At 71.0% G+C, this 42,646-nt stretch carries 39 protein-coding genes (1 of these 39 cut by a window edge); 22 read left to right on the top strand and 17 right to left on the bottom strand.

The window, feature by feature from the left end:
• Both ACRWK7_RS11095 and ACRWK7_RS11090 read right to left on the bottom strand, forming a co-directional pair.
• A partial coding sequence (locus ACRWK7_RS11095; protein ID WP_431856269.1) for an ABC transporter permease subunit occupies window positions 1-547 on the bottom strand: 547 nt, incomplete at its 3' end.
• 371 nt (window positions 548-918) lie between these two features.
• On the bottom strand, window positions 919-1,728 hold the full coding sequence (locus ACRWK7_RS11090) for a hypothetical protein (protein WP_431856268.1): 810 nt from the start codon (window positions 1,726-1,728) through the stop codon (window positions 919-921).
• A gap of 122 nt (window positions 1,729-1,850) precedes the next feature.
• Between ACRWK7_RS11090 and ACRWK7_RS11085 the strand changes: the two genes are divergently transcribed.
• Window positions 1,851-2,801: an ROK family protein gene (locus ACRWK7_RS11085; protein WP_431856267.1), complete on the top strand. Its 951-nt coding sequence runs from the start codon at window positions 1,851-1,853 to the stop codon at window positions 2,799-2,801.
• Here the strand turns inward: ACRWK7_RS11085 and ACRWK7_RS11080 are convergent.
• The 7 genes from ACRWK7_RS11080 to ACRWK7_RS11050 form a co-directional block, all read right to left on the bottom strand.
• Window positions 2,776-3,099: a hypothetical protein gene (locus tag ACRWK7_RS11080; protein WP_431856266.1), complete on the bottom strand. Its 324-nt coding sequence runs from the start codon at window positions 3,097-3,099 to the stop codon at window positions 2,776-2,778. The two genes, ACRWK7_RS11085 and ACRWK7_RS11080, sit on opposite strands and share 26 nt — an antisense overlap.
• Before the next feature lie 125 nt (window positions 3,100-3,224).
• The gene (locus ACRWK7_RS11075) at window positions 3,225-3,959 is read right to left on the bottom strand and encodes a phosphatase PAP2 family protein (protein ID WP_431856265.1); all 735 of its coding nucleotides are present in this window, start codon (window positions 3,957-3,959) and stop codon (window positions 3,225-3,227) included.
• Between the two features lie 13 nt (window positions 3,960-3,972).
• Window positions 3,973-5,658, bottom strand: coding sequence for an ArnT family glycosyltransferase (locus ACRWK7_RS11070; protein ID WP_431856264.1), 1,686 nt, complete (start codon window positions 5,656-5,658; stop codon window positions 3,973-3,975).
• Window positions 5,655-5,966 carry a lipid-A-disaccharide synthase N-terminal domain-containing protein gene (locus ACRWK7_RS11065; RefSeq protein ID WP_431856263.1) on the bottom strand — a complete coding sequence of 104 codons (312 nt, stop codon included), beginning with the start codon at window positions 5,964-5,966 and terminating at the stop codon, window positions 5,655-5,657. Before ACRWK7_RS11065 ends, ACRWK7_RS11070 begins: the two co-directional genes overlap by 4 nt.
• Complete coding sequence (locus ACRWK7_RS11060; RefSeq protein WP_431856262.1) at window positions 5,963-6,721, bottom strand: glycosyltransferase family 2 protein; 759 nt, start codon at window positions 6,719-6,721, stop codon at window positions 5,963-5,965. Before ACRWK7_RS11060 ends, ACRWK7_RS11065 begins: the two co-directional genes overlap by 4 nt.
• 93 nt (window positions 6,722-6,814) lie before the next feature.
• Complete coding sequence (locus tag ACRWK7_RS11055) at window positions 6,815-8,467, bottom strand: acyl-CoA synthetase (protein WP_431856261.1); 1,653 nt, start codon at window positions 8,465-8,467, stop codon at window positions 6,815-6,817.
• A gap of 230 nt (window positions 8,468-8,697) precedes the next feature.
• Window positions 8,698-9,666, bottom strand: coding sequence for a lytic transglycosylase domain-containing protein (locus ACRWK7_RS11050; protein ID WP_431856260.1), 969 nt, complete (start codon window positions 9,664-9,666; stop codon window positions 8,698-8,700).
• Window positions 9,667-10,058: 392 nt separating this feature from the next.
• Between ACRWK7_RS11050 and ACRWK7_RS11045 the strand changes: the two genes are divergently transcribed.
• The 3 genes from ACRWK7_RS11045 to ACRWK7_RS11035 are packed head-to-tail and all read left to right on the top strand — an operon-like array spanning window position 10,059 to window position 12,281.
• Window positions 10,059-10,670 (top strand): hypothetical protein, encoded by a 612-nt coding sequence (locus ACRWK7_RS11045; RefSeq protein WP_431856259.1) that lies wholly within the window; start codon window positions 10,059-10,061, stop codon window positions 10,668-10,670.
• A complete protein-coding gene (locus ACRWK7_RS11040) occupies window positions 10,661-11,752 on the top strand; it encodes an NnrS family protein (protein WP_431856258.1) in 1,092 nt (363 codons plus the stop codon). Before ACRWK7_RS11045 ends, ACRWK7_RS11040 begins: the two co-directional genes overlap by 10 nt.
• A 25-nt stretch (window positions 11,753-11,777) precedes the next feature.
• Complete coding sequence (locus ACRWK7_RS11035) at window positions 11,778-12,281, top strand: hemerythrin domain-containing protein (RefSeq protein WP_431856257.1); 504 nt, start codon at window positions 11,778-11,780, stop codon at window positions 12,279-12,281.
• Here ACRWK7_RS11035 and ACRWK7_RS11030 read toward each other — a convergent pair.
• Window positions 12,266-12,853: a TetR/AcrR family transcriptional regulator gene (locus ACRWK7_RS11030; protein WP_431856256.1), complete on the bottom strand. Its 588-nt coding sequence runs from the start codon at window positions 12,851-12,853 to the stop codon at window positions 12,266-12,268. The two genes, ACRWK7_RS11035 and ACRWK7_RS11030, sit on opposite strands and share 16 nt — an antisense overlap.
• A gap of 109 nt (window positions 12,854-12,962) precedes the next feature.
• Here ACRWK7_RS11030 and ACRWK7_RS11025 point away from each other — a divergent pair, with 109 nt between their 5' ends.
• From ACRWK7_RS11025 to ACRWK7_RS11010, 4 genes are all read left to right on the top strand, one after another.
• The gene (locus tag ACRWK7_RS11025; protein ID WP_431856255.1) at window positions 12,963-13,448 is read left to right on the top strand and encodes a MaoC family dehydratase; all 486 of its coding nucleotides are present in this window, start codon (window positions 12,963-12,965) and stop codon (window positions 13,446-13,448) included.
• A gap of 317 nt (window positions 13,449-13,765) precedes the next feature.
• A complete protein-coding gene (locus ACRWK7_RS11020) occupies window positions 13,766-14,143 on the top strand; it encodes a response regulator transcription factor (RefSeq protein WP_431856254.1) in 378 nt (125 codons plus the stop codon).
• A 16-nt stretch (window positions 14,144-14,159) separates the two neighbouring features.
• The gene (locus ACRWK7_RS11015) at window positions 14,160-14,783 is read left to right on the top strand and encodes a chemotaxis protein CheC (protein WP_431856253.1); all 624 of its coding nucleotides are present in this window, start codon (window positions 14,160-14,162) and stop codon (window positions 14,781-14,783) included.
• A gap of 10 nt (window positions 14,784-14,793) precedes the next feature.
• Window positions 14,794-16,686 carry a PAS domain-containing hybrid sensor histidine kinase/response regulator gene (locus ACRWK7_RS11010; protein ID WP_431856252.1) on the top strand — a complete coding sequence of 631 codons (1,893 nt, stop codon included), beginning with the start codon at window positions 14,794-14,796 and terminating at the stop codon, window positions 16,684-16,686.
• Window positions 16,687-17,011: 325 nt separating this feature from the next.
• Here the strand turns inward: ACRWK7_RS11010 and ACRWK7_RS11005 are convergent, their stop codons facing one another.
• The 5 genes from ACRWK7_RS11005 to ACRWK7_RS10985 form a co-directional block, all read right to left on the bottom strand.
• On the bottom strand, window positions 17,012-17,839 hold the full coding sequence (locus tag ACRWK7_RS11005; protein WP_431856251.1) for a 3-keto-5-aminohexanoate cleavage protein: 828 nt from the start codon (window positions 17,837-17,839) through the stop codon (window positions 17,012-17,014).
• Window positions 17,839-20,967: an efflux RND transporter permease subunit gene (locus tag ACRWK7_RS11000; protein WP_431856274.1), complete on the bottom strand. Its 3,129-nt coding sequence runs from the start codon at window positions 20,965-20,967 to the stop codon at window positions 17,839-17,841. The genes ACRWK7_RS11005 and ACRWK7_RS11000 overlap by 1 nt, the downstream gene beginning before the upstream one ends.
• Window positions 20,967-22,148, bottom strand: coding sequence for an efflux RND transporter periplasmic adaptor subunit (locus ACRWK7_RS10995; RefSeq protein WP_431856250.1), 1,182 nt, complete (start codon window positions 22,146-22,148; stop codon window positions 20,967-20,969). The genes ACRWK7_RS11000 and ACRWK7_RS10995 overlap by 1 nt, the downstream gene beginning before the upstream one ends.
• 11 nt (window positions 22,149-22,159) lie before the next feature.
• Entirely contained in the window at window positions 22,160-22,780 is a 621-nt protein-coding gene (locus ACRWK7_RS10990) for a TetR/AcrR family transcriptional regulator (protein WP_431856249.1), read from the bottom strand.
• Window positions 22,781-22,864: 84 nt separating this feature from the next.
• Window positions 22,865-23,686, bottom strand: coding sequence for a hypothetical protein (locus ACRWK7_RS10985; RefSeq protein WP_431856248.1), 822 nt, complete (start codon window positions 23,684-23,686; stop codon window positions 22,865-22,867).
• A gap of 136 nt (window positions 23,687-23,822) precedes the next feature.
• On the opposite strand from ACRWK7_RS10985, the gene ACRWK7_RS10980 reads away from it, so the two are divergent.
• From ACRWK7_RS10980 to ACRWK7_RS10970, 3 genes are all read left to right on the top strand, one after another.
• Window positions 23,823-24,482 carry a TetR family transcriptional regulator gene (locus ACRWK7_RS10980; RefSeq protein WP_431856247.1) on the top strand — a complete coding sequence of 220 codons (660 nt, stop codon included), beginning with the start codon at window positions 23,823-23,825 and terminating at the stop codon, window positions 24,480-24,482.
• Window positions 24,475-25,620 carry an efflux RND transporter periplasmic adaptor subunit gene (locus ACRWK7_RS10975; RefSeq protein ID WP_431856246.1) on the top strand — a complete coding sequence of 382 codons (1,146 nt, stop codon included), beginning with the start codon at window positions 24,475-24,477 and terminating at the stop codon, window positions 25,618-25,620. The genes ACRWK7_RS10980 and ACRWK7_RS10975 overlap by 8 nt, the downstream gene beginning before the upstream one ends.
• 186 nt (window positions 25,621-25,806) lie before the next feature.
• Window positions 25,807-28,938 (top strand): efflux RND transporter permease subunit, encoded by a 3,132-nt coding sequence (locus ACRWK7_RS10970; RefSeq protein ID WP_431856245.1) that lies wholly within the window; start codon window positions 25,807-25,809, stop codon window positions 28,936-28,938.
• Window positions 28,939-29,057: 119 nt separating this feature from the next.
• Here the strand turns inward: ACRWK7_RS10970 and ACRWK7_RS10965 are convergent, their stop codons facing one another.
• The gene (locus tag ACRWK7_RS10965) at window positions 29,058-29,237 is read right to left on the bottom strand and encodes a hypothetical protein (protein ID WP_431856244.1); all 180 of its coding nucleotides are present in this window, start codon (window positions 29,235-29,237) and stop codon (window positions 29,058-29,060) included.
• A gap of 399 nt (window positions 29,238-29,636) precedes the next feature.
• Between ACRWK7_RS10965 and ACRWK7_RS10960 the strand changes: the two genes are divergently transcribed.
• The 10 genes from ACRWK7_RS10960 (at window position 29,637) to ACRWK7_RS10915 (ending at window position 41,129) form a co-directional block, all read left to right on the top strand.
• On the top strand, window positions 29,637-30,188 hold the full coding sequence (locus tag ACRWK7_RS10960; RefSeq protein WP_431856243.1) for a Uma2 family endonuclease: 552 nt from the start codon (window positions 29,637-29,639) through the stop codon (window positions 30,186-30,188).
• Between the two features lie 3 nt (window positions 30,189-30,191).
• Complete coding sequence (locus ACRWK7_RS10955) at window positions 30,192-31,151, top strand: MBL fold metallo-hydrolase (RefSeq protein WP_431856242.1); 960 nt, start codon at window positions 30,192-30,194, stop codon at window positions 31,149-31,151.
• Between the two features lie 44 nt (window positions 31,152-31,195).
• Window positions 31,196-31,693, top strand: coding sequence for a chemotaxis protein CheW (locus ACRWK7_RS10950; protein WP_431856241.1), 498 nt, complete (start codon window positions 31,196-31,198; stop codon window positions 31,691-31,693).
• Window positions 31,690-33,072, top strand: coding sequence for a CheR family methyltransferase (locus tag ACRWK7_RS10945; RefSeq protein WP_431856240.1), 1,383 nt, complete (start codon window positions 31,690-31,692; stop codon window positions 33,070-33,072). Before ACRWK7_RS10950 ends, ACRWK7_RS10945 begins: the two co-directional genes overlap by 4 nt.
• Window positions 33,069-33,644, top strand: a complete 576-nt coding sequence (locus tag ACRWK7_RS10940; RefSeq protein WP_431856239.1) for a chemotaxis protein CheW — start codon at window positions 33,069-33,071, stop codon at window positions 33,642-33,644. Before ACRWK7_RS10945 ends, ACRWK7_RS10940 begins: the two co-directional genes overlap by 4 nt.
• On the top strand, window positions 33,641-35,317 hold the full coding sequence (locus tag ACRWK7_RS10935) for a methyl-accepting chemotaxis protein (RefSeq protein ID WP_431856238.1): 1,677 nt from the start codon (window positions 33,641-33,643) through the stop codon (window positions 35,315-35,317). The genes ACRWK7_RS10940 and ACRWK7_RS10935 overlap by 4 nt, the downstream gene beginning before the upstream one ends.
• A 175-nt stretch (window positions 35,318-35,492) precedes the next feature.
• Window positions 35,493-37,628 carry a hybrid sensor histidine kinase/response regulator gene (locus tag ACRWK7_RS10930; protein WP_431856237.1) on the top strand — a complete coding sequence of 712 codons (2,136 nt, stop codon included), beginning with the start codon at window positions 35,493-35,495 and terminating at the stop codon, window positions 37,626-37,628.
• The gene (cheB, locus tag ACRWK7_RS10925; RefSeq protein WP_431856236.1) at window positions 37,625-38,701 is read left to right on the top strand and encodes a chemotaxis-specific protein-glutamate methyltransferase CheB; all 1,077 of its coding nucleotides are present in this window, start codon (window positions 37,625-37,627) and stop codon (window positions 38,699-38,701) included. The genes ACRWK7_RS10930 and cheB overlap by 4 nt, the downstream gene beginning before the upstream one ends.
• The gene (locus tag ACRWK7_RS10920) at window positions 38,701-39,486 is read left to right on the top strand and encodes a response regulator (RefSeq protein WP_431856235.1); all 786 of its coding nucleotides are present in this window, start codon (window positions 38,701-38,703) and stop codon (window positions 39,484-39,486) included. Before cheB ends, ACRWK7_RS10920 begins: the two co-directional genes overlap by 1 nt.
• A gap of 86 nt (window positions 39,487-39,572) precedes the next feature.
• Entirely contained in the window at window positions 39,573-41,129 is a 1,557-nt protein-coding gene (locus ACRWK7_RS10915) for an ATP-binding response regulator (RefSeq protein ID WP_431856234.1), read from the top strand.
• Window positions 41,130-41,143: 14 nt separating this feature from the next.
• Here ACRWK7_RS10915 and ACRWK7_RS10910 read toward each other — a convergent pair whose 3' ends face one another.
• Window positions 41,144-42,013, bottom strand: coding sequence for a VOC family protein (locus ACRWK7_RS10910; protein WP_431856233.1), 870 nt, complete (start codon window positions 42,011-42,013; stop codon window positions 41,144-41,146).
• A 228-nt stretch (window positions 42,014-42,241) separates the two neighbouring features.
• On the opposite strand from ACRWK7_RS10910, the gene ACRWK7_RS10905 reads away from it, so the two are divergent.
• Window positions 42,242-42,646 carry the start of a methyl-accepting chemotaxis protein gene (locus tag ACRWK7_RS10905; protein ID WP_431856232.1) on the top strand. 1,287 nt of this gene lie beyond the right edge of the window, so the window shows 405 of its 1,692 coding nt (coding positions 1-405); the start codon lies at window positions 42,242-42,244; its stop codon lies off the right edge, out of view.

Below are 42,646 nucleotides of genomic sequence, written 5' to 3'. Positions count from 1 at the left end.
CCCGCTGCGCGCGGCCGAGCGGCGTGCGCTGGATGATCTGCGTGAAGCCGTACATCAGCGCGAAGGTCAGCAGGATGATGAAGATCTGCAGGTAGCTGAGGCTGACCACGAAGCCGTCGGCGCGTTCCATCAGCTTCAGGCCGCCGGTGACCACCGGCTGGATCGGCTTGACGCGCGCACCCTGGACCAGCTGCACGTAGTTCTGCAGGAAGATCGACATGCCGATGGCCGAGATCAGCGGCGCCAGCCGCGGCGAATTTCGCAAGGGCCGGTAGGCGATGCGTTCGATGGTCCAGCCATAGACGCTGGTGAACAGCATGGCGAGCACCAGCACGATCAGCAGCTGGAACGGCACCCAGGTGACGCCGGCGGTGCCAAGCACCAAGAAGCTGATGACCGAAATGAAGGCGCCGATCATGTACACTTCGCCGTGGGCGAAGTTGATCATGCCGATGATGCCGTAGACCATCGTGTAGCCGATCGCGATGAGGCCGTAAATCGCCCCCAGCGTCAGCCCGTTGATCAGCTGTTGAAGGAAATATTCCATTAGCCTCTTCCCGTCTCAGCGCGTGGCAAACGGACGGGCAGCGAGGCGAGAACGCGAGGGTCCCCGTTCACGTGAACTGCCGCTCCCTGACCTGACCTGTTCAAATACCCGCGCGTAGTCCGCGCCGGGCACATTCCTTGAGTCCGGGACGTTAGCCCGACGGATTGTCTACGGCAAGTGGGGAAAACCACAATCCATCCGGCATCCTCCGAATTTCGGAGGGTGCCGCAAAAGCAGGCGGCAAGCTGCTGAAATATATAGCCATCGGGGTTCTATGACGAACATGTGACGGCGCGATCCGGACACAAAAGGAAAGCCCCTCCGGCGGGATGCCGGAGGGGCTTCAATGTCGGCGCGGCGCTGAGGACGGGTTAGCGCTTGCCCTCGCTGGAGGCCGTCTGGGTGGACGACTCCGCCGCCGCGGTCTTCGGCTTGGCCGGCGCGGTGGGCTTAGTGGACTTGGTGGACTTGGCGGGCTTGCTGCTCTTGCTCGCCTTGGAGCGCGGCGGCTCGGCGGCGGCCAGCACCGGGCCGACGGGGTCCGGCCCGCTCACCACCTTGACGTCGCACAACGGCTGCTGGCTGAGGTGCATCAGGCCGGCGCCCTTCTCGTCGGCGGTGAGGGTGCGCACCTCGTCAGGGCCGAGGGCGATGGCGTTCTCAATGCGCGGCACGAAGGTCTTGCAGTAGTTCTCGGTGCCGATGATCGAGGCGCGGCGGCTCACCTCGTTCGCCACCTCGGTGCGGTAGGTGTCGAACTTGCTGGTGGCGTTGCCCTTGCCGGTGCGGCGGAAGTGGCTCATCAGCTCGCCCTCGGCCTTGGAGATGGTCGGGCGGTTCTTGACGGTGAATTCCTGGTACTTGGCGAACGGCGCCTTCTCCGGCATCACGTCCTTGCAGGTCAGGCCGGTGATCATCATCTCGGTGTGCATGCGGATCAGCTGCTCGGCCGCGTGCTCCGACCGGCTGTAGCAGGCGTTCGGGCCGGCAGCCGTCGGCTTGGCCTTGGCCTTGGCCTGCGTGGGCTTCGCCTGCGCCGGCTTGCTCTGCGTCGACTGGGCGGCGTCGGCCGGCAGGGCCACGCCGACGGCGATGCCCGCCACGACCAGCGCGGAGGCCACGCGCACCGCGCGGCGGAACGACAGGGAAGCAGACGCGGTGACGGCGCGCATGCGATGCATCGGTAAGCTCCGGTTCCTGGGTGCTATGACGGTGGACCGACACTTTCGGATCCCGCCGTCTCCTCCCTTGCTTCTACAATAGAGCCGGTCGCGATCAAACCCCAATCCGCGGGAGCCCCTCCTTGTCCAATCCGGCGTTGCGCATCGGCATCGACCTCGGCGGCACCAAGACGGAAGGGGTCGTGCTCGACCAGCAGGGAAACCAGCGCGCGCGCCGCCGGGTTCCGACGCCGCGGGACGATTACGACGGCACGCTGCGCACCATCCGCGACCTCGTGGCCGCGCTGGAGGCCGAGGCCGGGGGGCGCGCCACGGTGGGCGTCGGCATCCCCGGCATCCTCTCGCCGGCCACCGGGCTGGTGAAGAACGCCAACTCGACCTGGCTGAACGGCCGGCCGCTCGACACGGACCTCGCGGCGGCGCTCGGCCGGCCGGTGCGCCTGGAGAACGACGCCAACTGCCTCGCCGTGTCGGAGGCCGCGGACGGCGCCGGGGTGGGCTGCGGCGTGGTGTTCGCCGCGATCCTCGGCACCGGCTGCGGCGGCGGCATCGTCGTGCACGGCCGGCCGCTGTCCGGGCGCAACGCGGTGGCCGGCGAATGGGGCCACAGCCCCCTGCCCTGGCCCGCCGACGACGAGCGCCCCGGCCCCGCCTGCTACTGCGGCAAGACCGGCTGCCTTGAGACCTTCGTGTCCGGCCCCAGTGTCGCCGCCGACCATCGGCGCGTGACCGGCGAGTCGCTGAGCGCCGAGGCGATCGCGGCGCGCGCGGCGGATGGCGACGCGGCGTGCCGCGCGACCCTGGAGCGGCTGTGCGGGCGGCTGGCGCGCGGGCTGGCGACGGTGGTCAACCTTCTCGACCCCGACGTCATCGTCCTGGGCGGCGGGTTGTCCAACGTGGAGGCGCTTTACGGGGCGCTGCCGCCGCTGATCGAGCGCTGGAGCTTCTCCGACCGCATCGACACGCCGGTGCGCCGCGCGGTGCACGGCGATTCGAGCGGCGTGCGCGGCGCGGCGTGGCTGTGGCGGCCGGAGGAGATGTGGACGCTCAGCGCGCCCGCGGCGGCGCCTTGATCGGCTGGTTGGCCGAGGGCCGGCTGTACCGCTCCAACTGCAGCGAGTTGCGCGAGCCGTACATCGGCTGCAACGCGCCGACCTTCGGCTTGGTGTCGGCGTGGAACTGGTTGGTGCTGGCCATGTGGTTGGGCCGCGACGCCGGCCGGGTGCCAACGGCGTTCGGGTTCTCGACGGGAACGCGCGGGCCGACCGGCAGAGCCTCGTCCATCATCCACTGCGGGACCTTCTGGTCCTGGGCCAGAGCGGGAGCGCTCAGCACGGCGAGGGCAGACAGCAGCGCCAGGGTGCGAATCATGCGGGCGGACCTTTGCCGGAATCGGGGTGTCAGCCCGCATTCGGCCGCAGGTCCGGATGGAATTCCAGGGCGCGGGGGCATTAGCCCGCTTGGTCCCGCCGAGCCGCAAGAAGGGCGGGGCCGCGTCAGCCGCGCCGCCGCACGAGCCGGCGCCGCACCCGCATCAGCGTCCAGCGCCCGGCCGGCTTCAGCCGGATCGAGCCGTCGCGCCGCCGCCGGAAGGCCCAGCCGCGGTCGGCGAACCACGCGCGCATGAAGACCGCGACGCCGACGCCGATGGCGCCGCCGACGGTGATGTCGCTGACGTAGTGGACGTGCAGCACGACCCGGCTGAAGGCGCCGACCACGCCGGCCAGCAGGATCGGCCAGCGCCAGCGCGGCCATAACCAGGACAACACCGTCGCCACCGACAGGAAGGTGTCGGCGTGGCCGCTGGGGAAGGACTGAAGGTCGTCGTTCAGCACGAACCAGCTGAACGCGTCACTCCCCGGCGGCAGCTCGACGTAGGGGCGGGCGCGGCCGACCACGCGCTTGATGATGCCGACGATGATGCTCGACCCGCCCACCGCGACGACCACGAAGGCCGCCGCCTCCGCCGCCCAGCGGTAATAGAGCGCGTGCAGGTTCGGCCGGCGCGACAGCGCCAGAAAGACGAGGCACAGCATCGCCGCCGGCCCCCACCACAGCCAGCTGTACCCGAAGAAGGTGATGACGGCGAAGACGGCGACCACCGTCTCCGGGGCCAGATGGGCTGCCGCCGACACCGTCCGGTCCACGTAGAGCATCAGCAGGGCGACCGCCAGCGCCGCAATGCTCAGCCAAAGGAGGGCGACGAGCGTGCGGTTGCGCGTGGCGGTCATGGGATCCCGTGGTTCAGGGCGGAGCGGCGTACAGCGTCAGGGAGATGCGGCGGCCGTTGTTGTAGTTCAAGCCGTGAACTTCGCCGAGCGGCTTCGGCTCCACGCCCTCCAGCGCGGTGCGGAAGGCCGCCTGCTCGCGCACGTCGACCAGCGCCAGCGCGCAGGCACGGTCGGACAGCAGGTGCTTCGCCGCCCCCTCGCCGTTCACCAGCTTGGTCTGCGTGCCGACCAGGAAGACGAGGCTGGGCTCCGAATAGCCGGCCGACGCCACCGTGGTGCCCGGGCACGGCCGCACCGCCGAGACCACCTGCGCGGCCGAGCGGCTGATCCACAACCCGTCGATGCCCGGCAGCACCAGCGCGTACGTCGCCGCGTACAGCACCGCCGCCGCCCCCAACGCCGCCGCCGCGCCGCGCCAGCCCTCGCCGCGGACGACCAGGCGTGCACCCCACACGTACAGCGCCAGCACCGGTGGCAGCATGGCCAGCGCCGCCCAGGCGATGCGCTGGTCGATCATCCACGGCACCACCGCGATGGCCACCGCCAGCAGCGCCCAGGTAGCGGTGCCGAGGCCGGCGGCGGCGTACAGCAGGGCCCGGCGCGGCTTCTCCGCGGTGCGGGCGAATCCGTCCAGCAGCGCCTGCGCGGTCAGCAGGGCGATGGCCGGGAACACCGGCAGCGTGTAGTGCAGCAGCTTGGTCGGCACCGCCTCGAACACGATCCAGGTCGGCACGATCCAGCAGACGCAGAAGCGCACGGCCGGCGAGCGGCGGTGCAGCCACACCCAGGGCAGCGCCAGCAGCGTCAGGAACGACCACGGCGCGAAGGTGATCCAGAAGGTGCCCAGGTAGTAGCCGGGCGGCAGTCCCTTGCCCTCCTGCCCGCCGGCGACCTTGCCGAGCATGTCGTGCCCGACGGACTCGGCGAAGAAGGCGCCCTTGCTCTGGATGGCGATGGCGATCAGCCAGGGGGCGACGAGCGCAGCGACGATGCCCAGGCCCATCAACGGCTTCAATCGCTTCAGCCATGCCACCCGGCGCTCCCACAGCGCCAGCCCCGCCAGCGTGGCGCCAGACACCAGCAGCACCAGCGGCCCCTTTACAAGGATGCTGATGCCCACGGCGATCCAGAACGCCACCGCGGCGGCGCGGCCCTCCCGCGGCTCGTCACGGCGCATGTAGAGGCGGGCCAGGGCCAGCTGCGCGGCGAGGATGGTGGCGAGCAGCACGGCGTCGGTCTTCGCCATGCGCGCCTCGACCCCGAGAACGACGCAGCCGGCCAGCATCACCGCGCCCAGCACGCCGGCCGCCGGCCCGAACAGCCGCGCACCGATCCAGGCGGTCAGCAGCACGCTCAGCGCCGCGCCGAGCATGGAAGGGATGCGGTAGGTCCAGATCGCCTTGTCCGCCTCGCCGGTCAGCGCGGTGGCGGCGGCCTGCAGCCAGTAGATGCCGATCGGCTTCTTGTAGCGCGCCTCGTCCTGGAAGCGGATGTCGACGTAGTTGCCGCTCTCCAGCATCTGGTAGGACGCCTGGGCGAAACGCGACTCGTCGCGGTCGAAGGGCGGCACGACGGTGAAGCCCGGCAGGAAGAGCGCCACCGCCAGCAGGGCCAGCAGCGCGTAGGCCAGCAGCGGCACCCGGGCCCCGGCGGCGCCCTCCAATCCGGCCCAGCGGACGGTGTCCGGAGCGGCGCTCATGCGGTGTCGGCCCCCTTGTGCGTCCAGACGAAATACAGGTTGCGGAAGTAGATGAGCAGGCCGAGTCCCTGGCCGAACATATAGACCGGATCGACGCGGTAGATCGAATAGGCCAGCAGCAGCAGGCCGCCGCCGATCGAAAAGTACCAGAAGGTCTCCGGCACGATGGAGCGGCGGACGCGCTCGCTGGCGATCCACTGCACGACGAAGCGCATCATGAACAGCGCCTGGGCGAAGAAGCCGACGCCGATCCACACCATCTCCGTCGTCGAGGTGCTGGCGTACCAGGCGGCCAGCTTGTCGATCATGCGGCGGGGCCTCCGCGGTCTTCGACCACCGGCGACAGCACCGTACGGCGCTTCAGCCAGTAGACGCCCAGCAGGTCGATCACGCCGATCAGGCCGCGGCGCAGGTTGGTGTACTTCGACGCGCCGGCGTTGCGCGGCCGGTGGTTGACCGGGATGTAGGCGACGTGATGGCCGTGCGCGCGGAACAGCGCCGGCATGAAGCGGTGCTGCGCGCCGAAGAACGGCAGGTCGAGGAAGACGTCGCGGCGGAACACCTTGATGCCGCAGCCGCTGTCGGTGCAGCCGTCCTGCAGCAGTCCCTGGCGGACCTTGTTGGCGAAGCGCGAGGCGAGGCGCTTGGACAGGGTGTCCTGCCGCTTCTTGCGCAGGCCGCCGACCAGCATCGGGTGGTCGTCCTGCTGCGCGCGGGCGAGCAGCGCCGGCAGGTCGGCCGGGTCGTTCTGTCCGTCGCCGTCCAGCGTGCCGACCCACACGGCCCGCGCCGCCTTGGCGCCGGTGCGCACGGCGGCGCTCTGGCCGGAGCGCCTGCGGTGGCGCAGCAGGCGGACCGGCCGCCCCTCGGCCACCGCCTGGGCCAGGATGGCCGCAGTGTCGTCGGTGGAGCCGTCGTCGACGAAGATCGCCTCGAACGAGCCCAGCGGCGCCAGCGCCCGCTCGATCTCGTCGAGCAGCGGCAGCACGTTTTCGGACTCGTTGAGGACCGGAATGACGACCGACAGCCGCACCGGCTCCCGGTCCGCCGCAGGAATGCTCACAGGCGCTAACCCCAATGCTCAAGCGGCGGTGAAAATACCGCCGGAGCGGGGCGAGCGGTAGGGGATTCTACCGGTCCGCCCGATCCGCCCGCGTCACAGCCCCTTCGCCTGGTCGCGCAGCACGAACTTCTGGATCTTGCCGGTCGAGGTCTTCGGCAGCGGGCCGAACACCACGGTGCGCGGCACCTTGTAGCGCGCCATGTTCTGCTGGCAGTAGGCGATGATGTCCGCCTCGCTCACCTGATCCTCGGAGCCGGGCTTGAGCGTCACGAAGGCGCAGGGCGTCTCGCCCCACTTCGCGTCGGGACGCGCCACCACGGCGGCCTCCATGACGTGCGGGTGCCTGTACAGCACCTCCTCGACCTCCAGCGACGCGATGTTCTCGCCGCCGGAGATGATGATGTCTTTCGAGCGGTCCTTGATCTCGACGTAGGAGTCGGGGTGCAGCACGGCGAGGTCGCCGGTGTGCAGCCAGCCGTCGCGCAGCGTCTCCTCCGTCGCCTTCGGGTTCTTCAGATAGCCCTTCATCACCGTGTTGCCGCGCAGCGCCAGTTCGCCCAGCGTCTTGCCGTCGGCGGGGACCGGCTGGCCGGTGGCGGGGTCGAGCACCGTCTGCTCGGCCATCATCACCATGTTGACGCCCTGGCGCGCCATCAGCACGGCACGCTCCTCCAGCGCCATCCCGTCCCACGCGTCCTGCCACGCGCAGACGCTGGAGGGGCCGTAGCACTCGGTCATGCCGTAGAGATGGGTCACGGCGAAGCCCATGCGCTCCATCTTGTCGATGACCGCGCTCGGGGGCGCCGCGCCGCCGGTGGCGACGCTGACCGGGCCGTGGCCGAACGCGCGCTTCACCGCATCCGGGGCGTGGATCAGCATGGTCAGCACCACCGGCGCGCCGCACAGGTGGGTGACCTTCTCCTCGGCGATCAGGCGGAAGATCTCGGCGGGATCGACGGCGCGCAGGCAGACGTGGGTGCCGCCCACCGCGGTCACCGCCCAGGGGTAGGTCCAGCCGTTGCAGTGGAACATCGGCAGCGTCCACAGATAGACGCTGCGCGGCGTGAGCGCGAAGGTCAGCGCGTTGGACAGCGCGTTCAGGTGCGCGCCGCGGTGATGGTAGACGACGCCCTTCGGATTGCCGGTGGTGCCCGAGGTGTAGTTCAGCGCGATCGACGCCCACTCGTCGTCCGGGAAGGTGAAGGGGCGTTCCGGGTCGCCGGTGGCGAGGAAGTCCTCGTACTCCACGTCGCCGACCGGCTCGGCACCCTGGGCGTGCGGGTCGTCGATCCAGACGACGCGCGGCTTGCTCTCCATGCTCTCCAGCGCGGCGCGGGCGACCGATGCCAAACCGCGGTCGACGATGAACAGCTTCGCCTCGCAATGGCCGAGGATGAAGGCCACCGTGGCGGAGTCGAGCCGCGTGTTGATGGCGTTCAGCACCGCGCCGCAACCGGGCACGCCGAAGTGCGCCTCCAACATCGCCGGGGTGTTGGGGATCAGCACCGAGACCACGTCGCCGGTGCGGATGCCGGCACGCTCCAGCGCGCTGGCGAGGCGGCGGGCGCGCTGCTCCAACTCGCGGTAGGTCAGACGATAGTCGCCGTAGATGCACGCCGTCTTGGTCGGATACACCTGCGCGGAACGGCACAGGAAGTCGAGCGGCGTCAGCGGCTGGTGGTTGGCGGCGCGCTTGTTCAGACCGGTCTCGTCCACGGCATCCTCCCTTTGGGCGTTTACCGGCATGGTAGGGCGGGCGCGGCGGACCGGGCAAGGGAAAGGCGCGTGGCGGAACGTTAAACCGCAGCATCGCGCACAAGATTTACACGGATTTCACGGATTTAGGCGCGGATTACACGGAATCCTTCGGCTCCGCACGTTCACGGCGAACAGGCACACCGCACGGATCAAGAGAGATCCGTGCAATCCGTGCCTAAATCCGTGAAATCCGTGTGAAAGCCTTTGTTTCCCGGCGATCAGAACCGCGCCGGCGCGCTCGGCGGGGTCTGGGCGACGCAGACGCTGTCCTTGCCCTTCAGACTGCCGCAACCGTTGCTGCGCTGGGTGACGAAGCGGATCTGCACGCGATCCGGGTCGATGCCCGGCTGCAGGAACGCCTCGGCGATCTGGTAGCGGATGTTCGGCTTGGCCGCCTTGGCGGCCGGCTGGGCCGCGGCGACCTGCACCGGGGCGGGCACGGGCGCGGGCAGCGGCGCCGTCTGCGGCTTCTCCCGGGCGGGAGCGGGCGCCAGCGCCGGCGGCGGAGCGGGCGGCGGCTCGGGCGCGGCGGCGACGAAGACCGGCGGCGGCGGGGCCACCGGCTCCTCGTTGCGGGCCGGCTCGGCCTTCGCCGGTTCGGTCTTCGCGGGTTCAGGCTTCGGCGGCAGGACGGCAACCTCCACCGCGGTGGCGCTGCTGGAGGCCGACGGCATGCGCGGCTCGTCCTTGCCGACCTTCGGCGTCAGCGCGGCGAGGTACAGCTTCGTCTCGCGCGGCAGCTTCTGCTTGCCGGCGAGGTGCTGCGCGTAGCACTTCGGGCCGCAGTTGTAGGCGGCGAGGAAGCCCGGTGCGCCGAACAGGTCGTACATCTCGCGCAGGTACGCGGTGCCGGCCATGATGTTGTCGCGCGGGTCGGCCGGGTCGGGGCCCAGCCCATAGGCGTTGCGCATCAGGTCGTAGGTGCCGGGCATCACCTGCATCAGGCCGAGCGCGCCGGCCGAGCTGGTGGTGACGCGCCCGTTGACGGTGGCGCGGCCGCCGCTCTCGCGCAGCATCACGGCGCGGATCCACGGCACCGGCACGTCGAAGCGGGCCGACGCCTCGCGCATGTAGGGGACCCAGCGGGCCAGGGGATCGTTGGGGTTGATCGGCGCCTCGGCGGCCGGAGCGTCCGCCACGGTGGTCGGCTGGGTGGTCGCGCACCCGGCCAGACTGGCCCCGATCATCAGGAGAGCGCCAAGGGCAAACCGCGCCGAACGCTCTTTCGTGCCCGCCAGGGCCAGAGTGCCGTGAATATTCACTAAAAAGCGCCCGATCCGATGTCATACGATCGATAGGAGTAGTTGGCTTTTTCAGTGAGGCGTCCGGCCAAGTCAAGCGGCAAGGGCAGACTGCGACATCAGCTACGCCGTTTTTCCGATCTGTTCTGCCCGAGACAGGACATTTTGCAGACAAGCGTGAGACACGGCACTATCCGGACCCGAACCATTTCCGAATCGTGCGCGACACCGGGCGCGACTCGGAGGCAACCGCGCGACGGTTTGTCCGCGGTCAAATCGGGCGGCGCCGCGCCGGGCTAGCGTGCGCCCTCCCCTCACCGGCCGGAGCCATCGCCCCCATGTCCTTCCCCGCCTTCTACGACCAAGCCCCGCGCATCCGCGTCCGCGACCCGCTGAGCGCCTTCCTCGGCGCGAGCGACGACGGCGTGCTGGAGTACGGCTACGCCGACGCCGTCCGGCTCGCCGGGCATTCCTGCCCGACGCTGGCCGGCGCCTACCTGATGACGGTGAAGGCGCTGAACCATCTCTACGGCGACACGCTGCCGGAGCGCGGTGGAATCCAGGTGCACTTCCGCGAGGCCGAGACCACCAGCGCCACCGGCGTCATGGGCCGGGTGGCGGCGCTGCTCACCGGGGCGGCGGGCGACGACGGCTTCAAGGGCATCGCCGGCCACTTCGACCGCCGCGACCGCCTGTTCTTCGGCGCCAACATCACCGGCGACGTGGCCTTCCGCCGCCTCGACACCGGGGCCGGTGTGCAGGCGAGCTTCCGCGGCGCCGCCGTCCCCGCGTCGCCAGAGACGCGCGATCTGCTGCCGGCGGTGCTGAACGGCGCCGGCTCGGCCGAGGACGCCCAGTGCTTCCGCGCGCTGTGGCAGGGCCGGGTGAAGGCGATCCTGGTCGATCACGCCGACGACCCGGCGCTGGTGGACCTGTCGGCGTGGGCCTAGACGCCCCCGCCGCGCGCCGGCCGAGCGGCCACCGGGTGTTCTTCCCGCTGGCGCTGGCCTACGCCGGCCTGTCGGTGCCGTACTGGACGGCGGCCTACGCCGGCCTGCTGCCGGCCGCCTGGACGCCCGCCGTGCACGCGCACGAGATGGTCATGGGCTACGCGCTGGCGGTGGTCGGCGGCTTCCTGCTGACCAAGCCGTCGCGCGGCGCGCTGGCGCTGGCGGTGGCGGCGTGGCTGCTCGGCCGGGCGGCGGTGCTGGCCGGGTTGCCGGCGGTGCTGGCGGTTCCGATGACGCTGGCCTACCCCCTGGTGCTGTTCGCGCTCGGCGGCTGGCCGTTCCTGCGCGCCGCGAAGAGCGGCCACAACGCCGTCTTCGGCCCGCTGGTCGGCGCCTTCGCCGTGGCCGAGACCCTGTACTGGAGCGGCGACGGCCGCACCGGCGCGCTGTTCGCCCTGCACGTGGTGGGCCTGCTGCTGTTCGTCATGGGCGGCCGCATCATCCCCGCCGCCACCGCGGGCGAGGTGCGCCGCCAAGGCGGCCTGCTGGTCGAGCGGGTGCAGCCGCGCGTCGAGTGGATCGGCATCGCCGGCGGCGTCCTCGCCGCCGCCTCGGTCGCCACCGGCTGGCTGCCGGAGGCCGGCGCCGCCGGCGCGGCGGTGATCGGGCTGGCGGCGTGGCTGCGGCTGGCGCGCTGGCGGACGGCGGCGGTGCTCGGGCGGCCCGACCTGTGGAGCCTGCACCTGGGCACCGCGTGGCTCGGCCTCGGCTGGCTCGCGGCGGCTGTGGAGCGCGTCGCCCCCCTGCCCGGCGGCGCCGGCTGGCACCTGCTGGGCACGGCGGCGCTCGGCACGCTGGCGGGCGCCATGATGGTGCGCGTTGCCCTGCAGCGCGAGGCCTGCCCGCCGGACTTCCCGCCCGCCGCCACGCTGGCCGTGGGGCTGGTCGGCGGCGCCGCGTTGTTGCGGGTCGCCGCGGGATGGCTGGTGCCGGACGTTCTGTTCCCCTTGGCCGCGCTCGCCTGGATGGCGGCGCACGGCTTGCTTTTCATCGTGGTCGGGCGGATTCTGCGCCGCAGCTGACCGCTTGGACCGAGGAGGGTCCCCCATGCAGGCCATTTCCCAGACCGGCCGCCTCATCAACGAGGACCACGACCGCACCGCCGCGCTCCTCAACCGGCTCGAGGCGCACCTGGAGCAGGCCGAGGCCCGCGGCATCCCCGCGCTCGATGGGGAGGTCCGCACCCTGGTCGCCGACCTCAACACCGAGTTGGAAACCGAACTGACCGGCCACTTCGACTTCGAGGAGCGCGTGCTGTTCCCGCTGATCGCCAACTCCGGCGGGCACGAGATGGTGCAGCACCTGTTCAACGAGCACGAGGCGATGCGCCCCATCGGCCAGCGCCTGCAACGCTACTGCGCGCTGGCGCTGCGCGACGGCTTCGACGAGGACAGCTACGGCGCCTTCGTCCATTTCGGCTGGGACATCCTGGACCGGCTGGAGCGCCACCTGCAGATCGAAGAGACCGCCTTCCTGCTGGCCGTCGAGGCGCTGATGCTCAACAACCCGGACCTGGACGCGAAGATCGCGGCCGGCTACCGCGCGTCCTGACCGCACGCCGCGTCGATCAGCACCGCCGCCGCCGCGGGAATGGCGCGGGCTGCCACGTCGGGACCCAGCATCCGCCCGCCGGCGTAGGCGCCCTGCATCATCAGCAGCAGATGCTCCGCCAGCGCCTCCGGCTCGCGCGCGCCGGCCTGCGCCGCGAGATCACGCAGGTGGTCGCGCAGGACGCGGGCGTGGCGCTCGGCGATGGCGCGGCCGGGGTGCTCGGTGTCGCGGAACTCCACCATCGTGTTGATGAACGGGCAGCCGCGGAACTTTGGGTGCGCCGACCACTTGCCGAGCGCCGCGAACAGCGCCTTCAGCTGCGCGCGCGGGTCGCCGGGGTGGCGCGCCACCACGCCCTGCCACCACGCCCAGAACATGGCGTCGGTGTCCTCCAGCCACGCGCAAATCAGGTCGTCCTTGGAGGCGAAGTTCCGGTACAGGCTCATCTTCGCCACGCCGGAGCGGGCGATGATGGTGTCGATGCCGACCGCCCGAATGCCCTCGCGGTAGAACAGCTCCGCCGCCGTGTCCAGGATCCGCTCGCGCGCCGTACGGCGCCCGTCGTCGCTCATCGTGTCACCCATCGAAAACCGCGTTGACATGATACAGACCTGTCTCTACCATCGCAAGCCATGAGACAGACCTGTCTCCCCACCATTCCGGCCGAGGAGCCCCGGACGCATGCTCTACCTCGACGACCTGAAGCCGGGCGATCGCCACACCGGCGGCTCCGTGACCGTGAGCGAGGAGGACATCTTCGCCTTCGCCCGCCAGTTCGACCCGCAGCCCTTCCACCTCGATCCCGAGGCGGCCAAGGACACGGTGTTCCGCGGTCTGGCGGCGAGCGGTTGGCACACCGCGGCGCTGACCATGCGGATGATCGTCGACAGCCCCCACACCTTTGCGGGCGGCTTCATCGGCATGGGCGTGGAATCGCTTGCCTGGCCGCGCCCGGTGCGCGCCGGCGACACGCTGACGGCCGAGAGCGAGGTGCTGGAGGTCCGCCCCTCCACGAAGCGCCCGGACCAGGGCGTGGTCCGCGTGCGCGTCGTCACCCGCAACCAGTCTGGCGAGGACGTCCTGCTCTGGACCGCGAACCTGCTGGTTCAGCGCCGCCCCCGCGCCGACGCGAGCGCCGAGGCGGATCGGCGCGCCGCCGCCGAATAGCCGACCTCTCCATATTCAAGGGCGGCGCCGGACTTCCGGCTGCCGCCGCGCTTTCCGCTTGCAAACAAAACCTTCCGCCAGACGAGCGAAACTTAAGAAAAACGCTCTGCATATCCGCCTATACAGCACGCATGACGCACCCGTCCAAACGGGCTAATGACCGTCTTCTTGTTGACGGCCCTGGGTAAACCCCTATTTGATCAATCTTGGAATAGGAGAACATTCGCGGCATTGCGGCGTGTGCGTGTCCAACAACACGGTGCGCGGGGCCTTGTCGCGGCGGCAATACCGACGCGGGCAGGATAGCAAGGCGCATTATGGCGGAAACGTTTCTTGTGGTGGACGACAGCAAGCTCGCCCGCATGGTGGTGCGCCAGGCACTGCGCGACCTGCACCCGGACTGTGCCATTCTCGAAGCGGCCACCGGCCCCGAGGCCGACCGGGTGGACGGCGTCGACACGCTGAGCGCCGCCTTCATCGACTTCAACATGCCCGACGAGGACGGGTTGGAACTGGCCGCCCGGCTGCGCGCCCGCCGGCCGGACCTGCCGATCGCCATCATCTCCGCCAACGCGCAGACCGACGTGCTGGAGCGCGCCCGCGATCTCGGCGCCGCGTTCCTCGAAAAGCCGGTGTCCCGCGACGCGTTGGCGGGCTTCGTCGCCGCGCCCGCCGCGCAGCGCCGCAGCGCCTGAGCCGCGGGGCCGCGCCATGCTGGATTCCTTCAGTGAACTGGAGACGGACGCTCTGACCGAACTGGTCAACGTCTCGGTCAGCAAGGCGGCGGTGACGCTCAGCAAGATGGTTCAGGGCGGCGTGTCGCTGACCGTGCCGAAGGTGCACGTGGTGCCGCGCGCCTCCGCCGCCGCGGCGCTGACCACGCGCGCCGACGACCAGCTGGTCGCCGTCGGCGAGGAGTTCCAGGGCAGCTTCTCCGGCGCCGCTGTGATGGTCTTCCCGGTCTCCAACAGCCTGGAGCTGGTGCGCGCCGTGCTGCCGCACATGGCCGACCTGGACGAGATCATCGAGATGGAGCAGGAGGCGCTGAGCGAGATCGGCAACATCCTGATCAACAGCTGCCTGTCGACGCTGGCCAACATGCTGCACCAGCGCATCACCACCTCGCTGCCGCGGGTCATCTATGGCGCGGCGCTGGAGATCCTCACCTACGGCGGCACCACGGAGTCGGACCAGGTGATGGTCTTCCACGTCGACTTCACGATGAAAGAGCGTGGCATCAAGGGCTTCATCCTGATCGTCATGAGTGTCTCGTCACTGATGGCGCTGCGCCAGAGCGTGGCGGCGATGATCGCGCCCTACGCCGGCCGGGCCTAAGGGCGCCGCCATGTCCGACATCGACTCTCTAGCCGGATTCGACGACCTCGACATCGGCATCATCGTGCTCGACGAGGCGCAGGCGGTGGGCGGCTGGAACCGCTGGATGACGGAGCAGTCGGGCCTGCGCGCCGCGGACGTTCTGGGCAAGCCGCTGTTCGCCCTGTTCCCCGACCTCGCCGACAGCCGTCTGGCGCGCGCGGTGGAAGAGACGCTGGCCTTCGGCACCTCGTCGGTGGTCTCGCACTACCTGAACCCGAACCTGCTGCCGCTGGGCAGCCGCGTCGGCGACCAGACGCAGCCGACGCACCAGTCGATCATCACCAAGCCGCTTCAGGGCCGCCCGGGCTGCCTGCTGCAGGTGCACGACATCACCGTCTCGGTCCGGCGCGAGCGGCAGCTGCGCCAGGGCCGCGCCGCGCGCTACCGCGCCATCGTCGACACCGCCACCGACGCCATCGTGACGGTGGACGAGAGCGGCATCATCCACTCCGCCAACCGCGCCGCGCACACGCTGTTCGGCAGCGTCGAGGGCGCGCTGGTCGACACCCCCATCGCCGTGCGGCTGGAGCAGTTCGAGGAGGGCCGCACCCGGGTGCACCGCGCCGACGGGCGCGAGGTGCACGTCGACATCTCCATCGGCGCCTGGACGGCCGAGGGGCGGCGCTTCTTCACCGCGATCATGCGCGACGTCACGGCGCGCATCGAGATGGAACGCACCATCATCGCCGCGAAGGAGGAAGCCGTCGCCGCCCGCATCGCCGCCGAGGCGGCGAACCGCGCCAAGTCGAAGTTCCTCGCCGCGGCGACGCACGACCTGCGGCAGCCGGTGCAGTCGCTGATGCTGTTCTCGGCCGCGCTGGCCACCGGGCAGGAGTACGGCCGCACCCACGAGGTGCTGAGCCACATGGACAAGGCGCTGGGCGCGCTGAAGGGCCTGCTGGACAGCCTGCTGGACATCTCAAAGCTCGACGCCGGCATCGTCCACGCCAAGCGCGAGGCGTTCCCGATCTCCGACCTGATGGACTCCATCGATTCCGGCTACGCCGGGGTTGCCGCCGCCAAGGGGCTGGGGTGGTCGGTCAGCGCGCCGGACGTGGCGGTGCACAGCGACCCCAACCTGCTCGGCCGCATGGTTCGCAACCTGGTCGAGAACGCCATCCGCTACACCCGGCACGGCGCCATCGGCGTCGAGTGCACGGTGCGCGGCGCGCGGCTGGCCATCTCGGTGCGCGATACCGGCATCGGCATCCCGCCCGAGAGCCTGGAGGAGATCTTCACCGAGTTCCACCAGCTCGCCAACCCGGAGCGCGACCAGAAGCAGGGCCTCGGTCTCGGCCTCGCCATCGTGCGGCGTCTGGCCGGGCTGCTCGACCACACGGTGGACGTACAGTCCGTGCCCGGCCAGGGGTCCGTGTTCACGGTGGAGGTGCCGCTCGACCGCGTCGAGGCGGTGGGACCGGACGCACCGGAGCGGCTGGACGGCAGCGGCGTCTTCGCCATCCTGATCGACGACAACCCGGTGATCCTCATGGGCCTGCGCGCCCTGATGGAGCAGTGGGACTACACGCTGATGACCGCGGAGTCCTGCGACGAGGCGGTGAGCGAGCTGTCCCACGCGGCGCGGGCGCCGGACGTGATCGTCGCCGACTACCGCCTGCGCGAAGGGCGCACCGGCACCCAGGCGATCCACACCATCCGCGCGCGTTTCGGCACGCACATCCCGGCGGTGATGCTGACCGGCGAGAACAGCCCGGAGTGCGTGCTCGACAGCAAGACCGAGGGCTTCACCATCCTGCACAAGCCGGTCGAGCCCGAACAGCTGCGCCGCACCCTCGCCGAGGTGATCCGCGCCGCCGGCCTGCGCCGCCCGCGCGGCCGGCGCGGGATGAAGCACGCCTAAAGATCGCCCGCCCCATCATCGAGACTCTATCCAATCCAGCAAGACGAGCGTCCGCGCCAGCGCTCCACCCACTGGTAATACCGCTTCAGCTTGAAGACATGAAAAAGCCCGGCCGCCGTAGGCGCCGGGCTTCAGTTTTTTCTATTTATTTAACTATTGGCGTTTCCTCCCCCGAAACCGATCCGGCTTTCGCCGCTCGACTTCGCTTGAAGACCTTATGCCAAAGTCTAACCCGGCTTTGAAGCAATCTATGGTAATAGCGCCTGTGTGCTTTCGGAGGACGGCCGACTTGCGCCTAAGGCGTATTCCGTTAAGGGAATACGCCTTAGGTATGAGCTCCAGCGAACAGCGCCCGCGCCTGCTCCGCCGTCGCCAGCGGGCGGCCGAGCAGCGGGGCGAGGTCCGCCGCCTGCCGCACCAGCGCCGCGTTGTCCGGCGCCGTGCCGCCGTCGGCCAGCAGCAGGTTGTTCTCGAAGCCGACGCGGCCGTGTCCGCCGAACGCCGCAGCCGCGGCGACGCACGCGGCCTCGCGCCGGCCGAAGGCGCACACGGCGAAGGGCAGCGGCCGGGTCCAGGCCGCCAGGAAGGGCAGCAGGTCGCGCGGGTCCGACTGCTGGCCGGCGCTGTAACGGCCCAGCACGAACAGCACGCTCGCGCCCGCCGCCGGCACCACGCCGCGCGCCAGCAAATCATCGAAGCGCCGCACGTCGTCGGCGTCGTAGAGGATGTACTGGATCAGCGTTCCCATCCCGGCCTGTTCAGCCAGGAAACGCGCGGCTTCGGGCTCGGCGGCGGCGTCCGGCACGAGCTCGCGCACGGCGGCGGAGAACGCCTCGGGCCGCAGGTCACGCATCGCCGCCATCTGCTGCGCCGGGGTGTAGATCCCCACCGCCTCGGTGGTCGCCTGGATCAGCAGCCCGTCGCCCACCGCGCGCCGGATGGCGGCGGTGGCGGCGCGGTAGGCGTCGGCGTCCAGGGTGTGCCGGCCCTCGGCGTCGCGGACGTGCAGGTGGATCATCGCCGCGCCGGCCTCCCGGCAGCGGGCGGCTTCGCGGGCCAGTTCGTCCGGCGTCATGGGAAGCGCCGGATGGTCGGCCTTGCCGCGGCGGGCGCCGTTCGGCGCCACCGCGACGATCAGGGGGACGTCGTTCATCAATCCTCACCGGCCGGTAGGGCGTGGCCATGCTCGTCGTGTGCCGGGCGGCGGTGCAGCAGGCGCGCGGCGAGGCGGCCGGCGTCCTCCATGTACAGGAACAGCACCGGCGTGATGTAGAGCGTCAGCACCTGCGACACCACGAGGCCGCCGACCACCGCGAGGCCCAGGGGCTGGCGCAGCTCGGCTGCGGCGCCGTGGGCGACGGCGATGGGCAGCGTGCCCATGATCGCCGCCATGGTCGTCATCATGATCGGACGGAAGCGCAGGACGCAGGCGCGCTCGATGGCATCGCGCGGGGACAGTCCCTGCTCGCGCTGTGCCTCCAGCGCGAAGTCGATCATCATGATGGCGTTCTTCTTGACGATGCCGATCAGCATCAGGATGCCGATGACCGAGATGACGTTCAGCTCCTGCCCGAACACCAGCAGCGTCGCCAGGGCGCCGACCGCCGCCGCCGGCAGGCCGGACAGGATGGTCAGCGGGTGGACGAAGCTCTCGTACAGCACGCCCAGCACGATGTAGATCACCAGCACCGCCGCGCCGATCAGCAGCGCCTGCCCCTTCTGGGCGTCCTGGAACACCTGCGCGGTGCCGGCGAAGCCGGTGGTCACCGTGGCCGGCAGGCCGAGCCGCTGCTCCACCGCGCGCACCTGCTCCACCGCGTCGCCCAGCGACGCGCCGGGCGCCAGGTTGAACGAGAGGGTGACGGCCGGCAACTGGCTCTGGTGGTTCACCGACAGCGGGCCGGCGGTGCGGTCGACGCGGGCGAAGGCGTCGAGCGGGATCAGCTTGCCCGCCGTGTTGCGGACGTAGACGCGCGACAGGGCGCTGTCGTCCTGCTGGTACTTCGGGTCCAGTTCGATGAGGACCTGGTAGTCGTTGGACGGCGTGTAGATGGTGGAGACCTGCCGCTGCCCGAAGGCGCTGTAGAGCGTCGAGCGCACCTGGTCCACCGCCACGCCCAGGGTCGCCGCCTTCTCGCGGTCGACGTGGACGTAGGCCTGCGGGCTGTTGAGCTGCAGGTCGCTGGTCACGTCCTGCAGGATCGGCACGTCGTGCAGCGCGCGCTCCAGCTTCTGCGACCATCCATACAGGTCCGAGAGGTCGAGCGCCTGGACGGTGTACTGGTACAGGCTCTTCGACGCGCGGCCGCCGATGCGCAGGTTCTGCACCGGCTGGATGAAGGCGGCGAGGCCGGGGATCTTCTGCATGTCGCGGCGCAGTTCCTGAACGATCTGCTGCGCCGGCGCGCGCTGGTCGCGCGGCTTGAGGGCGACGAACATGCGCCCGGCGTTGCCGGTGGCGTTCGGCCCGCCGGCGCCGGCCGCGGCGTTGACATACTGAACCGCCGGGTGCTGCTGCACCAGCGCCGCCGCCTGCCGCTGCAGCTCGGCCATCGCCGGGAAGGCGATGTCGGGCGCCGCCTCGGTGGTGACGAACAGCTGGCCGATGTCCTCCGTCGGGAAGAAGCCCTTGGGGATGGCGTTGTACAGGTAGGCCGAACCCGCGATGGTGCCGAGGAACACCAGCCCGGTGATCGCCCGCCAGCGCAGCGCCCCGCGCAGCGTCGTCTCGTAGCCGCGCAGCATGGCGTTGAAGCCGCCCTCCAGCACGCGGCCGAAGATCCCCTCCTCCTCCCCGTGCTTCTCGCGGGTCAGGAAGCGCGAGCACAGCATCGGCGTCAGCGTCAGCGACACGAAGGCCGAGGCGGCGATGGACATGGTCACCACCACCGCGAACTCGTGGAACACGCGCCCCACCACGCCGCCCATCAGCAGGATGGGGATGAACACCGCCACCAGCGACAGCGTGATCGAGACGATGGTGAAGCCGATCTCGCGCGAGCCCTTCAGCGCCGCCTCGAACGGGCGCATGCCCTCCTCGATGTAGCGGACGATGTTCTCCAGCATGACGATGGCGTCGTCCACGACGAGGCCGACGGCGAGCGTCAGGCCCATCAGCGATACGTTGTCGATGGAGAAGCCCAGCTTGTACATGCCCGCCGCCGTGGCGATCAGCGAGATCGGCACCGCCAGCGCCGGGATCAGCGTCGCCGACAGCTTGCGCAGGAACAGGAAGATCACCAGGATCACCAGCCCGATGGTGAGCGCCAGGGTGAACTGCACGTCCTCCACCGCCTCGCGGATCGACTGCGAGCGATCGTTGGTTACGCCGATCTCGACGCTGGGCGGCAGCTGCTGCTTGAAGGCGGGCAGCAGGGCGCGCACGCGGTCCACCACCTCCACCGTGTTGGCGTCGGGCTGGCGCTGCACCGCCAGCGTGATGGCGCGGGTGCCGTTGTACCAGTTGGCGATGCGGGTGTTCTCGACCGAGTCCAGCACCGTGGCGACGTCGCCCATGCGCACCGGCGCGCCGTTGCGGAAGGCGATGATCAGGTCGCGGAACGCCTCGGCGTTGGGCAGTTGCGGGTTGGCGGCGAGGACGAGCTGCTGGCGGGCACCCGACAAGGTGCCGACCGGGGTGTTGGCGTTGGCCGACGCCATCGCCTTCTGCACCTCGTCGATGCCGATGCCGCGCGCCGACAGGGCATCCGGGTCGATCTGCACGCGCACCGCGTACTTCTGCGAGCCGTAGATCTGCACCTGCGCCACACCCTCCAGGGTCGAGAGGCGCGGCTGCACGATGGTCTCGGCGTAGTCGTTCAGAGTGGAGAGCGTCTGCGTGGGCGAGCGCAGCGACAGGAACAGGATCGGCTGGTCGGCCGGGTTGACCTTGCGGTAGCTGGGCGGGGTCGTCATCTCCGCCGGCAGGCGGCGCTGGGTGCGGGCGATGGCCGCCTGCACGTCGGCGGCGGCGGCGTCGATGTCGCGCTCCAGCACGAACTGGATGGTGATCGACGTGTTGCCCAGCGTCGAGGACGAGGTGATGGTGTCGATGCCGGCGATGGTGGCGAACTCGCGCTCCAGCGGCGAGGCGATGGAGGCCGCCATGGTCTCCGGGCTGGCGCCGGGCAGCGAGGCCGAGACGCTGATGACCGGGAAGTCCACCCGCGGCAGCGCCGCCACCGGCAGCTGCCGGTACGCTGCCAGACCCGCGAGGACCAGCGCCGCCGTCAGCAGGATGGTCATCACCGGGCGGCGGATGCACAGCTCGGAGATGTTCATCACGACTGCCCTCCGGACTGGGTCGGCTTCGCCGCGTCCGCGTTGCCGGTCTTGGCCCCGCCCTTGTTGTCACCGGGGCCGCGCTCGGCGACGGGGGCGCCGGGGAACAGGCGGGACTGGCCGTCCACCACCACGCGCTCCCCGGCGGTCAGGCCGCTGCCGATGATGGCGAGGTCGCCGTAGGTGCGGGCCACCGTGACGGCGCGCATGTCCACCGTGTTGTCGGGCTTCACCACGTAGACGAAGCGGCCCTCCTGCCCGGTCTGCACCGCGACCGCCGGCACCGTCAGCGCCTGCGGCTCGACGCGGAGCGTCAGCACCGTGTCCACGAACTGGCCGGGCCACAGCAGCGTGTCGGCGTTGGGGAAGGTGGCGCGCACCAGGATGGTGCCGCTCTGCTGGTCGACCTGGCTGTCCACGAAGGTCAGCTCGCCCTCGGCGCGCGGGCCCTTGCCGCCGGAGATGCCCGCGGTGACCTTCAGCTTGCCGGCCGCGAGCGCGGTGCGGATGGCCGGCAGATGGCGCTCGGCGACGTTGAAGGCGACGTTGATCGGGCGCAGCTGCGTGATGGTGACCAGCGGGGTGGCGTCGGCGGCGCGCACCATGGTGCCCAGCTTGGCGTTCACCGTGCCGGTGCGCCCGGCCATCGGCGCGTAGATGCGGGTGTAGCTGAGCGAGACCTTGGCGCTCTCGATGGCGGCGAGGTCGGCCTTCACCGTGCCTTCCAGCGCGTTGGCGGCGGCGACCGCGGCGTCGTACTGCTGGCGGGCGGCGACGGCGCTGCGGAGCAGCTCGCCGTAGCGCACGACGTCGCCGCGCGCCTTCTCGAAGTTGGCGCGGTCGCGCTCCAGGTTCGCCTCGGCGACGCGCAGCTGCGCCTTCAGCGCCCGGTCGTCCAGCGAGAACAGCAGGTCGCCGGCCGCCACCTCCTGCCCCTCGGTGAAGTGCACGGTGTCCACCACCGTATCGACGCGCGCCTTGATGGCGACGGTGGCGATCGGCTGCACGGTGCCGATGGTGGACAGGTCGTCCGGCACCGCCTTCACCGCGGCGGCCTCCAGCACCACCGGGATGGACGGCTTGGCGCCGCCCCCCGCCTTGGCCGTCGTGGCGCCGGCCTGCGGCGCCACCTGGGTGTACCAGTAGCCGCCCGCCGCCAGCGCCGCGACCAGGAGGAGCATCACCAACCGCTTCATAGACCGAAACTCCCCGCGTCGTCGCCCGCCGGTCCCGCCAGCGCGCCCTTGAGTATGAGATCGAGAATGGCGGCCTCCAGCCGCTCCGGTTCCGCATCGCCGGCCATCATCACGGCGCCGCGCGCCATGCCGATGACCAGCAGCGGCGCCAGTTCCATGTCCAGCGACCGGAACCGCCCCGCCGAGCGGCCGGCCTCCAGCACCTCGCGCAGCGCCGCGGCGATGCGGCTGGTGCGGCGGCGCAGCACGGTGCGCATCTGCTCCGCCAGGTGCGAGTGGTCGCCGCCCAGCACCTTCAGCGCCGGCAGCTGCTCGGTAAAGGTGGTCAGCAGCGCCCGCACCTTGCAGGCCAGCACCGCCTCCGGCGCGGCGCCCTCCGGCGGCGGGGCGTGCAGCCGCCCCTCCAGCCGGGCCAGCGCCTCGTCGAAGGCGTGCAGGTACAGCTCCTCCTTGGAAGGGAAATAGCGGTACAGCGTGGCCTTTCCGACCCCCGCCTGCTTCGCGACGTCGTCCACCTGGACGTCGTGGTACGGCCGCCGCGCGAACAGCTCCGCGGCGGCCGCTAGGATCGTCTCGCGCCGACGCACGCGCCAGTCGGGGGTGGTGTCGAGGGGCATGAAAATGAAACTCGCCGGTTCCAAAACCGGACGATATCGTTTCACACCCTAATAATCAAGCGGGGTGGTATCCGGCTGAAAGTGCTAGGCCTCTACCCTCTCCGGAGCCGGATAGCGCGGCTCCAGCAGACGGGTGGGCTGGTTGGCGGGCCGCAGGCGCGCACCGTTGGCACGGATGTCCTGCCACAGCTCCTCAAGATAGGGCAGACCATTGAAGAGGGCCACTGCCGCCAGCACGGAAATCGTGTAACCGGTGGGCAGCGGATCCTCCTTCAGGCGCAGCGACCAGTCGGCCGGCCGGTCGCCGGCGCCGACCATGGCCAGCACCTCCGGCCAGTTCAGCACGGCGACGAAGGACAGCGCCATCAGCGGCAGCATCTCCAGGAAGCTGTGCACGTGCTGCTCCAGCGGCGTCACGTTGCGGTGCTGCACGGCGTAGCCCACGTCCCACAGCGCCGTCGCCTCGTGCAGCACGAAGGACGCGATCATCATCGCCAGCACCGGCGAGGTGATCTCCATGAACAGGGCCGCCAGGGTCGGCACGCCCATCTCCACCAGCATGGCGAGGTGCAGCAGGGATTCGTAGCTGCCGGTGGTGTGCTCGATGTCGGTGGCGCGGTGGCAGAGATAGTCGGCAACGCCGGAGGTGATCCACAGCGGCACCACGAAGAACATCAGGAAGTCGCGCGTCACCTGCGCCACGTCGACGCTGCCGTCGGGCTGGCGCCAGTGCTCCGCCGCCTCCTCGGTGTCCAGGCGATAGCGCGACAGGTAGCCGCCGGCCGCCTGCGCGGCGCGGCGCAAGCCCTCTTCCGCCCGGGTGCGCTGCTCGCGGCGGCGGAACAGGGCCGCCACCCCGACACCCAGGGCGAACACCGACGCCGTCGTGAACAGGAACCCGCGCATGCCCTACCCCCCCACCGATCACTCCTCGCTTGGGCCAACAGCGCCCGCCGCGTCCTGTTCCGGCACAGCGTCGGCACGGCCATTGACAAACGCCGGGTGCATGCATATTGAATGAACGTTCATTTTATAACGAACGATGCCGCACGAATCCCCGCCCCCGCCGACCCGCCGCACGCGCCGCAAGGAGGCCCGCCCCGCCGAGATGATCGACGCGGCGCGCGACCTCTTCATCGAGCGCGGCTTCGCGGCCACCAAGCTGGAGGACGTCGCCCGCCGGGCCGGCGTCTCGGTCGGCCTGCCCTACGTCTACTTCGAGAACAAGGCCGGCCTGTTCAAAGCGGTGGTGCGCGAGTCCGTGCTGCCCAACATCCGTCTGGGCGAGGAGCTGCTGGACAGCTTCCCCGGCACGACGGAGGAACTGCTGCGGCTCATCGTCAACCGCTTCTGGCAGATGAACCGCGAACCGTCGGCCGGCCTGCCCAAACTGGTGGTGGCGGAGGCCACGAACTTCCCCGACATCGCCCGCTTCTACATGGAGGAGGTGGTGATGCGCGGCCGGCGGTTCTTCGCCCGCATCATCCAGCGCGGCATCGACCGCGGCGAGTTCCGCCCGGTGGACGTCATGCAGATGGCCCGCGTGATGGCGGCCCCGCTGTCGATGCTGACCATCTGGACGCACTCCCTGGCCCCGCACGAACTCGACCCCGCGGCGACCGCCGAGGGATTCCTCGACGCCTATCTCGACCTCGTTCTGCACGGCCTGCGGGCCGCACCCAAGGACACCCCCGATGTCTGAGACTTCCCCGCCCCGGCGCCGCGGCATGCGCCGGATCCTGGTGACCCTGCTGGTGGTGGCGGCACTGGCCGGCGCCGGCCTGCTCTGGCAGGCGCGCAGCAGCGGGCAGGCGGCGGTCAACAAGGACGCCCCGGTGCCTGAGCGGGTGCTGGAACTGGCTGCGATCGAGCTGACCCGCGTCGCCCCGCGCCGCCTGACCGAGACGGTGCGGCTGTCCGGCTCCGTCGATCCGGTGAACTGGACGGTGGTGAAGTCCGAAGTCGCGGCGACGCTGGCCGAGGTGCTGGTGCGCGAGGGGCAGGCGGTGGCGCGCGGCGACGTGCTGGCCCGCTTCGACACCCGCGACCTCGCCGCCAAGCTGGCGGAGAAGGAAAGCAACCTCGCCGGCGCCAAGGCGCAGCTGGTCTACGCCGAGAAGACGCGCGCCAAGAACCTGGCGCTGCGCCAGAAGGACATCGTCGCCGAGAGCAGCTACGACCAGGCGCAGAGCACTTGGCAGTTCCAGCAGGCGACCGTGCAGGCGCTGGCCGCGCAGGTGGAGATGGCGCGCAAGGCGCTGAACGACGCGGTGGTCCGCTCGCCCATCGACGGCGTCGTGTCGGAGCGCACGGTCAACCCCGGCGAGACGCTGGCGGTGAACGCCAAGATGTTCGGCATCGTCGATCTCAGCCGCGTCGAGGTGACGGCCACCGTGCCGGCCGACGACGTGGCGCGCCTGAAGCCCGGCCAGACCGTGCTGCTGCGCGTCGAGGGCTTCGGCGAGCGCGAGTTCCGCGGCACGCTGGCGCGCATCAACCCGCAGGCGCGGCCCGGCACCCGGGCGATCCCGGTGTACGTGTCGATCGACAACGCCGACGGGGCGCTGCGCGGTGGCATGTTCGCCAGCGGCGACGCCGTGGTGGCCGAGGCCGGCGACGCGATGGCCCTGCCGCCGGTGGCGCTGCGTCGCGACGACCAGGGCGACTTCGTCCTGACCGTCGTGGGCGACCGCCTGACGCGCACGCCGGTGCGCCGTGGCCCGAGCTGGGCGCGCGGCGAGCTGGTGCAGGTCGAGGGGCTGGAGGCCGGCGCCGTGGTGGTGACCGCCCCGCTGCCCGGGCTGCAGGCCGGACAGGCGGTGCGGACGGCGGGGGTGTAGGCATCATAGCCCTCCCCCGCCTCCGGCGGGGGAGGGTTGGGTGGGGGCAACGGCGCGCACGAGAATCAACGCCTGCCGCCTCCGCCATAGCCCCCACCTTCCCACGCCTGCGGCGCGGGCCCCTTCCTCCCCCTGCGGAGCAGGGGGAGGGGTTCGTGACGATGTAGAGAATTCAAGGCCACCACCATGCCCATCACCCGCATCAGCGTCGACAACCCGGTGTTCGCCACCATGCTGATGGTGGCGCTGATGGTGTTCGGCCTGTTCTCGTACCAGCGCCTGGGCGTCGACCAGTTCCCCGACGTCGACTTCCCGCTGGTGGTGGTCTCCACCGAGTACCCCGGCGCCAGCCCGGAATCGGTCGAGACCGACGTGTCCCGCCCGGTCGAGGAGGCGATCAACACCATCGCCGGCATCAAGACGCTGACCTCGCGCTCCTACGAGGGGCGGTCGGTGGTGATCGCCGAGTTCGACCTGAAGACCGCCTCCACCCAGGCGGTGCAGGACGTGCGCGAGAAGGTCTCGGCCCTGCGCCCGGCCTTCCGCACCGAAGTGAAGGAGCCGCAGATCTCCCGCTTCAACCCGGACGACCAGCCCATCGTGTCGATCGCGGTGAAGTCGGACATCCGGACGCTCCGCGATCTCACCACGCTGACCGACCAGATCATCCTGAAGCGCCTGCAGAACGTGCGCGGCGTCGGGCGCGCCACCATCGCCGGCGGCGTCAAGCGGCAGGTGCAGATCCGCCTGAAGCCGGAACGGCTGGAGGCGCTGGGCGTCGGCGTCGATGAGGTGGTGCGCGCCATCACCAACGAGAACCAGGACATTCCCGCCGGCACCGTTGAGGGCGAGGGGCGCGAGCGCGTCGTCCAGGTCTCCAGCCGCTTCGCCACGCCGCAGCAGTTCCTCGACCTGATCGTGGCGCGCCGCGGCAACACGCCGGTGCGCCTGGGCCAGGTGGCCGAGGTGATCGACGGGCAGGAGGAGCAGGACTCCGTCGCCCTGTTCAACGGCAAGCCGGCGCTGGCGGTGGACGTGGTGCGCGTGCAGGGCGCCAACACGGTGGAGGTCGCCAAGGGCCTGCAGAAGGCGGTTGCCGAGATGCGCCAGAGCGGCGCCGTGCCGCCGGACGTGGAGTTCGTGGTGGTGCGCGACACCGCGCGCGGCATCACCAACTCGCTGAACAACGTGCAGAAGACGCTGGTCGAGGGCGGCGTGCTGACGGTGCTGATCGTCATGCTGTTCCTGGGGTCCTGGCGCAGCACGGTGATCACCGGCCTGACGCTGCCGGTGGCGGTGCTCGGCACCTTCGCGGTGCTGCACTTCATGGGCTACACGCTGAACGTCATGACGCTGATGGCGCTGTCGCTCGCCATCGGCATCCTGATCGACGACGCCATCGTGGTGCGCGAGAACATCATGCGCCACCTGCACCGCGGCCAGACGCACCGGCAGGCGGCGCTGGACGGCACGGCGGAGATCGGGCTGGCGGTGCTGGCCACCACGCTGACCATCGTCGCGGTGTTCCTGCCGGTCGCCTTCATGGGCGGCATCATCGGCCGCTTCTTCCTGCAGTTCGGCATCACCGTCTCGGCGGCGGTGCTGATCTCGCTGTTCGTGTCCTTCACGCTCGACCCCATGCTGTCGTCGCTGTGGTACGACCCGGCGGCGCACGGAAAGCACGGGCGCGGGCCGTTCGGCCGCGTCGCGCAGTGGTTCGAGCGCGCCTTCGAGGGCTTCGCGCAGGGCTACGGCCGGGTGCTGGCGTGGTCGCTGCGGCGGCGCTGGATCGTCATGGTCGCGGCGGCGGCGATCTTCTTCGGCAGCTTCACGCTGGTGCCGCTGATCGGCACCGAGTTCGTCCCGGCCGCCGACCTCGGCGAGTCCGTGGTGGAGGTGGAGACGCCGGTCGGCTCGTCCCTCCCCTACACCACCGCGAAGGTCGAGCAGGCGGTCAAGGCCCTGCACGAGTTCCCGGAGATCGCCTACACCTACGCCACCGTGAACACCGGCGTTTCCGTCGGCAAGAACAAGGCGAGCGTCTACGTCCGCCTCGTGCCGATCGAGCAGCGCAAGCGCTCCCCCAACGACCTCGCCCGGCCGATCCGCGAGCGCCTCGCCGCCATCCCCGGCATCAGCATCAACGTCGGCATCCCCGGGGTGGGCGGCGTGCAGAAGCAGATGCAGGTCTCGGTCCAGGGCCGCGACATCGCCGAGCTCGACCGCATCGCCGGCCAGATCACCGGCGCCATGAACCGGATCGCCGGCTACGTCGACATCGACAGCAGCCTGAAGGCCGCCAAGCCGACGCTGTCGGTGCAGCTGAACCGCGACCTTGCCAGCGACCTCGGCATCGGCACGGCGCAGGTGGCGTCGACGCTGCGGCCGCTGTTCGCCGGCGACAAGATCTCCACCTGGAAGGCGCCGGACGGCGAGACCTACGACGTGCACGTCCGCCTGCCGGAGAGCGCCCGCACCAACCGCGGCGACCTCGACCGCATCTACCTCGCCAGCTCGACCAAGGACACCGACGGCAACCCGCGCATGGTGCCGCTGAGCCAGATCGCCGACGTGCAGACGACGCTCGGCGCCTCGCAGATCAACCGCCGCGACCTGGCGCGTGAGGTGCTGGTCAGCGCCAACGTGCAGAACCGCCCGGTCGGCGATGCCGGCAAGGAGCTGCAGGCGGCGTTGGCGCAGGTGCAGCTGCCGCCCGGTTACCGCATCGTCTTCGGCGGTTCCACCAAGGACATCGCCGAGACCACGGGCTTCGCCGCCCAGGCGCTGAGCCTCGCGGTGATCCTGATCTACCTGATCCTCGCCTCGCAGTTCGGCAGCTTCCTGCAACCCTTCGCCATCATGGCGTCGCTGCCGCTGTCGCTGGTGGGCGTGTTCCTGGGGCTGCTGATCGCCGGCTCCACGCTGAACATCTTCAGCGCCATCGGCTTCATCATGCTGATGGGGCTGGTGACCAAGAACGCCATCCTGCTGGTCGACTTCTCCAACCAGGCGCGCGCCCGCGGCAAGGACCTGCGGGACGCGCTGGTCGAGGCCGGCATCATCCGCCTGCGCCCGATCGTCATGACCACGGCGGCGATGGTGTTCGGCATGCTGCCGCTGGCGCTGGGCATCGGCGAGGGCGCGCAGCAGCGGGCGCCCATGGCGCACGCGGTGATCGGCGGGCTGATCAGCTCGACCGTGCTGACGCTGCTGGTGGTGCCGGTGGTGCTGACCTTCCTGGACGGCATCTCCCGCCGTCTCAAGCGCTGGTTCGGGCGCAAGCGTCCGGACGCGGAGCGGGTGGCGCCGGCGGAGTAGGATTGCGATTGCCCCTCTGCGTCCCTCCCCCGCTTCGCGGGAGAGGGGGCGGCCGATGAAGCGGCAGAGTTCCCTCCACCGCGAAGCGGGGGAGGGCTAGGGAGGGGGCAAAATTCCGCTCAGTTCGGCCGCCGTCCCGCCTGCATCGCGCGCAGGTCCTCCTGGAGCATCGCCTGGAAGCGCAGCAGCGCGCTGCGGCGCTGCGGGCGGTCGGAGCAGCCGGCGATCTCCTCGTCGAGCATCGCCAGCATCGCGCGCGTCTCGTCCTCGGGCATGCGCCAACCGCACAGCGGTTTCATGGGCGGCCTCCGCCTGTTCGTCGCTGGGACGCACCGACATACGCCCCTAAGGCGCGGCTGGAAAGCTCTCCAAAGGTCAAAGGGGGGCGGTTCGCCGCCCGGCATTCGTGGCGAATGCCAATCATCAGTCAAAAAAATTGGGCCGCCGAAGCGGCCCAAGTTTCAGGGAGGAAACAACGAAACGGGAGACGATACAGGCACCGTCTGAACACCATTACAGCCGAAGACCATTAATGGCTGGTAAATGTTGCACCTGCTCCGTCGATATACCGAAATCGAAAGTTGAACATGAGCAACCTGTAGCTCGAGCATTTACGGACAACCTACGGCACCGAATGGGACTGGCGCAACGCACGGATAGTGATAACGTCACGACCACGACAGCCACCGAGGATTCGCATGCCGCCCGACACCCTGCCCGCCACCACCGACTTCCTCGCCTGGGCACGGCGCAACGGCGGCCGGGCGGAGTTCGTGAACGGCACGGCGCAGCACCTGCCGGCCGGCTCGCTGGCACACGACACCATCTGCGGCAACCTGTTCGCCGCACTGCACGCCGGGGCCGACGGCATCGAGCGCCACGTCTTCCTGGGCGCCCTGGTGGAGGTGCCGGGCGTCGGCTATCTCAGCCCCGACCTCGTGTTCGGCACCTGGAGCCCGTCCGGCGAGGAGGTGCACGTGCGTGGCCCGCAGCTCGTCGTCGAGGTCACGTCCCCCGACACCGCGGCGCGCGACCGCGGCTTCAAGTGGAAGGCAATGCAGACCGTCGCGGCGCTGGAACGCTACGTGCTGGTGGACGAGGCGGAGTGGTCGGTCGAGGTCTTCGCCCGCGGCGCCGACGACGGCTGGCGCTACGAGCGGCTGACCGGCACGGAGGATGTTCTGAGCATTCCCTCCTTCGGCTTCGCCATGCCGCTCGCCGCCGTGTACCGCGGCGTGTTCCGGGCCTGACGGATGCCCCGCTACCCGCTGTCCGACCATTGCGACGGCCGGCGCTTCCGCAACGTGCACGCCTCCACCGACAAGCGGTTCGCGGACGTGCTGCGCTTCTGGCGCTCCAAGAACGAATGGACGCCCTGGCCGGAACGGGTGGACGACCCGCCCGCCCCGCCGCCGCCGGGCGCGGCGCCGGACGGGCACGCCGCGCTGACCTTCGTCGGCCATGTCACCTTCCTGATCCGCGTCGGCGGCTGCACGCTGCTGACCGACCCGGTGTGGTCGCCGCACGCCGGCCCCTTCGGCCGCCTGGGGCCGAAGCGCGCGCGCCCGCCGGCCCTGCCGTTCGCGGATCTTCCGCCGCTCGACGCCGTGCTGGTCAGCCACGGCCACTACGACCACATGGACCTGCCGACGCTGAAGCGCCTGTCCGGCACGCCGGTGATCGCCGGGCTGGGCAACAGGCCGTTCCTGGAGCGCCGCGGCGTCCGCCCGGTGCACGAGCTGGACTGGTGGCAGTCGGCCGAGGTGGGCGGGGCGCGCGTCACCTTCGTCCCGGCGCAGCACTGGTCGAGCCGCACGCTGTTCGACCGCAACACCACGCTGTGGGGCGGCTTCGTCGTCGAGTCCGGCGGTGCGTGCGTGTATTTCTGCGGCGACGCCGGCTACAGCCCGCACTTCCGGGAGATCGCGGCGCGCTTCCCGCGCATCGACGTGGCCTTGCTGCCGATCGGCGCCTACGAGCCGCGCTGGTTCATGACGCCGCAGCACATGAACCCCGAGGAGGCGGTGCGCGCCCACCGCGATCTCGGCGCCCGCGCCAGCGTCGCCATGCATTTCGGCACCTTCCGCCTGACGCCGGAGGGCATCGCCGAACCCGTCGCGGCGCTGGACCGCGCCCGCGCCGCGCACGGAGTGGGCGAGGCCGACTTCCGCGTTCCCGCCTTCGGCGAAACGCTGGTGCTTGCCGCCGGTTGAGCGTTCGGCCCATGATGGGGCACATCCGGGGGGAAAGCGGCAGCATGAGCGGTGTCCAGTTCGACGAGCGCGCGCGATACGTCGTGTTCGGCCTGTCCGGCCGCACGCTGGCGCTGCCCGCCGCCGCGGTCGCTCGTTTCCTGCCGGTCCCGGCTCTGGAGACGCCACCCGCCCTGCCGCCGGTGGTGGCCGGGGTGTTCCGCTGGCATGGCCGGGTGGTGCCGGTGCTGCGGCTCGACCGGCTGCTCGGCCTGGGGGAGCGTGCCATCGGACTCTACACCCCCCTCCTGCTGCTGGAACGCGACGACGGGCCGCTGGCGCTGGCGGTGGACCGCGTGCACGGCATGGCCGACGGGGAAGCGCAGGAGATCGCCGAGGATCTCAGCTTCGAGGGCTGCGCGCTTGCGGTGATCACGCACGAAGCGGGCAGCGCCACGGTGCTCGACCCCGGCCGCCTGCTCACGCTGGCCGAGGAGCGCCGGCTGGAGGACTTCCGCGCCCAGGCCGAGGAAAGGCTCGCGCAATGGCAAACGCCCCAATGACAAACGCCATCAGCGCGCGCACCCAGGCCGTCCTGGACGACCCCGTCTTTCCCGTGGTCAAGGCGCAGGTTCTCCAGCGCACCGGGCTGGCCTACTACGCCGACAAGGACTCGGCGCTCGCCGAGCGGCTCGCCCGCCGCCTGGAGGAGCGCGGCGTGACGCGGCTGAGCGACTACCTGACGCTGCTCCCCGCGGCGGCGGAGTTCCAGGCGCTGGTCAACGAGCTGGCGGTCGGCGAGACCTTCTTCTTCCGCTACATCGAGCAGTTCGAGGCGCTGCGCGCCGTCGCCATCCCGGAATGCCTGCGCCGCAACCGCAACCGGCGCACGCTGCGCATCTGGAGCGCCGGCTGCGCCACCGGTCCCGAGGTCTACACGCTGGAGATCCTGCTGAAACAGAACTTCGGCGCGGAACTGGAGGGCTGGCAGGTGACGCTGCTCGGCACCGACCTCAACCGCGCCTTCCTCGACCAGGCGCGCCGGGCCAGCTACAGCCACTGGGCGGTGCGCGGCCTGCCCGAGGACACGCTGAGCGCCTACTTCCACCATCACCGGCAGAGCTGGCAGGTGCGGCCGGAGTACCGGGAATGGGCGAGGTTCGAGGTGTTCAACCTCGTCGAGGGCCGGCTGCCCGACCCGGCCCGCGGCTTGGCCGCGTTCGACATCGTGCTGTGCCGCAACGTGATGATCTATTTCGACGAGCCGACGCGCGCCCGGCTGCTGCGTGGCCTGCGCGACACGCTGGTGGACGGCGGCTGGCTGGTGGTCGGCCACGCCGAGACGGGGCCGGAGATCGGCGCCGTGTTCACGCCGGTCCCGGTGCCCGGCGCCACGCTGTACCGCAAGCCCGACCCGCTCTGCCGCGCCGCCGAGCCTCCGCCCCTGCCGCCGCTGGCGCAGCCCCTCCCCCCTCCGGAACCCGAACCGCCGCGCAAGCGCGCCGTCAAGCCCGCCGAACCCGTCGAACCGCCGCCACGCCCCGTTCCCACGCTCACCGACGTCGAGGAGCTGGCGGAGCGCGGCGAGCGCGGCGCGGCGCTGGACGCCTGCCTGGAGCTGGTCGAGCACGACCGCTTCAACGCCGCCGCGCACTTCCGTCTCGGCCAGCTGGAGGACGAGGCGGGGGCCGGCGACCCGGTCGCCGCCTTCCGCCGGGCGCTGTACCTGGAGCCGGACTTCACGCTCGCCGACTACCATCTGGCGCTGGCCTACTGGCGGCGCGGCAAGCTGGGGCCGGCGCAGCGGCACTTCCGCAACGCCCGCGACGGGCTGGCGAAGCACGCCGACGAGGAGCTGGTGGCGCACGGCCGCGGCCTCACCGTCGGCGAGCTGCGCGGCATGATCGCGCTGTGGCTGTCCGGCGACGAGGCCCGCGGATGACCGCCGCCCGCCGCATCGACTGGGACGAGGTCCGCGCCCGCATCGCGCGCCAGCGGGCGGCCCTGGAGGACGCCTTCGCCGGCCGCGGCCCCTGGGCCGACGAGCTGCTGCGCCGCCGCGCCGTGCAACTCGCCGGCGATGCCGACGACCGGCGGACGGCCGACGCGCTGACCGTGCTGGTCGCCCGCGGCGCCGCGACCACCTATGCGCTCGAGGTGAGGCATCTGGCCCGCATCCTGCCGTTGCCGCGGGTGGCCCCGGTGCCGGGCGCGCCGCCGGAGCTGCTGGGGCTGATCGCCGCCGGCGGGCGGGTGATGCGTCTGTTCGACGTGGACCGCCTGTGCGGTGGGGAAAGCGATGCGGACGGCAGCGGCTTCGCGGTGACGCTGCGCGGCGGCGAACGGCCGGCGGCGTTGCGGCTGGCGACGGTGGAGGCGGTGCGGTCGCTGCCCGCGGCCGACCTGCGGCCGGTGGACGGCGGACGGCTCATAAGGGCGGTGACGGAGGAGCGCGTGGCGCTGCTCGACGTCGCCGCGGTACTCGAACGGATCGGTGCGGCGGGGGAACGATGACGTTTTCGGTCAGGAACAAGCTGATGCTGGGGTTCGGCGCCGTCTGCGCGCTGGCGGCGGCGCTGGCGCTCTACCAGATGGACCGCTTCTCCATGGCCATGCGGGTGATGTCCTCGGTGGTGGTCAACGACGTGCGCATCACGGACATGCTGCGCACCATCACCGAGCAGCAGGCCAACCTGCGCAGCGACCGCGAAACGGTGCTCAACGCGGTGGCGCTGGCCCGGGTGCAGAACCGTGCCGCGGACATCGGCGCCCTGCGGCTGCACTATCTGGAGGGCGCGCGCGTTCTCCTCGACGGCATCGCGGAGATGAAGGCCTTCACCGTTGAGCGCGCAGACCGCGGAGTCACCGAGCGCCGCCGCGTCGCCTGGCAGGAGGCGGTCACCGCCATCAACGACCTCGACCGCGCCGCCCGCGCCATCGTCACCGAAGCGACGGTCGCCTTCGACTTCCTGGACAAGGGCCAGTGGGACGAGGCCCAGGCGCGCCGCCCGCACCTGGACGAATTGCGCCGCGCCCTCGACGAGCGGCTGAACGCCATCAGCACCATCATCCGGCGCCTCAACGAGACCGGCCGCGGTGAACTCGACAGCATCCACCAGGAAGTCGCCACCTCCTCGATCGCGGCGCTGACGGGCATGGTCGCGCTGGCGGTGCTGATCGCCTACGTGATCGGCCGCTCGGTCACCCGCCGGCTCGGGATGGCGATCGGGTTCGTCGGGCAGGTGGGCGGCGGCGACCTGACGCAGACCATCGCCGTGCCCGGCAACGACGAGCTGGGCGAGCTTGGCCGCCATCTCGGCGAGATGACGGCGCGGCTGCGCTCGGTCGCCGAGACCACCCGCGGCACCGCCGAGAGCGTGCACGCCGCCACCGCGCAGATCCGCGCCTCCACCCAGCAGCAGGCGGCCAGCGTCGCCGAGCAGCTCGCCGCCGTCGAGGAGACCACGGCGACGCTCAGCGAGATCACCGAGTCCGGCGCGCAGATCAACCGCCGCGCCCAGGACGTGGCGCGCGGCGCCCAGGCCGCCTCGGCGGCCAGCGATTCCGGCCTGCGCGCGGTGTCCGATACCAACGAGGCGATGAACGCCATCCGCGAGCAGGCGGAGGCGGTGGCCGAGAACATCGTGCTGCTGTCCGAGCGCACGCAGGCCATCGGCGAGATCATCGTGACGGTGAACGACATCGCCGAGCGCTCGCACCTGCTGGCGCTCAACGCCGCCATCGAGGCGGCGGCGGCCGGCGAACACGGCCGGACCTTCGCCATCGTCGCCAACGAGATCAAGAGCCTCGCCGACCAGGCCAAGGAGGCGACGGCGCAGGTGCGCTCCAACCTCTCCGAGATCCAGCACGGCATCAACGCCTCGGTGATGCTGACCGAGGAGGCGGTGAAGCGCGTCGCCGCCGGCAAGCGCCAGACCGACGCCACCGAGGCGACCATCCGCGAGATGGCCGAGACCATCCAGGAGAGCGTCATCGCCTTCCAGCAGATCGTCGCCGGCACCAACCAGCAGCAGATCGGCCTGGAGCAGGTGATCCAGGCGCTGCAGAACATCCGCGAGGCCAGCACCCAGACGGCCGCCGGCACCCGCCAGCTGGAAGGCGCCGCCGGCAACCTCAACGCGCTCGGCCAGGGGCTGGTCGAGGCGGTGCGGAACTACCGGGTGTGAGGATGCGGCGCGTGGCCCCCTCCCCAGCCCTCCCCCGCTCTCGGCGGATCCGGAGGATCCGCCTTCCGCGTCAGCGCAAGCTTCGCTTGCGCGAGAGCTGCGCGGTGGAGGGGACAACGGCACCCTCTCCCGCGCAGCGGGGGAGGGCTGGGGAGGGGGCAACCCCGTCCGTCCCATGAGCGACATCCGCGAACGGCTGCTCGCCGCCTTCGACCTGGAGCACAAGGACCACCTCGCGGCCATCCGCGAGGCGCTGCGGGCGGCCGACGAGGGGCGGGGCGCCGGCATCGACATGGTGGAGATCCACCGCCGCGCGCACAGCCTGAAAGGCGCCGCCCGCGCCGTCGACCTGCCGGAGGTCGAGGCGCTGGCGCACCGCCTGGAATCGGTGTTCACCGCCGTGCAGAAGGGCACCCTGCCCTTCGACGCGCGGGTACGCGTTCCGGTCCGCCGGGCGCTCGACGCCATCGAGGACTCCGTCGCCTGGGCGACCCGCGGCGGGCCGCCGGTGGACGGCGCCGACATCCTCGCCGAGCTCGCCCGGCTGACCGGCGACGAGGCCGCGCCGGTTCCCGCCCCGCGCCCCGCCGCCGAGCCGGCGCCACGCCCCACCGCCGCGGTGCGCACGCTGGTGCGCATCCGCGCCGAGGGGCTGGAACGCCTGCTCGACACCGCTGCGGCGCTGCTGCCCGAGGTGGAGGGCCAGGACCGCGTCGCCGACGAGCTGCGCGTGCTGCGCCGGGAGTGGGCCGGCATGGCGCAGGCGTGGCAGCGGCTGCGCCGCGGCCTCGACCGCGGCCTCGACAAAGCGGGCGGGCGCGATGCCCACTTCACCGCCGCGCTGACCACTTTCGAGCGCCGGATGCGCGCCGCCGGTGCGGCTCTGGATGCCGCGCACCGCCACCACGACCGCGGCCTGTGGGCGCTGCGCCGCTGGGGCGGGGCGCTGCACGAAGACGTGCGGCGGCTGCGCATGGTGCCGGCGGAGACGCAGTTCGGCGGGCTCGGCCGGATGATCCGCGACCTCGGCCGCGGCCAGGGCAAGGACATCGAGGCGGACATCCGCGGCCTGGAGGTGGAGGCGGACCGCGCCGTGCTCCAGCGCCTCAAGGACCCGGTCATGCACCTCGTGCGCAACGCGGTGAACCACGGCATCGAAACGCCCGATCAACGCACCGCGGCCGGCAAGCCGCCGGGCGGGCGCATCCTGGTCGAGGCGTCGGTGGCCGGCGGCCGGCTGCGGCTGCGCATCGAGGACGACGGCCGCGGCCTCGACTTCGCCGCCATCCGCCGCCGGGCGGCCGACGGCACGCCCGACGACCGTCTGCTCGATCTGGTGTTCGAGCCCGGCTTCTCCACCGCCGAAACGGTGACCGAGATCGCCGGGCGCGGCATGGGCCTGTCGATCGCCCGGCGCGAGGTGGCCGGCCTGCAGGGCCAGCTCACCCTGACGCCGCGGCCGGAGGGCGGCACCGTCATCCTGATCGAGGTGCCGCTCAGCCTGTCGGGCCAACGCCTCGTCTTCGTCGAGGCGGGCGGACAGGTGATGGCGCTGCCGGCCGCCGACGTGGTGCGCCTGCACCGCGCCGACGCCGCGTCGCTCGGCTCCCTGGAAGGCCGGCCGGTGGTGCTGATCGACGGGGAGGACGTGCCGGTCTCCAGCCTCGCCGCGCTGCTCGGCCTGCCGCCGCCCGACGCGGTGCGGGAGCATGTGCAACTCGCCGTGGTGCGCAGCGGCGAGCGGCGCACCGCGCTGGCGGTGGACGCGCTGGTCGCCACCCGCGACGCGGTGGTCGCCTCGGCCGAGGAGGCCGGGCTGGACCCGGCACGCTTCATCGGCACGGTGCTGCTCGACGACGGCTCGCCCGCGCTGGTGCTGAACGCCGCGTCTTTCGGCGCGGCGGAACCGGTGGCGCTGCCCGCCGTCGCCGCGGCGCGGCCGGCCGCCAAACCGTGCATCCTGGTGGTGGACGACAGCATCACCACCCGGACCCTGGAAAAGAGCATCCTGGAGGCCCACGGTTACGACGTGGTGCTGTGCGTGGACGGGCGCGAGGCGCTGGAACGTCTGGGCACGCTCAAGGTTGACCTCGTGGTCAGCGACGTGGAGATGCCGCGCATGGACGGGTTCGCGCTGGTGCAGGCGGTGAAGACCGACCCGCGGCTGACCGACATCCCGGTCATCCTCGTCACCTCGCGCGGCAGCGACGAGGACCGCGAGCGCGGCATGCGCCTCGGTGCCGACGCCTACATCGTCAAATCGCGCTTCGACCAGGACGACCTGCTGGAAAGGATCCGCCGGCTGCTATGACCCCGCCGAGCAAGGTGAAGGTGCTGATCGTCGAGGACTCGCCGGTGGTCCAGCAGCTGCTGGCGCACATCGTCGGTGCGGATCCGCGCCTGGAGGTGGCCGGCGTCGCCTCCACCGGCGAGGAAGCGCTGCGCATGGTCGAGCGCGCCAAACCGGACGTCGTGTCGCTCGACATCCGGCTGCCCGGAATCGACGGGTTCGAGGTCACCAAGCGCCTGATGCGGCAGCATCCGGTGCCCATCGTGGTGGTCGCCGCCGACGTGAAGGACCTGGACATCCCCATGCGGGCGCTCCAGGCCGGCGCGCTGGCGGTGGTGGAGAAGCCGGTCGGCCTCGGCCGCGCCGACTATCAGGCGGTCGCCCGCCACCTGTGCACGCAGCTGCACGGCATGAGTCAGGTCAAGGTGATCCGCCAACGCACCGAGCGCTTCCCGGTCCGTTCCCGCGTCGCCGATCCCGCCCCGTGCGCCGCCGCCCCGGCGCGGCCGCCGGGCGGGCGCTACACGGCGCTCGGACTGGTGGCTTCCACCGGCGGGCCGCCGGCGCTGGTCAAGGTGCTGTCCGGCCTGCCGAAGACGTTCCCGCTGCCGATCTTCCTCGTCCAGCACATCGGCGCGCCCTTCGTTGCCGGCTTCGCGCAATGGCTGGAGACCGTGTGCCCCTTCCCGGTGGAGCTGGGGCGGATCGGCATCCGCCCGCTGCCGGGCCGCGTCTACGTGGCCCCGGGCGACGTGCACATGACGGTGGAGCGTGGCACCATCCGGCTGACCGGGGACGCCCCGGTGTGCAGCCAGCGGCCGTCCGGCGACGTGCTGTTCAGTTCGCTGGCTTCGGCGTACGGTCCTGGGGCCATGGGGGTGCTGCTCACCGGCATGGGCGAGGACGGCGCGCGCGGATTGCTGGACATGCGGCGCGCCGGCTCCTACACCATCGCCGAACACGCGTCGACCGCGGTGATCCACTCCATGCCGGGCACCGCCGTCCGCCTGGGCGCGGCGGTGGAGGAATTGCCGCTGCCGCAGGTGGCGCCGCGCCTTGTGGCTCTGGCGTCGCAGCAGATGGAGGGGGTGTGATGCCGGCCAAGGTGCTGGTCGTCATCGGGTCGCAGACCCAGGGTCTGCTCTTCAAGCACCTGCTGGAGCAGCGGGGGCTCGAGGCGGAGTGCGCGGACGGCGTGCCCGCGGCGCTGGCGGCGCTGTCCGTCGGGCGCCCCACGGCGCTGCTGGTCGATTCCTCCTCGCTCGGTGCCGACGGGGTGACCGAGCTGCACGGCAAAGCCGACGGCACCCCCATGCTGGTGCTGGGCAGCGCCCCGCTGCCGGCCCTGGCCGGGGTTCAGCGCGCCGACGGCGGCGATCCGGCGGCAGCGGTGACGACCCTCGCCACGCTGCTGGCATCCGCGCCGTCGGACGTCCTCTCCCCGGCCGACATCCTGCGCCGCGGCCGGATCCTGGTGGTGGACGACAGCGTCACCTACCGCGAGTTCCTGCGCCTGGAGCTGGAGGCCGAGGGCTGCCGCGTGCTGATCGCCCGCAACGCCGAGGAGGCGGAGGCGGCGCTGAACGGCGGCGGATTCGACTGCGTGCTGCTCGACCTCGTGATGCCGGGGACCAGCGGCGTGCAGCTGTGCCGGCGATTCGACCAGTACCGCCGCGATCACACGGCGCTGTTCCCGATCCTGATGCTGACCAGCCAGGAAACCGACGAGCAGCTGATCGCCTGCCTGGAGGCGGGTGCCGACGACTTCATCGGCAAGTCGCGGCCCATGGAAATCCTCAAGGCGAAGATGATGGCTCTGCTGCGCAGCAAATTCTTCGTGGAGGACCGATTGTCCAACACGGCTACGACCATCAGGTAATTCATACCGCTTTCGAGTGATTCCGCGACGCCGCCACGCTCCGGTACGGTCATGGCTGCGCCTGACACCAATGTGGAGACGCCTTCGTGACCGCCCAGCACCCCGTCGCGCCGTCGCACGGGACCGACGCGCCGATGCCGGCCAGCCTGGAAACGGCACGGCGGATCTGCCACACCGCCGGCGTGCCGGCGCTGCTGGTCGATTCATCGCTGTCGACGGTCTGCGCGAACGCGGCGCTGGGCGCCCTGCTCGGCCGCCACCCCACGGCGGGGGAGCAGGTCCAGGCGGCATTGCGCGACGCCGGCCCGGTGTTCGAGGCGGTGGCCCGCACGCTGCTGGCGCAGGGCGGCCGGGCGGCCGATGCCGGAGTCTCCGTCGACCTGCCGCTGCCCGACGGGCAGGCGCCGTTGCGCCTGCGCGCCATCCCCATCGTCGAGCATGGGCGTGCCTGCGGCGTGCTGGCGCTCGGCGACGGCACCGCGATGCGCGCCGCCGAGGATCTGCGCAGCGAGATCGAGCGCGCCGCCGCCGCCAAGTCGCGCTTCCTCGCCTCCGCCAGCCACGACCTGCGCCAGCCGTTCCAGGCGATGCGGCTGTTCCTGGAAGTGCTGCAGATGCAGATCACCGACGACAGGGCGCGGCAGACCGCCGGGCTGCTCGGCAACGCCATGGCGGCGGGCGAGAAGCTGCTGAACGCGCTGCTCGACATCTCCACCCTCGACGCCGGCACGGTGCAGGCCAACCCGCAGGTCTTCGACCTGGGCGAGCTTCTGGCCGACCTTGCCGGAGAGTTCCGCCCGCAGGCCGAGGAGAAGGGGCTGAAGCTGCGGGCACGGCTGTTCCCGGCGCAGGTGCGCAGCGACCCGGTTCTGCTGGAGCGCATCGTCCGCAACCTCGTCTCCAACGCCATCCGCTACACCCGGCGCGGCAAGGTGCTGCTGGCCATGCGGCGGCGCGCCGGCAAGGTGCGGATCGAGGTGTGGGACACCGGCTTCGGCATCCCCGACGCGCAGACCGAGGCGATCTTCGACGAGTTCCACCAGTTGGAGAACCCGGCGCGCGATCCCAACCGCGGCCTCGGCCTCGGGCTGGCGATCGTGCGGCGCCTGTCGGCGCTGCTGAAGACGCCGGTGGACGTGCACTCGCGCGTCGGCCGCGGTTCGGTGTTCACGGTGACGCTGGAACCGGCCGAGCAGCCCGAGCAGGCCTGGACCGAGGAGCCGGCGGTCCACGCCGCCGGTCCGCTGGCCGGCACCACCGTGCTGGCGGTGGACGATGATTCCATGGTGCTGACCGGCCTGCAGCTCAGCCTGGAAGGCTGGGGCTGCACGGTGGTCTCGGCCGGGGACATCCGCGAGGTGTTCGTGCGCCTCGACCAGCTTGAAGGGCCGCCGGACGTGATCCTCACCGACCTGCGCCTGCCCAACAAGGTCACCGGGTTCGAGGTGATCGACCGCGTGCGCAAGATTTACGGCCGCGAGATCCCGGCGATCGTGCTGACCGGCGAGACCGGGCAGGCCGAACTCGCCGAGGGCCAGCGCCGCCACTGCGCCTTTCTGCACAAGCCGCTGCACCCCATGGAGCTGAAGCGCGTGCTGAGCCAAGTGACGGCGCCATGCGCCCCGGTGCGGCCGGCGGAGTAGAGGCCGCCTGCCACTTATCCCGGCAGCACCCGCGCCAGATCGAAATTCTCCGCGAACGCGATGGCCGCGCCGTGCGTGTGCCGCGAGGCGACGCGCAGCACGCCCTCGCTGGCGATGGTGGGGAACTTGCTCTTCTGCAGAACCTGCTGCGCCGCGTAGAAGTCCTTCACCTTGACCGCGAACCCCGCGAAGCACGGGCGCGGCGCCGACAGCACCGGGTCATCGGCCCACAGGTGGACCAGCGCCGGCGGCGGCGCCACGACGATCGGCGCACCGCCCGTCTGCACCACGCGGACGGTGCCGCGCGGCTCGACGTGCGTGCCGAACAGCGTGGCGTAAGGGCCGGCCACCGCCTCCGGGTCGTCGGCGGCGACGATCAGCGCGGCGAGCGCGGTGGCGCCGTTCTCATGCGTCAGGTACTCGGGCCGCCAGACCACGTCGCGGGTGTGGTGCTGGCACAGGAACATCCGCCCGCCGGGCGTCGCCGCCGGCGCCACCTGGGTGATGGTGAAGCGGGCGTCGCGCCGGCCCTCCGGCAGGTCCACCGGACGGCCGAAATCCACCGCCTCACCGCCCGACAGGCCGGCACCGGCCAGCTCCGCCTGCGTGCTCCGGGCGTCGGCGGTCTTCAGCGCGGCGGCGGCGAGGCCCTCGCGGGTCTTCAGGAACTCCGACCACGCCGCCGTGGCGGGATTCGGCTCCTCGATGGCCAGCAGCTCCACGTAGTCGTCGGGGAACATGATGGTGTGGTTGGCCGACTTCAGCTCGGTGTGGCGGCCGCGCGCCGTCAGCGTGAAGCCGAGCCGGGCGTACGCCTCGCGCGCCTTGTCCAGGTCGCGCACCGCGATCACCAGATGGTCGATGCCGTCGATGCCGTGGGGCATGTCTCAAGTTCCTCATCATGCCCTCCCCCAGCCCCGCTGAGGGAGGAAGGGGCCCCATGCTACGCATGGCGGAGGTGGGGGCAAGGCCTTTCCGAGGGGGCGCTGTCCCACCTGCCCTCCCCACTTCACCGCGCCGAATCGGGTCAGCTATGCCCTTTGACCTAGATCAATCAGTTATTTCTGTTCCAGGCGTACCTTGCTAAAGACAAACGATCCGGGAGCCCCAAAATGTCTCTGCTCGCTCGCGTTGGCATCGGCCCGAAGATTTACGCGGTCGTCGCGCTGCTCAGCGTGGTGACGGTGGGGCTGTCGCTGCACCTCAACAACGCGATGTCCGTCGTGGACGGCAAGTACTCCGCGTTGCTGGACAAGGAGATGCAGTTCGCGCTCAAGCTCGAGCGGATGCGGGGCGATGCCGCGAACATGGGCCGGCAGGTCAACAACGTGCTCCTGGCGCAGGAGCCGGCCGAACTGGCGCCCCTGGTGAAGGCCATCGCCGAGATCCAGGCGGCCATCGCCGACTCCAACAGGACGCTCGCCCGCCTCGCCAAGCCCGAGCACCGCGCCGCCGTCACCCGCATGACCGAGATGATGGAGGCGGTCAAGGCGATCCTGCCCCGGATCTACGCCGAG

The organism is Azospirillum sp., assembly GCF_050789165.1.
Note: the sequence above shows the minus strand (reverse complement) of the source record. Positions and strands in the feature narration are given on the sequence as shown.

Bases quoted from the DNA above. Each gene is read 5' to 3' on its own strand.
- ACRWK7_RS10970 (WP_431856245.1), top strand. From the start codon at position 25,807: ATGCCCATCACCCGCATCAGCGTCGACAACCCGGTGTTCGCCACCATG.
- ACRWK7_RS11075 (WP_431856265.1), bottom strand. From the start codon at position 3,959: ATGACCGCCACGCGCAACCGCACGCTCGTCGCCCTCCTTTGGCTGAGC.
- ACRWK7_RS10930 (WP_431856237.1), top strand. From the start codon at position 35,493: ATGAGCGACATCCGCGAACGGCTGCTCGCCGCCTTCGACCTGGAGCAC.
- ACRWK7_RS10935 (WP_431856238.1), top strand. From the start codon at position 33,641: ATGACGTTTTCGGTCAGGAACAAGCTGATGCTGGGGTTCGGCGCCGTC.
- ACRWK7_RS10960 (WP_431856243.1), top strand. From the start codon at position 29,637: ATGCCGCCCGACACCCTGCCCGCCACCACCGACTTCCTCGCCTGGGCA.
- ACRWK7_RS11020 (WP_431856254.1), top strand. From the start codon at position 13,766: ATGGCGGAAACGTTTCTTGTGGTGGACGACAGCAAGCTCGCCCGCATG.
- ACRWK7_RS11015 (WP_431856253.1), top strand. From the start codon at position 14,160: ATGCTGGATTCCTTCAGTGAACTGGAGACGGACGCTCTGACCGAACTG.
- ACRWK7_RS10940 (WP_431856239.1), top strand. From the start codon at position 33,069: ATGACCGCCGCCCGCCGCATCGACTGGGACGAGGTCCGCGCCCGCATC.
- ACRWK7_RS11065 (WP_431856263.1), bottom strand. From the start codon at position 5,966: ATGATCGACAAGCTGGCCGCCTGGTACGCCAGCACCTCGACGACGGAG.
- ACRWK7_RS11005 (WP_431856251.1), bottom strand. From the start codon at position 17,839: ATGAACGACGTCCCCCTGATCGTCGCGGTGGCGCCGAACGGCGCCCGC.
- ACRWK7_RS11070 (WP_431856264.1), bottom strand. From the start codon at position 5,658: ATGAGCGCCGCTCCGGACACCGTCCGCTGGGCCGGATTGGAGGGCGCC.
- ACRWK7_RS11035 (WP_431856257.1), top strand. From the start codon at position 11,778: ATGCAGGCCATTTCCCAGACCGGCCGCCTCATCAACGAGGACCACGAC.
- ACRWK7_RS10995 (WP_431856250.1), bottom strand. From the start codon at position 22,148: ATGCTCCTCCTGGTCGCGGCGCTGGCGGCGGGCGGCTACTGGTACACC.
- ACRWK7_RS11090 (WP_431856268.1), bottom strand. From the start codon at position 1,728: ATGCATCGCATGCGCGCCGTCACCGCGTCTGCTTCCCTGTCGTTCCGC.
- cheB (WP_431856236.1), top strand. From the start codon at position 37,625: ATGACCCCGCCGAGCAAGGTGAAGGTGCTGATCGTCGAGGACTCGCCG.
- ACRWK7_RS10910 (WP_431856233.1), bottom strand. From the start codon at position 42,013: ATGCCCCACGGCATCGACGGCATCGACCATCTGGTGATCGCGGTGCGC.
- ACRWK7_RS11000 (WP_431856274.1), bottom strand. From the start codon at position 20,967: ATGAACATCTCCGAGCTGTGCATCCGCCGCCCGGTGATGACCATCCTG.
- ACRWK7_RS11030 (WP_431856256.1), bottom strand. From the start codon at position 12,853: ATGAGCGACGACGGGCGCCGTACGGCGCGCGAGCGGATCCTGGACACG.
- ACRWK7_RS10955 (WP_431856242.1), top strand. From the start codon at position 30,192: ATGCCCCGCTACCCGCTGTCCGACCATTGCGACGGCCGGCGCTTCCGC.
- ACRWK7_RS10975 (WP_431856246.1), top strand. From the start codon at position 24,475: ATGTCTGAGACTTCCCCGCCCCGGCGCCGCGGCATGCGCCGGATCCTG.
- ACRWK7_RS11025 (WP_431856255.1), top strand. From the start codon at position 12,963: ATGCTCTACCTCGACGACCTGAAGCCGGGCGATCGCCACACCGGCGGC.
- ACRWK7_RS11010 (WP_431856252.1), top strand. From the start codon at position 14,794: ATGTCCGACATCGACTCTCTAGCCGGATTCGACGACCTCGACATCGGC.
- ACRWK7_RS10980 (WP_431856247.1), top strand. From the start codon at position 23,823: ATGCCGCACGAATCCCCGCCCCCGCCGACCCGCCGCACGCGCCGCAAG.
- ACRWK7_RS11080 (WP_431856266.1), bottom strand. From the start codon at position 3,099: ATGATTCGCACCCTGGCGCTGCTGTCTGCCCTCGCCGTGCTGAGCGCT.
- ACRWK7_RS11045 (WP_431856259.1), top strand. From the start codon at position 10,059: ATGTCCTTCCCCGCCTTCTACGACCAAGCCCCGCGCATCCGCGTCCGC.
- ACRWK7_RS10920 (WP_431856235.1), top strand. From the start codon at position 38,701: ATGCCGGCCAAGGTGCTGGTCGTCATCGGGTCGCAGACCCAGGGTCTG.
- ACRWK7_RS11055 (WP_431856261.1), bottom strand. From the start codon at position 8,467: ATGCCGGTAAACGCCCAAAGGGAGGATGCCGTGGACGAGACCGGTCTG.
- ACRWK7_RS10990 (WP_431856249.1), bottom strand. From the start codon at position 22,780: ATGCCCCTCGACACCACCCCCGACTGGCGCGTGCGTCGGCGCGAGACG.
- ACRWK7_RS10985 (WP_431856248.1), bottom strand. From the start codon at position 23,686: ATGCGCGGGTTCCTGTTCACGACGGCGTCGGTGTTCGCCCTGGGTGTC.
- ACRWK7_RS10945 (WP_431856240.1), top strand. From the start codon at position 31,690: ATGACAAACGCCATCAGCGCGCGCACCCAGGCCGTCCTGGACGACCCC.
- ACRWK7_RS10965 (WP_431856244.1), bottom strand. From the start codon at position 29,237: ATGAAACCGCTGTGCGGTTGGCGCATGCCCGAGGACGAGACGCGCGCG.
- ACRWK7_RS10950 (WP_431856241.1), top strand. From the start codon at position 31,196: ATGAGCGGTGTCCAGTTCGACGAGCGCGCGCGATACGTCGTGTTCGGC.
- ACRWK7_RS11050 (WP_431856260.1), bottom strand. From the start codon at position 9,666: ATGATCGGGGCCAGTCTGGCCGGGTGCGCGACCACCCAGCCGACCACC.